The organism is Corynebacterium stationis, assembly GCF_001941345.1.
Taxonomy (GTDB): Bacteria; Actinomycetota; Actinomycetes; order Mycobacteriales; family Mycobacteriaceae; genus Corynebacterium; species Corynebacterium stationis.
On record NZ_CP009251.1, the window covers coordinates 1840648 to 1895595 of the forward strand.

General features: G+C 56.0%; 65 protein-coding genes and 1 pseudogene (2 of these 66 cut by a window edge). 30 read left to right on the forward strand and 36 right to left on the reverse strand.

Going from position 1 to position 54948, the window contains the following annotated elements:
* Positions 1-1165: the 3' portion of a SulP family inorganic anion transporter gene (locus tag CSTAT_RS08500; RefSeq protein ID WP_075723105.1), read on the forward strand. It extends 353 nt beyond the left edge of the window; only the last 1165 of its 1518 coding nucleotides appear in the window; the start codon falls outside the window, past its left edge; the stop codon is at positions 1163-1165.
* A 9-nt stretch (positions 1166-1174) separates the two neighbouring features.
* Here CSTAT_RS08500 and CSTAT_RS08505 read toward each other — a convergent pair whose 3' ends face one another.
* The 6 genes from CSTAT_RS08505 to CSTAT_RS08525 are packed head-to-tail and all read right to left on the reverse strand — an operon-like array spanning position 1175 to position 4704.
* Positions 1175-2044 (reverse strand): MFS transporter, encoded by an 870-nt coding sequence (locus tag CSTAT_RS08505; RefSeq protein ID WP_244892817.1) that lies wholly within the window; start codon positions 2042-2044, stop codon positions 1175-1177.
* The gene (locus CSTAT_RS13645; protein ID WP_211272996.1) at positions 2032-2391 is read right to left on the reverse strand and encodes a hypothetical protein; all 360 of its coding nucleotides are present in this window, start codon (positions 2389-2391) and stop codon (positions 2032-2034) included. The genes CSTAT_RS08505 and CSTAT_RS13645 overlap by 13 nt, the downstream gene beginning before the upstream one ends.
* A gap of 49 nt (positions 2392-2440) precedes the next feature.
* Positions 2441-3031 (reverse strand): DUF488 domain-containing protein, encoded by a 591-nt coding sequence (locus CSTAT_RS08510; protein ID WP_075723106.1) that lies wholly within the window; start codon positions 3029-3031, stop codon positions 2441-2443.
* Entirely contained in the window at positions 3028-3255 is a 228-nt protein-coding gene (locus CSTAT_RS08515; protein ID WP_066795020.1) for a hypervirulence associated TUDOR domain-containing protein, read from the reverse strand. The genes CSTAT_RS08510 and CSTAT_RS08515 overlap by 4 nt, the downstream gene beginning before the upstream one ends.
* 29 nt (positions 3256-3284) lie before the next feature.
* Positions 3285-3665 (reverse strand): hemerythrin domain-containing protein, encoded by a 381-nt coding sequence (locus CSTAT_RS08520; protein ID WP_075723107.1) that lies wholly within the window; start codon positions 3663-3665, stop codon positions 3285-3287.
* Positions 3666-3717: 52 nt separating this feature from the next.
* On the reverse strand, positions 3718-4704 hold the full coding sequence (locus CSTAT_RS08525) for an NAD(P)/FAD-dependent oxidoreductase (RefSeq protein WP_075723875.1): 987 nt from the start codon (positions 4702-4704) through the stop codon (positions 3718-3720).
* Between the two features lie 48 nt (positions 4705-4752).
* Here CSTAT_RS08525 and CSTAT_RS08530 point away from each other — a divergent pair, with 48 nt between their 5' ends.
* Complete coding sequence (locus CSTAT_RS08530) at positions 4753-5325, forward strand: helix-turn-helix domain-containing protein (protein ID WP_075723108.1); 573 nt, start codon at positions 4753-4755, stop codon at positions 5323-5325.
* Here CSTAT_RS08530 and CSTAT_RS08535 read toward each other — a convergent pair whose 3' ends face one another.
* Positions 5326-7038: a SulP family inorganic anion transporter gene (locus CSTAT_RS08535; protein WP_075723109.1), complete on the reverse strand. Its 1713-nt coding sequence runs from the start codon at positions 7036-7038 to the stop codon at positions 5326-5328. It abuts the gene before it with no gap.
* 246 nt (positions 7039-7284) lie between these two features.
* Here CSTAT_RS08535 and CSTAT_RS08540 point away from each other — a divergent pair, with 246 nt between their 5' ends.
* The 3 genes from CSTAT_RS08540 to CSTAT_RS08550 all read left to right on the forward strand — a co-directional run bounded on the left by CSTAT_RS08540 (position 7285) and on the right by CSTAT_RS08550 (position 9801).
* Positions 7285-8304 (forward strand): zinc-dependent alcohol dehydrogenase family protein, encoded by a 1020-nt coding sequence (locus tag CSTAT_RS08540; RefSeq protein ID WP_075723110.1) that lies wholly within the window; start codon positions 7285-7287, stop codon positions 8302-8304.
* Between the two features lie 80 nt (positions 8305-8384).
* Complete coding sequence (locus CSTAT_RS08545) at positions 8385-9251, forward strand: CPBP family intramembrane glutamic endopeptidase (RefSeq protein ID WP_075723111.1); 867 nt, start codon at positions 8385-8387, stop codon at positions 9249-9251.
* A 4-nt stretch (positions 9252-9255) separates the two neighbouring features.
* Positions 9256-9801, forward strand: a complete 546-nt coding sequence (locus CSTAT_RS08550; protein ID WP_075723112.1) for a hypothetical protein — start codon at positions 9256-9258, stop codon at positions 9799-9801.
* 30 nt (positions 9802-9831) lie between these two features.
* Here the strand turns inward: CSTAT_RS08550 and CSTAT_RS08555 are convergent, their stop codons facing one another.
* The 4 genes from CSTAT_RS08555 to CSTAT_RS08570 all read right to left on the reverse strand — a co-directional run bounded on the left by CSTAT_RS08555 (position 9832) and on the right by CSTAT_RS08570 (position 11620).
* On the reverse strand, positions 9832-10086 hold the full coding sequence (locus CSTAT_RS08555) for a toxin-antitoxin system YwqK family antitoxin (protein WP_075723113.1): 255 nt from the start codon (positions 10084-10086) through the stop codon (positions 9832-9834).
* Between the two features lie 105 nt (positions 10087-10191).
* On the reverse strand, positions 10192-10689 hold the full coding sequence (locus CSTAT_RS08560) for an NUDIX hydrolase (protein WP_083640899.1): 498 nt from the start codon (positions 10687-10689) through the stop codon (positions 10192-10194).
* 37 nt (positions 10690-10726) lie between these two features.
* Positions 10727-11242 (reverse strand): 2'-5' RNA ligase family protein, encoded by a 516-nt coding sequence (locus CSTAT_RS08565; protein ID WP_075723114.1) that lies wholly within the window; start codon positions 11240-11242, stop codon positions 10727-10729.
* A 6-nt stretch (positions 11243-11248) separates the two neighbouring features.
* Positions 11249-11620, reverse strand: coding sequence for a carboxymuconolactone decarboxylase family protein (locus CSTAT_RS08570; protein WP_075723877.1), 372 nt, complete (start codon positions 11618-11620; stop codon positions 11249-11251).
* 112 nt (positions 11621-11732) lie between these two features.
* Here CSTAT_RS08570 and CSTAT_RS08575 point away from each other — a divergent pair, with 112 nt between their 5' ends.
* Positions 11733-12140 carry a VOC family protein gene (locus CSTAT_RS08575; protein ID WP_066837903.1) on the forward strand — a complete coding sequence of 136 codons (408 nt, stop codon included), beginning with the start codon at positions 11733-11735 and terminating at the stop codon, positions 12138-12140.
* 26 nt (positions 12141-12166) lie between these two features.
* Here the strand turns inward: CSTAT_RS08575 and CSTAT_RS08580 are convergent, their stop codons facing one another.
* The 5 genes from CSTAT_RS08580 to CSTAT_RS08600 form a co-directional block, all read right to left on the reverse strand.
* A complete protein-coding gene (locus CSTAT_RS08580) occupies positions 12167-12607 on the reverse strand; it encodes a YtoQ family protein (RefSeq protein WP_066837900.1) in 441 nt (146 codons plus the stop codon).
* 65 nt (positions 12608-12672) lie between these two features.
* Positions 12673-13500 carry an aspartate dehydrogenase domain-containing protein gene (locus CSTAT_RS08585; protein ID WP_075723115.1) on the reverse strand — a complete coding sequence of 276 codons (828 nt, stop codon included), beginning with the start codon at positions 13498-13500 and terminating at the stop codon, positions 12673-12675.
* A gap of 90 nt (positions 13501-13590) precedes the next feature.
* On the reverse strand, positions 13591-13974 hold the full coding sequence (locus CSTAT_RS08590; protein ID WP_075723116.1) for an MmcQ/YjbR family DNA-binding protein: 384 nt from the start codon (positions 13972-13974) through the stop codon (positions 13591-13593).
* 208 nt (positions 13975-14182) lie between these two features.
* Positions 14183-14350 carry a type II toxin-antitoxin system prevent-host-death family antitoxin gene (locus tag CSTAT_RS08595; protein WP_228385236.1) on the reverse strand — a complete coding sequence of 56 codons (168 nt, stop codon included), beginning with the start codon at positions 14348-14350 and terminating at the stop codon, positions 14183-14185.
* A 39-nt stretch (positions 14351-14389) separates the two neighbouring features.
* Positions 14390-15208, reverse strand: coding sequence for a siderophore-interacting protein (locus CSTAT_RS08600; RefSeq protein ID WP_075723117.1), 819 nt, complete (start codon positions 15206-15208; stop codon positions 14390-14392).
* Between the two features lie 135 nt (positions 15209-15343).
* Here CSTAT_RS08600 and CSTAT_RS08605 point away from each other — a divergent pair, with 135 nt between their 5' ends.
* The gene (locus CSTAT_RS08605) at positions 15344-15649 is read left to right on the forward strand and encodes a hypothetical protein (RefSeq protein ID WP_244892818.1); all 306 of its coding nucleotides are present in this window, start codon (positions 15344-15346) and stop codon (positions 15647-15649) included.
* 82 nt (positions 15650-15731) lie between these two features.
* Here CSTAT_RS08605 and CSTAT_RS13835 read toward each other — a convergent pair whose 3' ends face one another.
* The 5 genes from CSTAT_RS13835 to CSTAT_RS08625 all read right to left on the reverse strand — a co-directional run bounded on the left by CSTAT_RS13835 (position 15732) and on the right by CSTAT_RS08625 (position 19096).
* A complete protein-coding gene (locus CSTAT_RS13835; RefSeq protein ID WP_244892819.1) occupies positions 15732-16115 on the reverse strand; it encodes an LOG family protein in 384 nt (127 codons plus the stop codon).
* A 14-nt stretch (positions 16116-16129) separates the two neighbouring features.
* The gene (locus CSTAT_RS13840) at positions 16130-16720 is read right to left on the reverse strand and encodes an NUDIX domain-containing protein (RefSeq protein ID WP_244892820.1); all 591 of its coding nucleotides are present in this window, start codon (positions 16718-16720) and stop codon (positions 16130-16132) included.
* A gap of 147 nt (positions 16721-16867) precedes the next feature.
* Complete coding sequence (locus CSTAT_RS08615) at positions 16868-17257, reverse strand: cupin domain-containing protein (RefSeq protein WP_244892821.1); 390 nt, start codon at positions 17255-17257, stop codon at positions 16868-16870.
* A gap of 89 nt (positions 17258-17346) precedes the next feature.
* A complete protein-coding gene (locus CSTAT_RS08620; protein WP_075723119.1) occupies positions 17347-18228 on the reverse strand; it encodes a trypsin-like serine protease in 882 nt (293 codons plus the stop codon).
* On the reverse strand, positions 18209-19096 hold the full coding sequence (locus CSTAT_RS08625) for a DUF418 domain-containing protein (RefSeq protein ID WP_075723120.1): 888 nt from the start codon (positions 19094-19096) through the stop codon (positions 18209-18211). The genes CSTAT_RS08620 and CSTAT_RS08625 overlap by 20 nt, the downstream gene beginning before the upstream one ends.
* Positions 19097-19186: 90 nt before the next feature.
* Here CSTAT_RS08625 and CSTAT_RS08630 point away from each other — a divergent pair, with 90 nt between their 5' ends.
* Both CSTAT_RS08630 and CSTAT_RS08635 read left to right on the forward strand, forming a co-directional pair.
* Entirely contained in the window at positions 19187-19861 is a 675-nt protein-coding gene (locus CSTAT_RS08630) for a response regulator transcription factor (RefSeq protein WP_066795079.1), read from the forward strand.
* Positions 19858-20892: an ATP-binding protein gene (locus CSTAT_RS08635; RefSeq protein WP_075723121.1), complete on the forward strand. Its 1035-nt coding sequence runs from the start codon at positions 19858-19860 to the stop codon at positions 20890-20892. The genes CSTAT_RS08630 and CSTAT_RS08635 overlap by 4 nt, the downstream gene beginning before the upstream one ends.
* Before the next feature lie 27 nt (positions 20893-20919).
* On the opposite strand, the gene CSTAT_RS08640 is transcribed toward CSTAT_RS08635, so the two are convergent.
* Positions 20920-21360, reverse strand: coding sequence for a YtoQ family protein (locus CSTAT_RS08640; RefSeq protein WP_075723878.1), 441 nt, complete (start codon positions 21358-21360; stop codon positions 20920-20922).
* A gap of 141 nt (positions 21361-21501) precedes the next feature.
* Between CSTAT_RS08640 and CSTAT_RS08645 the strand changes: the two genes are divergently transcribed.
* From CSTAT_RS08645 to CSTAT_RS13655, 3 genes are all read left to right on the forward strand, one after another.
* Positions 21502-21939 (forward strand): TetR/AcrR family transcriptional regulator, encoded by a 438-nt coding sequence (locus tag CSTAT_RS08645; RefSeq protein WP_244892822.1) that lies wholly within the window; start codon positions 21502-21504, stop codon positions 21937-21939.
* Between the two features lie 348 nt (positions 21940-22287).
* Positions 22288-22491, forward strand: coding sequence for a hypothetical protein (locus CSTAT_RS13650; protein WP_211272997.1), 204 nt, complete (start codon positions 22288-22290; stop codon positions 22489-22491).
* Between the two features lie 51 nt (positions 22492-22542).
* On the forward strand, positions 22543-22986 hold the full coding sequence (locus tag CSTAT_RS13655) for an EamA family transporter (RefSeq protein ID WP_244892936.1): 444 nt from the start codon (positions 22543-22545) through the stop codon (positions 22984-22986).
* A 1-nt stretch (position 22987) separates the two neighbouring features.
* On the opposite strand, the gene CSTAT_RS13490 is transcribed toward CSTAT_RS13655, so the two are convergent.
* On the reverse strand, positions 22988-23131 hold the full coding sequence (locus CSTAT_RS13490) for a hypothetical protein (protein WP_153301077.1): 144 nt from the start codon (positions 23129-23131) through the stop codon (positions 22988-22990).
* 369 nt (positions 23132-23500) lie between these two features.
* Between CSTAT_RS13490 and CSTAT_RS08655 the strand changes: the two genes are divergently transcribed.
* Complete coding sequence (locus tag CSTAT_RS08655) at positions 23501-24043, forward strand: DUF488 domain-containing protein (protein WP_075723122.1); 543 nt, start codon at positions 23501-23503, stop codon at positions 24041-24043.
* Positions 24044-24319: 276 nt separating this feature from the next.
* Here the strand turns inward: CSTAT_RS08655 and ychF are convergent, their stop codons facing one another.
* Complete coding sequence (ychF, locus tag CSTAT_RS08660) at positions 24320-25405, reverse strand: redox-regulated ATPase YchF (protein WP_066795094.1); 1086 nt, start codon at positions 25403-25405, stop codon at positions 24320-24322.
* 211 nt (positions 25406-25616) lie between these two features.
* On the opposite strand from ychF, the gene CSTAT_RS08665 reads away from it, so the two are divergent.
* Genes CSTAT_RS08665 through CSTAT_RS08675 form a run of 3 tightly spaced genes read left to right on the forward strand, consistent with a single transcriptional unit; the run spans position 25617 to position 29492 of the window.
* Positions 25617-27083, forward strand: coding sequence for an AI-2E family transporter (locus CSTAT_RS08665; protein WP_066797761.1), 1467 nt, complete (start codon positions 25617-25619; stop codon positions 27081-27083).
* A 31-nt stretch (positions 27084-27114) separates the two neighbouring features.
* Entirely contained in the window at positions 27115-28302 is a 1188-nt protein-coding gene (locus CSTAT_RS08670; protein ID WP_075723123.1) for a DNA recombination protein RmuC, read from the forward strand.
* Between the two features lie 35 nt (positions 28303-28337).
* Positions 28338-29492 carry a DUF6542 domain-containing protein gene (locus CSTAT_RS08675; RefSeq protein ID WP_075723124.1) on the forward strand — a complete coding sequence of 385 codons (1155 nt, stop codon included), beginning with the start codon at positions 28338-28340 and terminating at the stop codon, positions 29490-29492.
* 130 nt (positions 29493-29622) lie between these two features.
* Here the strand turns inward: CSTAT_RS08675 and CSTAT_RS08680 are convergent, their stop codons facing one another.
* Positions 29623-30624, reverse strand: coding sequence for a 4-hydroxy-3-methylbut-2-enyl diphosphate reductase (locus CSTAT_RS08680; RefSeq protein ID WP_066795103.1), 1002 nt, complete (start codon positions 30622-30624; stop codon positions 29623-29625).
* Positions 30625-30709: 85 nt separating this feature from the next.
* Here CSTAT_RS08680 and xseA point away from each other — a divergent pair, with 85 nt between their 5' ends.
* Genes xseA through CSTAT_RS08695 form a run of 3 tightly spaced genes read left to right on the forward strand, consistent with a single transcriptional unit; the run spans position 30710 to position 32712 of the window.
* Complete coding sequence (xseA, locus tag CSTAT_RS08685; RefSeq protein ID WP_075723125.1) at positions 30710-31951, forward strand: exodeoxyribonuclease VII large subunit; 1242 nt, start codon at positions 30710-30712, stop codon at positions 31949-31951.
* 37 nt (positions 31952-31988) lie between these two features.
* Positions 31989-32300, forward strand: coding sequence for an exodeoxyribonuclease VII small subunit (locus tag CSTAT_RS08690; protein ID WP_075723126.1), 312 nt, complete (start codon positions 31989-31991; stop codon positions 32298-32300).
* Positions 32301-32325: 25 nt separating this feature from the next.
* Entirely contained in the window at positions 32326-32712 is a 387-nt protein-coding gene (locus CSTAT_RS08695; RefSeq protein WP_075723127.1) for a hypothetical protein, read from the forward strand.
* A gap of 20 nt (positions 32713-32732) precedes the next feature.
* On the opposite strand, the gene CSTAT_RS08700 is transcribed toward CSTAT_RS08695, so the two are convergent.
* The gene (locus CSTAT_RS08700) at positions 32733-33335 is read right to left on the reverse strand and encodes a DUF4245 domain-containing protein (protein ID WP_075723879.1); all 603 of its coding nucleotides are present in this window, start codon (positions 33333-33335) and stop codon (positions 32733-32735) included.
* 253 nt (positions 33336-33588) lie between these two features.
* On the opposite strand from CSTAT_RS08700, the gene glpX reads away from it, so the two are divergent.
* From glpX to CSTAT_RS08725, 5 genes are all read left to right on the forward strand, one after another.
* Positions 33589-34617 carry a class II fructose-bisphosphatase gene (gene glpX / locus CSTAT_RS08705; RefSeq protein ID WP_075723128.1) on the forward strand — a complete coding sequence of 343 codons (1029 nt, stop codon included), beginning with the start codon at positions 33589-33591 and terminating at the stop codon, positions 34615-34617.
* A 167-nt stretch (positions 34618-34784) separates the two neighbouring features.
* On the forward strand, positions 34785-36185 hold the full coding sequence (locus CSTAT_RS08710; RefSeq protein WP_075723129.1) for a class II fumarate hydratase: 1401 nt from the start codon (positions 34785-34787) through the stop codon (positions 36183-36185).
* Positions 36186-36755: 570 nt separating this feature from the next.
* Positions 36756-37409 carry a lipase gene (locus CSTAT_RS08715; protein ID WP_244892823.1) on the forward strand — a complete coding sequence of 218 codons (654 nt, stop codon included), beginning with the start codon at positions 36756-36758 and terminating at the stop codon, positions 37407-37409.
* 86 nt (positions 37410-37495) lie between these two features.
* A complete protein-coding gene (locus CSTAT_RS08720; RefSeq protein ID WP_075723881.1) occupies positions 37496-38155 on the forward strand; it encodes a TetR/AcrR family transcriptional regulator in 660 nt (219 codons plus the stop codon).
* On the forward strand, positions 38149-39798 hold the full coding sequence (locus CSTAT_RS08725) for an MDR family MFS transporter (protein ID WP_075723130.1): 1650 nt from the start codon (positions 38149-38151) through the stop codon (positions 39796-39798). The genes CSTAT_RS08720 and CSTAT_RS08725 overlap by 7 nt, the downstream gene beginning before the upstream one ends.
* A 140-nt stretch (positions 39799-39938) precedes the next feature.
* Here CSTAT_RS08725 and CSTAT_RS08730 read toward each other — a convergent pair whose 3' ends face one another.
* The 3 genes from CSTAT_RS08730 to CSTAT_RS08740 form a co-directional block, all read right to left on the reverse strand.
* Positions 39939-40535, reverse strand: a complete 597-nt coding sequence (locus CSTAT_RS08730) for a GNAT family N-acetyltransferase (RefSeq protein ID WP_075723131.1) — start codon at positions 40533-40535, stop codon at positions 39939-39941.
* An 81-nt stretch (positions 40536-40616) separates the two neighbouring features.
* Positions 40617-42020, reverse strand: coding sequence for a PhoH family protein (locus tag CSTAT_RS08735; RefSeq protein ID WP_066795127.1), 1404 nt, complete (start codon positions 42018-42020; stop codon positions 40617-40619).
* Between the two features lie 185 nt (positions 42021-42205).
* Positions 42206-42910 carry a LysR family transcriptional regulator substrate-binding protein gene (locus CSTAT_RS08740; RefSeq protein WP_075723132.1) on the reverse strand — a complete coding sequence of 235 codons (705 nt, stop codon included), beginning with the start codon at positions 42908-42910 and terminating at the stop codon, positions 42206-42208.
* Between the two features lie 29 nt (positions 42911-42939).
* On the opposite strand from CSTAT_RS08740, the pseudogene CSTAT_RS13845 reads away from it, so the two are divergent.
* Positions 42940-43320: pseudogene (locus CSTAT_RS13845) on the forward strand (DUF5997 family protein); the annotation flags it as partial.
* 294 nt (positions 43321-43614) lie between these two features.
* Here the strand turns inward: CSTAT_RS13845 and glyA are convergent.
* Positions 43615-44916 (reverse strand): serine hydroxymethyltransferase, encoded by a 1302-nt coding sequence (gene glyA, locus CSTAT_RS08750; protein ID WP_066795134.1) that lies wholly within the window; start codon positions 44914-44916, stop codon positions 43615-43617.
* 175 nt (positions 44917-45091) lie between these two features.
* Here glyA and coaA point away from each other — a divergent pair, with 175 nt between their 5' ends.
* Positions 45092-46018: a type I pantothenate kinase gene (gene coaA, locus CSTAT_RS08755; RefSeq protein ID WP_066795142.1), complete on the forward strand. Its 927-nt coding sequence runs from the start codon at positions 45092-45094 to the stop codon at positions 46016-46018.
* Here coaA and CSTAT_RS08760 read toward each other — a convergent pair.
* The 5 genes from CSTAT_RS08760 to mca all read right to left on the reverse strand — a co-directional run bounded on the left by CSTAT_RS08760 (position 46015) and on the right by mca (position 50013).
* Entirely contained in the window at positions 46015-46536 is a 522-nt protein-coding gene (locus CSTAT_RS08760; protein ID WP_075723133.1) for an NADPH-dependent FMN reductase family protein, read from the reverse strand. The two genes, coaA and CSTAT_RS08760, sit on opposite strands and share 4 nt — an antisense overlap.
* 15 nt (positions 46537-46551) lie before the next feature.
* On the reverse strand, positions 46552-47322 hold the full coding sequence (locus tag CSTAT_RS08765; protein ID WP_066795147.1) for an isoprenyl transferase: 771 nt from the start codon (positions 47320-47322) through the stop codon (positions 46552-46554).
* Positions 47323-47331: 9 nt separating this feature from the next.
* Positions 47332-48414, reverse strand: a complete 1083-nt coding sequence (locus tag CSTAT_RS08770) for a 3-deoxy-7-phosphoheptulonate synthase (protein WP_075723134.1) — start codon at positions 48412-48414, stop codon at positions 47332-47334.
* 361 nt (positions 48415-48775) lie between these two features.
* A complete protein-coding gene (locus CSTAT_RS08775) occupies positions 48776-49072 on the reverse strand; it encodes a hypothetical protein (RefSeq protein ID WP_228385241.1) in 297 nt (98 codons plus the stop codon).
* On the reverse strand, positions 49072-50013 hold the full coding sequence (gene mca / locus CSTAT_RS08780; RefSeq protein ID WP_376783853.1) for a mycothiol conjugate amidase Mca: 942 nt from the start codon (positions 50011-50013) through the stop codon (positions 49072-49074). The genes CSTAT_RS08775 and mca overlap by 1 nt, the downstream gene beginning before the upstream one ends.
* A gap of 87 nt (positions 50014-50100) precedes the next feature.
* Between mca and CSTAT_RS08785 the strand changes: the two genes are divergently transcribed.
* The 4 genes from CSTAT_RS08785 (at position 50101) to CSTAT_RS08805 (ending at position 53585) form a co-directional block, all read left to right on the forward strand.
* Positions 50101-50595, forward strand: coding sequence for a DUF4307 domain-containing protein (locus CSTAT_RS08785; protein ID WP_066795151.1), 495 nt, complete (start codon positions 50101-50103; stop codon positions 50593-50595).
* Between the two features lie 223 nt (positions 50596-50818).
* Positions 50819-51337 carry a transcription elongation factor GreA gene (gene greA / locus CSTAT_RS08790; protein ID WP_066795154.1) on the forward strand — a complete coding sequence of 173 codons (519 nt, stop codon included), beginning with the start codon at positions 50819-50821 and terminating at the stop codon, positions 51335-51337.
* A gap of 44 nt (positions 51338-51381) precedes the next feature.
* On the forward strand, positions 51382-51831 hold the full coding sequence (locus CSTAT_RS08795) for a hypothetical protein (RefSeq protein ID WP_066795157.1): 450 nt from the start codon (positions 51382-51384) through the stop codon (positions 51829-51831).
* A gap of 551 nt (positions 51832-52382) precedes the next feature.
* Positions 52383-53585: an IS110 family RNA-guided transposase gene (locus CSTAT_RS08805; protein WP_075722073.1), complete on the forward strand. Its 1203-nt coding sequence runs from the start codon at positions 52383-52385 to the stop codon at positions 53583-53585.
* Positions 53586-54291: 706 nt separating this feature from the next.
* On the opposite strand, the gene CSTAT_RS08810 is transcribed toward CSTAT_RS08805, so the two are convergent.
* Positions 54292-54948: the 3' portion of a Bax inhibitor-1/YccA family protein gene (locus tag CSTAT_RS08810; protein WP_066795160.1), read on the reverse strand. Its footprint extends 153 nt past the window's final position; the window shows 657 of its 810 coding nt (coding positions 154-810); its start codon lies off the right edge, out of view; its stop codon occupies positions 54292-54294.

Genomic DNA, 54948 nt, shown 5'->3' on the forward strand with positions numbered 1-54948 from the left:
TGTTTTGGCCGTGCTGGGTGTTGCAAAGCTCATGCGTTTTATCCCGCGAAGCGTCATGGTCGGATTCGTTAATGCATTGGCCATCTTAATCTTTATGGCTCAGTTGCCAGAGCTTTTCGATGTCCCCTTTGCCGTCTACCCCCTCTTTATCCTGGGTCTTTTGGTCTTGATCTTTTTGCCGAAGGTCACCAAGGCTGTGCCAGCACCACTGATTTCGATTGTGATTGTTACCGCCATCGCTGCGGTCTTTGCCATTTCCGTGCCGACCGTGGGCGATAAAGGCGAATTGCCGGATAGTCTGCCGGAGCTATTCATTCCGAATATTCCGTGGACGCTCGACACCTTGTCGATCATCGCTCCTTATGCCCTAGCAATGGCACTCGTTGGTCTGATGGAATCTTTGATGACCGCCAAGCTTGTCGATGAAGTAACAGATACCCACTCCAATAAAACCCGCGAGAGCTGGGGCCAAGGCGTTGCCAATATTGTCTCCGGTCTATTCGGCGGCATGGGTGGCTGCGCGATGATTGGTCAGACCATGATCAATGTCAAAACCTCTGGCGCGCGCACACGTATTTCCACCTTCTTAGCCGGCGTTTTCCTGCTGATTCTCACGGTGGTTTTAGGCGATCTGGTTGGCACCATTCCGATGGCAGTGTTGGTGGCCATCATGGTGATGGTCTCAGTTGGCACTTTTGATTGGCATTCCATTAAGCCTTCAACGCTAAAGCGCATGCCAAAAAGCGAAACCGCCATCATGGTCATTACCGTCGCGGTCGTCGTTGCTACTTCGAACCTCGCCATCGGCGTCGTTGTTGGAGTATTTGCCGCCAGCGTCATGTTCGTACGCCGCGTAGCGCATCTTATCGAGGTACGCCGTGAAGTCAAAGCCGAAGGTGACCAGCAGGTTGCCTATTACACCGTGCAGGGACAGCTACTTTTTGCCTCCAGCAATGATTTGACCACGCTGTTTGAATACACAGCCGACCCAGAACACATTGTCATTGACCTGAGCCAATCCCATATTTGGGATGCTTCCACCGTCGCGGCACTTGATACGATCCAGACCAAATACCGCCAGCATGACAAGACCGTGGAATTTGTGGGTATGAATGAATTCACCACGGCTTTTCACTCGCGTTTGACCGGCGAGCTGGGCAATTAATCGAACCGGTTAATTACGCACCTCGACGACGCGGGTGCTGGGGTCTTGCAGTCCCCACAGCGCAATAAATGCCACCGCAGGCAAAGCGATAAGCGGCAGTAGCGCGTACTCAAGTCCCACGCGATCGGCGAGCGCACCAATAAGCGGTGTCGCGACGCCACCAACCGACACTGCAAGCCCCAAGGTCACGCCGCTGGCCGTGCTCATATGCTGCGGTAAATAGTCCTGTTCCAGCGTGACTTGCAGTGAGAAGGGGACGTACAGCGTTAGCGCGACCAAGACGATAAAGACCCAGGCGATTGGCCCTGGGATTAAGAACATGCCGGCCAAAAGTGGGATGGACAGTAAATAAGACCACCGCAACAATGTGGTGCGATTCCACCTGCGGGCCAGGTGTCCACCGACTGCCGTGCCAAACGCACCCATGATGTAGAAGATAAACAGCGAAGCATTGGCGAAGTCTTCCTGGACCCCACGGTATTCGTGCATGAACAACACGATGAATGTACCAATGCCCACGAAGACGATCGAGCGGCACAAAATCGCAATCGACATGCGCCCGAACGATACCCAGTCATCGCGGCGGTTAGTGTCCTCACCTGCCTTCGTGGCGGGTTGTGCAGCCCCGTATTTGTTTAAGACCAGCACCGCTACCGTGCCGGTAAGTGCCGGGATCATCAGCAATGGCGTAGCACCAAGGCCAAAGACGCCTATGGTTATAGCCACGATGACCGGCCCTAGCGCGAAGCCGAAATTTCCTCCCAGTGAATACCAGGACATCAGTACATGGTCCCCGCCGCTGACTTCGCGGGCGCGGCTGGCGCTGGCCGGGTGGAATGCCGCAACACCGATGCCGGCTGCCGAGGCTAATAACGCCACCGCCCAATAAGAGTCAACCAGGCCAATCGCTGCGATACCCGCACCGGAGAGGAAACGCTAACGGGAATAAGCCAGCGCATGCGCCACTTATCCCCCATGAGGCCGAGCACTGGCTGAATAATGGAAGACACCAGCGAGAAAGTCAGCATAACGCCCGCTGCCGCAGAATAGCTATAGCCACCTTGCAACACGAGAAAAGGCATCAACGCGGCAATTGCACCTTGGCTAAAATCCACCGTGGTATGCCCATAGGCAATAAGCAAAGTGCCCCGGCGCGCAGTAGTTTCTTCTGGTGAACGCTGCGTCGAGGTTTTCCTCGACGTCTGCTTTATAGCTGCTGAACCCATGGCCTCCATCATGCTCCACTAGGAACATAAATGCAGGTATTTGCTGCAGCTACTCGGCTGGCTCAGCTGACTCAGTCGGTTCAGCGGGGTAGGTCACTTGGCCGTCGCCATCTACGTGCGGTGTAGCGCCCCACATGCCCAACTCATATTTCTTGGGCTTTTGCCCGGCGATAAGGTGTTCTACCTGGAAACCTTGCGCGGCTAGAGTATTCGAAACCAATAGACGGTGGCAGCGCCACGGCATGGGCTCACCGCACATGATCGCTACCCTGTGCTTTCGCGTTAGTGCTTTAAGCTCCGCAATTCCTTCGTGGTACTCCTCAGTGAGCGTGTAATCCGCGTAGTTTTTAAAGCTCGCGTTCTTCCAGCCGGCGTTGATTTCTGGCGGCACGTCTTGTCTGCGGCGCCGTCCGCCCAACTTGGGAAATAGTTGATAGGCAATGCCGTTTTCTGGAAGCCACTTCTTCATCTCATCAGTCCCAAACTGTGGATTACGGCGGGAGCCAGGGTGCGCGCGGACATCGATAAGCATGTCGATGCTACGATCGTCAAGGGTCTCTAGAAAGACTGGGATGGGACATGTCCAGTGGCCAATCGTCCATATTTTAGGGACCGAGGTGTCTTTGTCCTGCTTAGTCATTGCCCTGACTTCTTAGCAATCTTGGTCAGCGCGGAGCCTTTATGCATCGCAATATGATCAGTTTTATCGCTCTTGATTTCATATTGTGGCTCTTCCGGGCTACACCTGCGCATGTGTCCTTTGTATTCGGTATCTTGCGTGTGCTTTTTCTTAATCACCCCAGATACCTCGCCGGCTTCGGAATTCCACCGGACATGGTCGCCGACGTTAAATGTCTTGCTCATATTTCCCACTCCTTCGAAAGCTGCAGCTATTAACGCAATGTCTCACATACCCAGCCCTGGGGCATCTCCCCACCGGCTAGGAGCTTAAGAACCTTTTCCTGTTCTTGATCCGTGAGGTCCGCGTCCATGCGCTGCCATATCTCACCGCGTTCTTTGCGCATCACCATCAGCGGCATCGCCAATGCACCTTTGGGAAGGTGTGGAAAGGCGATTTCTTCTTCTAGGTAAATGTGGCGGCGCAAGGCAGCCATGGCATTTTGCAATGGCACTGCGCGTTGGCGCGGGTCGGGTGCTGCGGTATCAGCTAAATACTGCTCAATTCCCGCATCAATGTCATGATGCTCGGCGGTAAAGGCCGCCGCCAATGAAACCTCATCGGTAGAAGAATTGCTTTGTACTTCCGTACTCATAAACAGCCTCCTTATGGAATATCTCCCATGGTAGCACCGCAGCACTTGGGCTTTAGGCCCTTCGCTGTGCCAGCACCGCCTCATTCAGAGCAGCCATAGCTAAATCTCCGTGGACCGCAGCACCAGTCATCACTCCCGAGGCAGCAGAAGAAACCACCATCGCCATCGCTTGTGCGGCATTACCAACTGCCCACACCCCTGGCACAGAAGTCATGCCCTGGGGGTTCGCAGGAATCTGGGTACCGAATGGGGCTTCTTCCACTTCACCACCTAGGGTTTCAAAAAGCTCCGTCCGCGCGTTAAAGCGTGGGGCAACGACAACAGCGTCGGCATCGAAAAGCACTGCATCACTACCTGAAGTGTTTTCAATCTGCACGGCTTGTACCTGCTTGCCTTCCATCACCAACTTCTCCACGCGGCCGCGAACAAGCGGCACGTTTAAAGAAGCAAGTTGTTCCAGCACCTCAGGCACTGGCTCCGGGGCATCATTGAGATACACCGTCACATCTTCGCTGAGCTGGCTAAATAGCAGCGCCTGGTGAACGGCCAATTCTCCGGAAGTTAACACGGCAATTTTCTGATCCCGGACTTCCCATCCATGGCAGAAAGGACAGTGCAAGACCGTTTCACCCCAGCCTTCGCGTACGCCGGGGATATCAGGTAGCTCATCGACAAGACCTGTGGCCAAAATAATGCGCCGGGCGCGAATGGATTCCGTACTGTCGCTGATTGCGAGCGTGAAGTTATCGGTTGTCCCTTGCACCTGCTCCACACGGCCGCGTTGAATCTGCACGCCATAGGATTCGGCCTCACTGCGGCCTTTGGCCAGCAGCTCCAGCGGTGAAATGCCCTCATTGCCCAAGACATTGTGCGCACCAGCAGCTGGAGCATTGCGTGGATGACCATCATCAATGACAATCACCTTGCGGAGTGAGCGACCCAGGGCAACCGCGGCGGCCAGCCCTGCTGCCCCACCGCCGATAATTGCCACGTCAGCATCGAAGTTTTCAGAAACACTTTGTTGTTCGTTTTGCGTCATGGTTTTGAGGTTAAATAACTCTGCCGGAAAACGCATACACTTTTGCATATGACGCAAAAAGACACCGATGAGATTGTTCGCCAGCGCGTTCGGGGCTTGCGCCTGGCACGCAATTGGAGCTTGGAGACTTTAGCTCGCCGCTGTGAGATTTCGGCGTCTACGCTGAGCAGAATCGAAACTGGACGCCAACGCATCTCACTGGATTTGCTAGTGAGCATCGCACAAGCTCTGGGTACTTCCTTGGATCAACTAGTAGAACCTGAAGGCAATGCTGATGTGGTTATCCGCCCGGAGCCGGAACCTCATGGCGGAATGACCTTTTGGTTGCTGTCGCGTGAAAGGGATCGGCGCGGGGTGACCATCGGCAAGATGCGTATCAATCCCGAACGCGCCGATGTGGAACCTGTAGTCCATCCGGGCTCGGAATGGTTCACCGTCTTAAGCGGCGTCATCCGACTAACGCTTGGAACCAGAACCATTATGGTCACCCCAGGCCAGGCCGTGGAATTTTCCACCATGACGCCCCACATGATGGAAGCTCATTTGGGCCCAGCCGAGATTTTGACGATCTTCGACCACGCCGGCGAAAAGGCTCACCTGCATCCAGGGCAAGGCGCGTGATTAGCTCGAAGGTTTTTCATTATTCAAAATATAATCCGGTATCCCCTCTGGATACCTGCTATAGCGCTCATCGAATTCCGCAGCGTAGGCGCGCACAGCCGTGGGCAAGGTAGTAAAGACGTACTGCTTACCCACCGATTTAATAAATCCCGTCGGTGCAAGACTGCGACTGAGGTTTTGCTTGACACGCGCCATGGCAAACCTAATACCTTGGCTTTCCAGATCCACACGGAGTTTTTCTAAGGCATCAACTGCGGTGAGGTCCATTTCCGTGTTGGCTTCCGCATTGAGCAGAAACCATCTGATGGGATGCGGGGACCTATCAATGGCTTGCTTCGCGCGGGCGGAAAAATCATCGGCATTAGCGAAAAATATTGGGGAGTCATAACGAAAGACCACAAGACCCTCAACTGGTTGTGAATCCGGATAGTCATCCAAGCTATGCATACCCGCAACGCCTGGAGCGTAACCCAACACATCCGCGTAGGGACTAGTGATGCGACGGATGAGATCCAAAATCGACAAAGCAATCGCAAATCCGATGCCCACCAGCACACCAAAAAGCGTTAGCGCTAAAGCAGTCGCAGCAGTGATAATCAGTTCGCTCTTACGAAAGCGCGCAATCCGGCGTAGCTCTTCGATATCGATCAATTGCACCGCGGCATACATCACCAAAGCACCCAGGGCGGCTTCCGGGAAGGATTCCAATACCGGCCCGGCAAAGAGCAGGACCATCACCACGATGGCGATGACTACCAGTGAGTGAACTTGGGTCTTCGCACCCGCGGTATTACCGAGCACGGTTCGTGAACCGCTCGTAGAGACTGGAAAGCCCTGGAAAAGTCCGTTGGCAATATTTGCCGCGCCAAGTGCAAGCAGCTCCTGGTTAGCGTCGATAGGTTCATCTTTTTCTGCAGCAAATGCCCGGGCGGTGAGGATATTGTCCGAAAATCCGACGATGGCAATACCTACTGCATAGGGCATTAATGCCCAGATATCCACGGTGCTAAAATCCGGCAGCCGTAGTTCCGGCAAGCCGCGCGGAATCTCGCCGATAACTTCCAAGTCGTAACGGTCCAGCCCGAATACAGAAACAGCCCCGGCGGCAACTAGCAGTACTAGCAGCGGTGCCGGGAATTTCGGGGCAATCCATCGGGCAAAGAATAACAGTACAAATACTGCCAGCGCCATGAGCACCGTGGGAATATGCGCATTGTGAATGTTATGGAAAAATGATGCCACTTCCTGCCACGACTGTTCCCCGGAAGTTTGAACCTTGGTTACTTCTGAAAGTTGGCTAATGAACATCAGTAGGGCAATTCCTAGTAGATAGCCCACTAGTACTGGCCGCGATAATAGCCTGGTAAGAAAACCCAGACGTCCCACATAGCCAATCAGGCACACTGCGCCCACGGCAATTGCTAAAAGGGCGGCTACTTCCGCCATATGTTCGGGCCCGCCGGCTGCTCCGACTAGCGCGCTGATACCTGCTGCCGTCATCAATACAGTGGTAGATTCCGGGCCAATTGATATCTTCCGCGAAGTACCTAAGACGAAATAGATCGCCATCGGACCTAGTACAGCCCACAGCCCCGCTACCGCAGGAAGCCCAACGATGCTGGCAAACGCCATCACTTGCGGAATCAAATAGGCAGCCACCGTAATGCCGGCGATGACATCACCTTTTATCCATCCTCGCTGGTAATTGCGCATTATCAGCACGCCCGGCACAAGTCGCTGCCACAGCGGGCGCGAGTGTCGGATTTTTTGAGGTGCCATAAATTAACGGTACTAGGATTTACGCGCGGTAGAGGGCAACTTCAACAGAATCATCACGCAGTCATACCCCCGTGACCTCGGCGGCATACAGGCTCGTGCGGCGAGAGAAAAAATGGGTGCATAATTGTTTTAGCCTCTTGAGGTAGTTACCGAAAACATCGTTTTGCAAAGGAGACCCACATGCGTGGTGTCATAATGCACGCCCCCGGAGATGTACGCGTTGAACAACGCCCCGACCCGGTTTTGGAAGAGCCCACCGATGCGATTATCCGTGTCACCGCAACGTGTGTGTGCGGCTCTGACCTGTGGCCCTACCGCGGCACAGATGATGTCGACCGCCACCCTATGGGTCATGAATACATCGGCATCGTTGAACAAATTGGTGACGATGTAAAGTCAGTGGCCATCGGCGATTTCGTGGTGGGCTCTTTCGTCGCGTCGGACAATACCTGTGAGATTTGTGAGGCCGGTTTCCAGTCCCGTTGTACCCACCAAGTCATGATGGGTGGCATCGGTACGCAGGCAGAAAAAGCACGCATTCCGCTTGCCGATGGCACCTTGGTCAAGGTTCCCGGAACTCCCACCGAAGAGCAGACAAAGAGCTTGCTTGCGGCTTCCGATGTTTTGGGCACCGGCTGGTTTGCTGCCGATGCTGCTGCGGTTGGCCCAGGAAAGACGGTCGCCGTTGTAGGTGACGGCGCGGTTGGTCTCATGGGCATTTTGGCCGCAAAGCAGATGGGTGCCGAGCGCATCATCGCGATGTCGCGCCACGCTGACCGCCAAGCACTGGCTAAGCAATTTGGTGCAACCGACATCGTGGAAGAACGCGGTGAGGAAGGCATTGCCCGTATCAAGGAACTAACCAACGGCTACGGTGCGCATTCCACGATTGAGGCAGTGGGCACCCAAGAATCGATGCAACAAGCAATCGGTGCCACCCGCCCCGGCGGGCACGTCGGCTTCGTCGGTGTCGCACACGGCGTTGAGCTCGATGGCACTGATCTCTTCGTTGCCACCGTAAACCTGCTCGGCGGTCCTGCGCCTGTACGTCGCTTCCTGCCCGAGCTCATTGAGCTCATCATGACTGACCAGATCAACCCTGGCGCAGTCTTTGACCTCACCCTTCCCCTGGAGGAAGCAGCCGAAGCATACAAGGCCATGGATGAACGCCGTGCCACCAAGGTCATGCTGACGCTTTAGGGGCAAAAATCAGGTTTTACCCCGATGTTGCTCAACCTCATGGCGTGGTCTACTTAAAGAAACGAAATGGAGACCACACCATGAGCCCTCATCTGGATAACCCCTCGCCCCCGTCTTCTAACAACACCAGCGCATCACTAGTTGAAGTTGCCGGCTATATTCTCGCAGCCACTGCGCTTAGCGCCTTAATCTCCGCCCCACTTCTGCTGGGCTTATTGCCAAAGGCCACAACCGGGCTAATTGTTCCGATCGCGCAGCTTACCCCGCTAATTGTTGCGCTGGTATTTTTCGCTGCTCTCGAGAAACGCCCGCAACACCGTCTTGCTCGCTTACGTGACGTGCTCGCATTGCGGTGGGCCAGTTCCACCAAAGCATTCATCGTTGGCCTAGGCTTTCTCATAGTTATTTCTGCACTCCAGGCACTTACTGCACTTGCAACTGGACAGACTTTTGCCGCCAGTAATGACATCGCCCTTGCAGCTATCGCCGTCATTCCCATTTTGCTTATGCAGTGTGTCTTTGCCCTTGGTGAGGAATTCGGCTGGCGTGGCTGGCTAGCTTCTCGCACAACCGGGTGGAGTTTCCCCAAAGCTGCCGCTACCCAATCAATCGCATGGACGCTGTGGCATCTTCCCGTAGTTCCCTTAATTCTGTCCACCGCAACTATAGAATTCGCGCTCGCTTACCTAGTATCTATTGCGTCCTGGGCACCCTTCTTCCTTGCACTGCGGCTTCGCTCTGGTTCCGTGTGGCCAGCGGTGATTCTCCACGGTGGCATCAACAGTATCCGCGTATTCTTCTTGCAGTCTGTGTTTGCTTCCGGTGAAGGCATCAACTGGTGGGTCGAAGCAGCCGGCGTCATTTTGTGGCTGGCTGCCGCAGCCTGGGTAATGAGCAAATCTTTTCAGCTCATCCCTTGCGCATCCTCACAAATCGTTAAAGAATAAAGACATGGTCAAGCCCACCAACACATCCGCTATCACCAAGGCAACGAACCGCCCTTGGGATGACTGGGTTGCGGCCTTGGACGCTGCTGGTGCACGCGAGATGAACCACGGGGACATCGCTAAGCAAGCCCTAAAGCTCATTCCCGACCCCGTTGAGCAAAAAGGATGGTGGGCGCAAGGAGTGGCCATTGCTTATGAACAACACACTGGCCTGCGCATTCCGGGTCAGTCCAGCACCGGCAGTTTCCAAACCTCGACCTCCAAGACTTTCCCCGGTGATAAAGATGCTGCGCTGAAAGCTTGGCTGGAGTTAGTTGGCACCCACGATGAGTTCAATGGCATTGATACCGAAGAAGCTGCTTCTACTTCCGAGACAGCGAAGTGGCGGTATTGGCGCGTGCAGCTTGTCGATGGCTCCCGGGTCAACGTCAATATCAGAGACAAGCCGAACGAGAAAGCTTCGATCGCCGTAGAGCATACAAAGCTTGGTTCTTCCGATGACATTGAAACATGGCGCCCGTATTGGAAAGAGCTTTTATCTGAGCTGTAGTCCAGATGTTGGTGTTGTCGAGTTCCTGACCTAGTCAGTCTCCCCACCCCGGTCCGTAACTTTGTAGACTTCACCTTGCTTGTCGTAGGTGATCCACTCGCCGACAGGTTCGCCGTTTTTAAAATGCCCGAAGCGTTTAATAGTGCCGTCTACGCGGTACCACTCCCAATAACCAACAGGCTGGCCGTCTTCCACTTTGCCCTTTGACCACCGGGTTTTGCCATTCGCGCGGTATTTGACGGTGTAGCCATCAATGATCTCAGTCTTCTTTTCTGCAGCAGCCATGTTAACTCCCCTTACTTGTTTAAAGCTTCGCTTTTTACTTCCATCGATATCAAGACCACTAGGTTCACTTATCGGCAGCAGCATGTGCTCCAAAGTGCTGACCTTTTATATCGATTCAAGAATTAGCCGTCCCAGTCGTGCACCGAATCCTGCGCACAGTACTTGTGATTGTTCCAAAGGAATCCAGAAACAAGTCCACCGCTGCTGCTTACCGCCATCGGATGGATTTTCTTCCCCGGCGGACCAGCGTTCTGGGACTTGGCGCTCAATCGGAGCCAGTTGGAAGAAGTACCTTTCGTGGATTTCCGGCTTCGTCGGACGAGCGTCATAACACTCCATGCCAAGCGCACTGACAATGCGCGTGTCCAGGCCTGACTCTTCCAGAACCTCCCGCAGCACGGCATCTTCCGGAGCTTCATCTACCTCAATGGTCCCGGCTGGAACCTGGACGCCGGTAACTTCAAGCGGAATGTCATCATGGGTAAAGACCAGCAGTTTATCTTCGCGCACAACATAGCCCACAACTTTGCGAACAACCCGCGGGCTCACGGCAGCTCCGCCGCCTGTAGGAGTGCTTACTGCAGATTCACTTGCGCCAGTCATCTTTCCCATCATTGCATGCTTGTCGATGCAAAGACCATCACGAGAGTTCTGACGCACCCGCCAGCACGGTGAGTTCCTGAATTCGTGGCTTCCACAAGGCAGCACGAATGCCCGTAAGTTCGCGCAAGTGCGGCGAGGTCAGCTCGTCTAAAGCACGGATATAATCCGGCACGATTTCGCGCGGGAGCCGAAGCCCCACGGTGAGATGCGGAATCCATCGCTCGCCGCGTCCATCTGGGTTAATCCGGCTGAGCTCACGTGCGACGGCTTCCAGTTCCTCATCGGTTTCTAAAAGCCAGGCCACCGTTTGTTTACGCTTGGTTCCGAATACGACGGTGCCCACCCGGCGAAACTGCGCAGGAATCACGGAGGGTAAAAGCTCCGCGGCACGCTCTGCGACGTGCTTTTTCATCTCCGGTGAAAAAGTGAGAGTGATATGCGGAGTTTGATTCTGCACAGGAAAGCCACGCTCTGCCAGCTGCGCAAAAAGATCCCGGACTTGCTGCTCTTCGTTTTCGGGAAGATGCAGCAAAATATTGTCGGGTGAAGCCATCCGGGACTAGTCCTCGAAGGCAGTCTTCATGAAGCGCATCGCCGCCAAAGTCTTTGGCACACCGATGTACGGCATCAAATGCACGAAGCATTCCGCGACTTCCTCTTTGCTCATGCCCGCAACCTCAACGGCAGTTTTGATGTGCCCAGTCAGTTGGGGCTCGACACCGCCCATGGCAGCAAGGGCTGCCATGTTCAGCATCTGGCGATCGCGCAGTTCGATGCCTTCGCGCTGGTAGGTTCCGCCGAAGACGGCTTCCACGACCCAATCGGACGAACCCGGCGCGAACTCGTCCAGCTGCTTCTTCCAAGCGGCCGCACCCTCTGGGGACTGCGTGTCCTCAACAAACTTGTTGCCCTTGTCCTTGCTCAGTTCCACAGCCATCTCCTTTTGATTCGATAAAGAAAATCACATCTCAGCGCGTCATTATAGCAGGAAAACTCCACGTCAGAGGTCCACGTCAGAGCTTCAGCACCGGTAAGGTAAGAACATGGAACAACGCATCAGCTTTATCACCCTCGCAGTCGAAGACGTTGCACGCAGCCGGAAATTCTACGTCGATGGACTCGGCTGGAAACCCATGTTTGAAAATGACGAGGTGATCATGCTTCCTGCTGGTGAACACCTGATGCTCTCGCTCTGGAGTATCGAAAGTTTTACTGCCGAGATAGGCACTGCCCCAGCGCGCGGCGTCGCACCTATTACTCTCGCGCACAACTGCGCGACGGAAAAGGAAGTTGATAACGTCCTCGCGCTTGCTACTTCTATTGGTGCTGACGTGTCACCAGCTATTCGCCGGGAATGGGGCGGATACTCCGGATATTTCTCCGACCCCGACGGATTCCGGTGGGAAATTGCGGTCAACCCCGGGCCAACCGGTGACTACGTTCTTCCTTAAATGTTCTAGACTCGGTTTTGACCTGATTAGTCACGAAGGACATATTTAAGGGTCTCTACTACCTGCTCAGTGGTCTTGCACCAGCCTTGTGCTTCCGCATCGACTTCCTTGAGCGGATGCACAAGTTCTTCATCATGCAGCGTCACGTAGGGCTTTCCGAGGGCTGCGCAGTAACCGGCATCGAAAGCTGCATTCCACTGCTTGTACTTGTCCCCAAAACGCACGACCACGAAGTCAGCCTTTTCAATCAAAGTCCGAGTGCGAATGGCGTTGACCTTCGCGGACTGATGGTCGCGCCAGAAAGAATCACTGTTCTCGCCCAGATGATCACCTGCTGCATCACTTGCTGGATGGTCCGTCACGGGTGCTGTAAACACCACATCCAGTCCAGCAGCTTCTACCCCGCGTTGGATTTCTTCACGCCACTCAGTGTGGATTTCACCGGAAAGATAAACATTGAAACTCATAGCCAGACTCCTTTAACTAAGACTCACTAAGACTTTGTGCATCTGCCTCGTAGCCTAACTGAAAATTACAGCGAAGCCAGCGCATGCCTTAAAGTGTGGGCAACCGACAGCGCCGTAATCGCAGATGTTTTGGGATTCACGGGGTTCGGCCCAGATTCACTAACCAAAGAGAAAGTACCGGCAGAGCCTGATACCTCGATGTCATGGCGGGTATCTACGAGATTCGGAGAGGCAACTAGCTCGACCGTTACGCGCTCAAGCGAACGCTCAAGCAACTCATCATCGCTGGCGCCTCTACCACGGGTTGCCCACGCAAGCGCAATGGAAACATTAACGTTGCCCGGAAACTTCGCAATTGCATCGGCCGGACGGCCGCTAAAAAGAACGAAAGGCTCTGTTGCGTTTTCTAATTCAGCACGCTCATCATCATTCATCCAGTCTTGAATAAGTGCTTCGGCGTTCTTGGTCGTGCGGATCTTCACCGTGTCCGCTGCATTCGACTCAGCGAGCGCCGCCCATAAATCGAATCCGCCGATAGCACCGGAGGTGACATGTACTTTCCCAGGTCCAGCCAACAGCGCCCGGCGCGCATCAGGATCAGCTAGAGCGCCTACCGATGTCAGCACCAAATCTTTGCCGCTCGCGATTACTGTCGGCCCGTGTTCTTTCGCCGCCGGAACGCCGGCGCATTCGACCACGATATCGTGGGCATCGATAAGCTCTGCGAGGTTGTCATCGTAAAGCGATACTCCCAGCGTACCCCGCTCATGATGAGGGGCCGCATCACGAACGAATGCACTGACTTCGAATTCCGATGGGTCAAAAAGTGTCACCAATTGACGCCCGATTGCGCCAAAACCAAGAAGTAATACTCGTGGAGCCGAGGCCGACATGACAATCCTCCATTGCCTTGCAATTTGATACGTGCGCCCAGTCTATCCACTTAGCTATTACCAGGGCATTTCTAGCTCTTGACCATCGAATCAGTTATCAGATGCAAATGTTTGTGGGTTTACTGGCTGCTTGTATTTCGGCAGGCTTTCGACGACGAGCAGGTAGGAATCGGTCACGAGTTCATCGAAAAGCAATGCATCCACCGCCCCACCTGGCCGGATGGTGATCCAATGTTTCTTGTTCATGTGCCAACCGGGTGTGATGTCCTCATGGGTTTTGCGGAGTGCTTCCGAATCCAGCGGATCCGCCTTGAGATTCACAATCTGCCCGCCGTTCAACTCGGTCAGGAACATGAACATTTTGCCGCAAATCTTCCACACATCAATGTCCAACCCGAACGGGTGGGTCAGCTCAGTCCCCGGTAGCTCCTGCGCTCGGGATTCTGCCTGTTTCTGTAAATCTTTTCCGTCCATGAGCTATCTCAAACCTTTAATCCACACCAGTTTGAGTTGAATGGTACGCAACCAAATAATTGTCCACTGCGCAGATACAGACCACCACTTCAGTGGAAACCTTCTACTCTAAACGCATGACGAGCAATTCATGGCCATGGATTCTGGTTCTCAAAGTGCAGGGGCTCAAAGTCAATGTCGAAATCATCTTCGACGCTAAGCCGGTCTACTAGTGACTGCCCTGGCGGGATAGTTTTTGATACTCGCGATTAGATATGAGCACGAAAGCAGGCTCTCCCTGTTCCGTAATCACGACTGGCTCACGGTTTGCTTCTTTCATCGCAGCCTCAACATCCTGCATGAATGCTCGGTTACTCAAAGTCTTAATGCCCTTCACCTCCAGCAGTATGTACCCAGTGTGTTTCCATTGAGCTGCTTAACTCGTCTGCGCACGCCCATAACGCCAGTAACCAACGAAGTCCACGTTTCGCTTCGGAACACCACGCTCTGAAATGAGATGACGGCGCGCGCCAGTAGCAAGTGCAGACTCGCCGATAGTGTGGGCATGTACTTCACCGTCCGGGAACTTCGCCTCCGCGAGTGCTTTCAATGCAAGCTCTCCTGGCTTTTCATGTGCTTGTGAGGACTCATCTCGTGCAATCCACCTGATGTCCATCCCGGCAGGAGCAACGAATTCTTGCTTGTCCTCGGCGCTTGGAATCTCAATAATTGCGACGCCCTCTGTGGATCCAGGAAGCTCACGGCAGATTCCGGCGATTGCGGGAAGTGCAGTTTCATCACCGATAAGTAGCGTCCAGTCATGCGGGTGATCAGGAGTAAACGCACTTCCCTGGTCCAGGAAGCCCAGACGATCCCCCGGCTTCGCCTCCAGCGCGAACTTGGCGGCTGGACCCATTGAGTCCAGATCACCGTGGATGACGAAGTCAATATCCACCTCCCCTACCTCAGGACGCGCATCACGCACCGTGTACGCACGTACCCATGGACGCCGCGTCTTTGGCGTGGCGAGATACTGCAGGTACCAACCGATTTCTGAGGTTCGAGTCGGAAGCGCCAACACGTCCTGTCCTTGCCTGGTGAAGAACAAACGGCACCAATGATCAGCACCCCAGTTCTCAAGCCCCTCCAGACCAGAGAGCGTCACCCGCACAAAGTTAGGACTGATGCGTTCCGTTTTAACGACTTCCGCCATCATGAAACGACGATCTGTTGGCGTATCCTTTTTCCTACCCATGCAGGTTAGAGTACCCTAACCTTAGTTTGCTGGCTAGGATCAACTGCTTCGCTGAACCGAACTCCCACCTGAGCAAGAGTTGGGGCGAGATTAATAGGTCCATCGCCCCTACTGAGCAACAGTGGAACTTCGCGATTGCGGCAGTTAAATTATGAGACATCCAAGCGGACAATCTCCGCAATACGCTTCAAGACAGCGAGCCGCATCGAGGCAGAAGGCAAGGCCCGCTCCCGCCTCTGGAAGTACGCCACGGCTCCGGCCAAGGCGTCCACCCGCGACCTGCGCCGCATCGCGACGCTGATCCGAGGCACCGCACCGGACAACGAGCGCTTCCGTGAGAAGCTGCAGGACGAGTTGGAGCAGCAGCACGATGGTGAGGGCGAGTACGAGGACTCCCCGGAGGCTGCTCAGCACCAAGAGATGCTCGACAAGCTCGAGTAGTACGACGCACGCTACGCGTCGCAGAAAGCCGCGGCGGCGTCGGATCAGGCCCTGTGGATGCGGCGAACGCATCGAAGCAGAGCTAGGACCAGCGCGGGCGCGGCGGCTGCCAGCCCTCGAAGCGGTCCAACGTCTCAGCCGCGTCCTCGGTGACGATCACCGAATCGATATCCGCCGCTCGGATGAAGCCCTCGCTAGCCATCGAGACCAACCCCGTGACCAGCGGCTGCCAGAACTGGGAGTTGCACAGCGCTACCGGCTTGCCGTGAGTGCCGAGCTGGAGGCCGGTCCATACCTCGAAGACCTCATCGAGGGTGCCCACCCCACCCGGTAGCGCGACGAAGCCGTCGGCCAGGTCGGTCATCACCTGCTTGCGCTCGGCCATGGACTCCGCCACCAGCAGCGCGGAGAGCCCGGGGTGGGCAATCTCCTCGTCCACCAGGCGCCGCGACATCACGCCGATCACATGCCCGCCGCTTGCTAGGACGCCGTCGGCGATCTCCCCATCAGCTCCACGTGGCCGCCGCCGTCAACCAAGGTGATGCCCCGGTCCGCCAGCTGCTGGCCGAACTCGCGGGCATGCGCAACGTATTCCTCCCCCGTGCCGGTTTTAGCCCCGGTGAACACCGTCAGCGAGTTGATCCGCCTGTTGAGCGCAGGCCCGATGCGCTGAGCCAGCAGTGGCGCGAGCTGTTCATCCAGCTCCTCGGGTGTCGTGATGTCCAGCCACCGGGTCTCCGCGATCTCCGCCTGGCCGCCGACCACCTGCCCCAGCGCCTCGCTGTAAGGGGGAGTGTAGACGGTGCTGCGCACCTGGAAGCCCTCCTCGTTGGCGGCCTGCGCGCTGAAGATTCCCAGAAAGCTCAGGTCTTCCTCTTTGAGCTCCACTCCGATCTCCTCCGCGGCCTCCCGCGTGGCGGCCTGCGCGCTAGACTCGCCGGCCTCCGGCTTGCCGCCGGGCAGCTGGAAGTATGGCGAGCCCTCCTTGCGCACGCACAGCACCCGGCCATGCGGGTCCCGGATCACGGTGGCGCTGACGGTGATGAGGCTTTCGGGGTCAGTGATGCTCACGGAGTCCTCTCAGTGGGGTTGGCCCTGTCAATGGGTCCCACATCCGACCCCATGGGAAGGACGGGAACGGAAGATTAACGATAACAAGACAACAAAAGCGCCCAGCCGGTCGGCTGGGCGCTTTTCCCTCGTCGCGAAGCGAACTTTTTAGTCGACGTCGTCCGCCTGAGTCTGGTGGACGGTGCCATGCGTGTGGTGCGGCGGGGCGTAGATGCTGTAGAGCTTCATCGGCGCATCACCAATGTTGATGATATTGTGCCAGGTCCCCTTCGGAACGATGACTGCCCAGTCGGCGGAGACCTCCTCAGTGAAGGTCACCTCGTCCTCGGAGGGCCCCATCTCGACGCGGCCGCGGCCGGACTCGAGGCGCAGGAACTGGTCCTCCTTGTTTTGCACCTCGTGCCCGACGTCCCCGCCCACCGGGATGTTTATCACGGTGACCTGGAAATGTTCTCCGGTCCACAGTGCGGTGCGGAATATCTCGTTATCGAGGGTTTCCTTCTCGATATCGACGACGAACGGCTTCGGTTGAGCCAACCGTATTCCGTGGTGAAACGGCTACACTTCAATTGTAGGCGCGATCATGCAGGCCCGTCCGGGTGGAATGGCAGCACCAGGGGCGGGTATTAGGCCCCGCGGCGGCGCAGCAGCAACCAGGCGCCCGCCGCGGCGAGAACGACGACGCCCGCGCCGATGCCGACGTTGCGGGCCGTGTTCAGGGAGTCCTCCGAGGACGCCGCGGCTGCAGGCTCGCTGGTGTCTTCCTTCTTGTCGCCGCCCTTCGCATCACCGCCAATGGTCCCGCGGATCCAGTCGGCCTGCTCCGCCACCGGTGCCACAGAGACAGCGGCGTTAGAGGTCATCTCCTCCTCCGTCGGGTTCTCCGGGTCCTCGAAGAGACCAGCGGACATGATGCCGGCGACCTTGCCGTCCGCAAAGATCGCACCACCGGAGTCGCCCGGCTGGATGCGAGCGCCGTCCTTCAGGGCAACGTCGAGGGCCTTCGGGGCCTCGTAGAGCGCGAACGGCGAGTCACCGCGAACCTTCGCCTTGGCGGACGGCAGCTTGGTGGAACCACCGGAGCCATCGGAAGACCAGCCGTAAATGTTGACGTCCCCGGTGGGAACCTCATCCGCGACCTCAGCGAAGGTATCCAGGTTGATCTCCTGCTCAGTGTGGAGCAGGGCGATGTCCCCGCGTGGGGCAACCTCGTGACGATCCACCTTGTACACCCGCTGCTCGTCTCCCTGCCCGATGCGCACCGAACCGCCCGGCTTGGCGGCCGCGTCGATGCAGTGACGGGCGGTGATCACCCAGTGGCGGTCGATGGCGGTACCGGTGCACACGCCCTCTTCAGGGTCAGAATCATCAACGCGGACGGAGACGACCGGCTTTGCCTCCTCGGTGTCCCCGGCGAAGGTCTTGCTCTCCATGGCACCGGCTGGTGCGATGGCGAGTGCTCCTGCTGCGACCACCCCGGCGGCCACGCTAGCTGCGAACTTCTTCATTTTTATCCTTTCCAAACACCGCAGTGATGCGGCGAAGCAGAGTTTCCAGCGGCCCACGGTCACACACCGCGAGCCACGCATAAGAGATGAGTATGGCGCCGCTAAAACTGACCCAGAAGCCGAACCATTCCGGTGCCAGCCGATCCGCCGTAAACACGTGGATGCAGTAGATCGTGAGCGGCATACGGCCCAGTGGTGCGAGCCAGCCGATCCAGCGCTGCAGCAGGCAGCACAACGAGCAGATGCCCACCGACGCCCCGATGCTTCCGGTGATGTCGCCCAAGCCACCGGTATGGCCGCCGACGTCGAAAAACTCGGGCAGCATGGTGTACCAGCGAAGCGCGAGATCCACGGCGAAGAGCCACAGGCCGACAACGAGGCCGAGCCAGAGCAGTTTCGGGCTGAGCATATGCCGCCGGAAGAGCATCCCTGCGATCATCAGAGCTCCCCACATCAACGGCGAGTAGGGCCAGAAGGCGGGAATAAGCACCGTCGCGGTGGACGCCAGCACCGCCGATCCAAAGGCCAGCACGCAGGCCAGCCACAGGAGTACGGGCGAGCTCCAGCGCGGCGCCCAGGCGAGCACCGCCATGCAGAGTCCGATGGTTCCGAGCACCACGAACACTTGCCCAGTGAACGGGGCGAGCGCGAAGTGCAGGGCAATCAGGCATAGTCCACGCACAATGAGCTGGGCAGGACGTGCCCGCATGTAGCACATCGACACCCCGGAAATGAAAGCGAAGAGTGCGGCCGGGAAGCCGTAGAACACCTGGACAGCCACGCCATCCAGGTAGGTCAGGTGGGCGACGATCATGCCGACGAGCGCAACGGCGCGCGCGACGTCGATACCAACGTTTCGGTTCTGCATAGCTGGGACGGTACGCAGGCCGATGTTGCGGGGACGTTAACGCAGGGACGTTAACGCGGGCACAACACCCGTGCCGTTACGATCGGTGCCATGACAATCCGCGTTCTCGTCGTCGACGACGAAAGCTACCTCGCCGACGCCATTTGTACTGCGCTGAACAGCGCAAACATGCAGGCCACTGCGGTCTACGACGGTGCCACCGCGCGCTCGTCGATCGACGATATCCGGCCCGACGTCGTCGTCCTGGACCGCGACCTTCCGGGCATCCACGGCGACGACATCTGCCGCTGGGTGGTCGATACCCAGCCGGCGACGAGGGTGATCATGCTGACCGCCTCGGGGGCGCTCGACGACCGTCTGGCTGGGTTCGACCTCGGCGCGGATGATTACCTGCCCAAGCCCTTCGAGGTCCCGGAGCTCATCGCGCGGGTTAATGCGCTGGCCAAGCGAAACCTGCCGGTACGCGGCGAAGTCTACCGGTGTGGCGACGTGCGGCTGGACACCTTCCGCCGCGAGGTCACCCGGGGTGGAGTGGCGGTGCCCTTGAGCCCGAAGGAGTTTGCCGTGCTAGAGGTCCTCATGGAGGCAGCCGGTGGGGTGTTTTCCGCCGAGGATCTGCTCGCGGAGGCGTGGGACGAGAATGCTGATCCCTTCACGAATTCCCCGCGCGTGACGGTCTCCCATCTGCGCAAGAAGCTGGGCGAGCCGCGGATCGTGCATACCGTGGCAGGTGCCGGTTACTACGTGGCGGAGGTGCCGCGATGAAGTTGAGTTTGCGGGCACGGATCACCGTGGTGTTCTTGGGCACCGTCCTGGGCGTGGGGTTGGCGCTGATTGGACTGGTGTACGCCTATTTGAAGCTCACGCCGGTGCCTTTCATGGCGCAGATCCCAACCCCGGATGAGGGGCTGGTCATCGACGGTGCGGTGCCGATCGCCGATGAGGTTTTGCGCCGCGTGTTGGTGGCTTCCCTGACGGTATTGGCATTGCTCACCGCGGTCGCTGGGGTGATCGGTTGGTTCGTGGCTGGGCTCGTGATTAAGCCGCTTCGGGATTTTGCGGACGACGCCGCGACCGTCACCCGGGGTGATTTGAGTGCCCGCATCAGCCACCAGGGCCCTGATGACGAGGTGGGCGAGCTGGCAGATGCGCTGAATGCAATGCTCGACGAGCTGGCGGATGGCCTCGAGCGGCAACGCCGCTTCGCGTCGAACGCCTCCCACGAGCTGAAGACTCCGATCGCGACGATCCAGACGATGGCTGATGTGGCGCTAGCCAGCGGTGATGAGCAGATACTGCGGGAGACGCTGGGACGAGTGCGCGAGGTCAACGCGCGCGCTGCCGATACCGTGGCTGCCCTGCTGCAGCTGGCGAACGTGGACGTCCGGGATCGCCAGGAGGTGGATCTGGCCGCGCTGTGCCGTGACATCGGTCGTGGGCAGGGTGTGCCGGTGACGGCGGAAGCGCTCACGGTGGCTGCCTCCCCCACTCTGGTGCGTCAGGCGGTGGAGAACATGGTGTGCAACGGACTCACCCACGGCGAAGATCCGTCCGTGACGGTGGCACAGGCGGGTCGGAACGCAGAGATCACCGTGGAGTCAGGTGGGCCGCAGCTGGACGCGGCGGAGGTCCGCACGTGGGTGGAGCCCTTCGCACGGGCGCAGCGGACCGCGGGGGCCGGCCAAGGCCTGGGGCTGGCGATCGTCGATGCAATTGCGAAAGCCCACGGCGGTTCGGTGGAACTCAGGCCGCGGGCTCAAGGTGGGCTCGCCGTGACGCTGCGCCTGCCTGCTTAGGGTGCTAGCGCAGCTGAGGAGCGCTTCTTAGGCTTCGAGCACGTAACGCAGGATCTCGACGACCTGGTCGGTGGTGGTGCACCACGCCTGTGCGGCGGCGTCGACTTCCTTGAGCGGGTGGACGATGTCCTCGCCATGCAGCGTGACATAAGGCTTGTCCAGTGCCGCACAGTAACCCGCGTCGAAGGCGGCGTTCCACTGCTTGTACTGATCCCCGAAGCGGACGACGACCATGTCGGCCTTCTCGATCAGGGTGCGGGTGCGGATGGAGTTGACCTTCGAGGACTGGTGATCGCGCCAAAAGCCCGCGGGTGCCTCACCCAGGTGGTCGCCGGCGGCGTCGCTGGCAGGGTGATCGGTCACCGGCGCGGTGAAGACGACGTCGAGCCCGGCGGCCTGCGCGCCGCGCTGGATCTCTCCTCGCCAGTTGGTGTGGATCTCGCCGGACAGGTAAACGTTGAAGCTCAAGGCCACTTCTCCTTAATTTTTGGGCATTGACCTTGGAGTTTACGCGGATGTGTGAGGGAAATCTGCTCGATCTCGCCAATGATATTGCCCTCCGTTGTCAGGTAGGTAGACCGGGCTACCTACCTATCAAGGAGGTGCGACATGACTCTAGGAGCAGCGCGAGAGAGGTTGCTCGATGCTGCGACGAAACGTTTCTACGCGGACGGGGTGCATGCGACAGGTATCGACACGATCACGTCCGAGGCCGGGGTCGCGAAGAAGAGTCTTTACAACAACTTCTCCTCCAAGGCAGAGATCGTCAGCACCTATATCGATTCGCGCCACGAGGAGTGGCTCGACCTGTATCGACAGCACACCGCGCAAGCGTCGACAGCCAGGGACCGAGTCATAGCTGTGTTCGACGCATACATCGACCACGCGAACGACTCCTACGGCAATGACTTCCGAGGTTGCGGACTGCTCAACGCAGCCGCCGAGTTCCCGGCAGGACACCCTGCACGCTCGTCCGTCCGCGCGCACAAGGAAGAGGTGGAGAGGCTTCTCGCTGAGAACCTGGAACCCATGACCACCGAAGCCTAGCCTCTGCAGCAGGTCGAACACCTCAGCTTCCTCCTCGAAGGAGCGGTGGCACGCGCGGGCCTCGAAGGCATCCCGGAGCGCCTGGAACACGCACGGGCTATCGCAATGCGGATACTGGAGGCACTGTGAAGCGAATCTCTCCCACCGGCGTCCTCGCAGTGCTCCCTTCCTGTAGGGCACCACTGGGACTGCGGCGACCTTCGCCCCGTCGGTCGGACCGCTGGCCATGGGGCGGCCGCGCTCGGCATCGGCGGAATCCTACAGGCAGCCATTGCCATCCCCTCGCTTCGTCGGGGAAAACGCGCACTGTTTGCCCATCGTGGAACTGTTCTCGCCGGAGCCGCAGGTGTGTTGATCTACCCGCTAGCCTTCTACAGCTCGATGCACCTGGCTGGCGTCGCGGTCGGCACTGTCATGTCCCTCGGATCTGCCCCGATCGCCTCGGGTCTTCTGGAACGAGTGATCGAGCGCCGCAGGCTCAGCGGCTGGTGGATGCTCGCCGCCGCACTCGGCATCGCGGGCAGCGCAGTACTGAGCGCTGCGAAAATGTAAAACGCCCCCAGCGAGGCACTCCCTACGGTCGCCGGTATCTTCCTCGGCCTGATTGCTGGTGCGACCTACGCCTTATACTCGTGGAGCGCCCACCGCCTGATGAACAGCGGTATCGGGCGCGCACCCGCGATGGGCGCGATTTTCGGACTGGGTGGCATCGCACTGATGCCCATACTTCTGCTCACCGGCGCACCGCTCATCGCTTCCACGCAAGCCATGATGGTCGGGCTCTACATGGCGCTGAACCCCATGTTCCTGGGCTATCTACTCATTGGTTATGGGCTCACGCAGGTCGCTCCAAGTGCTGCGACAACACTCACCCTCGCTGAGCCTGCGGTCGCCACCTTGCTGTCTGTGGTCATTGTCGGAGAGCGTCTCCCCGCGATCGGTTGGGGCGGGCTCGCGGGCATTTGCGCCTCGCTTCTCATCCTCTCACTTGCACCGGCGACACAGGAGCGCACCTCCGAACCGCAGGTTCAAGCGAGCTTTCGATAGGTCAGAAAAGCTGAACCGTCGAACCTAAGAAGACCACCGGCGACCCCGCTAGTGCTCCGAAGCCCCGGCTCGAACAGTCATCTACTGACTTGCCCCAGTCTTGGACGTTGGACTTGAAGTCCACGACGTGTCGTTGCAAAGTCACCTTCTCATTTGTGAATAGCAGCTAGAAACCACCACACCTCGCTATGCACGGCAAACATAGAGTGCGTACCAGGTAGCCTCAGTCCCCGCGGCTCGTGCAGCAGCATCCTTTAACAAGACATACATGGGATCCGCCCCACATACGGTTAATTCAAGCTTCCGATACCGCCCAAGTGGTCCGTTGAAACTTAAACGAACGGTCCGTGCGGAACGCTCGGCAGTAAACAGGCTTTATTCCACGCAGAGGCGGGCGCGAATGCATCAAACATCCTGCCTGCTACCCCCGCGTTCTACCAGTCCGACCACCTGCCGATGTACGATACCTGGACGCCGATGTGGGTGTAACCGCTTGGCGCGTAGCATTGGCGACATGCGCATTTTCACCGTGGGCCACTCCAACCTCGAGTTCGAGGACTTCGCTGAAATGATCAAGGCTGCCGGTGCGGCATCCATCGTGGATGTGCGCAAGCTGCCCGGGTCCAGGAAGTACCCGTGGTTCAACGACGACCACCTTGCCGAACACCTTCCCACACGTGGCATCACTTACAGCAGAAGCGAGGGCCTAACCGGGCGGCGCAACGTGTCCCACTCGGTGCCGTTTGAGGTTAACGGTAACTGGCGTAACCGCAGCTTCCACAATTACGCCGACCATGCGCTGGGCGGTGAGTTCTCGGACGCGATCTCGCAGCTACGAGCGAACGCCGCCGAAACCCCCACTGCTATCATGTGCTCCGAGGCGGTGTGGTGGCGCTGTCACCGGCGTATCATCGCCGACCATCTCATTGCCCAAGGTGACGAGGTTGACCACATTATGGGCCTGGGTGCAGCCGGGGCGAAGGTGAGCGAGGCAACGCTCAACGACGGCGCAGTCATCGGCAACGATCTCCTCGTGCGCTACCCCGAGCGGGGCTAGCGCGTACACCAGATGCCAGGGGTGCGGAAACTCGGACTGCGACTCAGTCAGCCACGGTATCCTTCTCGGCCTGACCTCAGGCGAGACCTACGCCTTGTCTTCATGAAGTGCCCGCCACCTTACGAGCAGCAGCATCGGAGGCACACCAGCGGATAGCACGCTCAAACGAGCTTTAGGTTAGGAAATCTGAACCACTCAACCTAAGAAGACCACCGGGAACCTCGGTAGTGCCCCAAAGCGTCAAATTGAAAAACGTTCTACTGCCCTGCCACAGCCCTAGACGTTGAACTTAAACTCCACGACGTCGCCGTCGGACATGATGTAGTCCTTGCCTTCTTGGCGGACCTTGCCGGCGGATCGGGCTTCGGCCATGGAGCCTGCTGCGTCGAGGTCTTCGAAGGAGACGATTTCGGCCTTGATGAAGCCCTTTTCAAAGTCGGTGTGGATAACACCGGCTGCCTGCGGGGCGGTGGAGCCTTGACGGATGGTCCACGCGCGGGATTCCTTCGGGCCAGCGGTCAGGTAGGTCTGCAAGCCAAGGGTCTTGAAACCAGCGGTAGCTAGGGTTTGAAGGCCAGGTTCGGTCTGACCGACAGACTCGAGAAGTTCAAGTGCCTCGTCCTCGTCGAGCTCAAGCAGCTCGGTTTCGGTCTGCGCGTCTAAGAAGACTGCATCGGCAGGCGCAACTAGCGCACGGAGTTCTTCCTTCTTCGCGTCATCGGTAAGGACCTCTTCATCAGAGTTGAAGACATAAAGGAAAGGCTTCGCCGTCATCAAGTGCAGGTCACGCACGAGCGCGAGGTCGATCTCGCCGTTCTTGGCAGCGGCAGACAAGGTGCGGTCATCTTCCAAGATGGCCTGCGCTTGCTTTGCGCCTTCCACCTGCTCAGCCAGATCCTTGTTCTTCTTGGCTTCCTTCTCCAGACGTGGCAAAGCCTTTTCGATGGTCTGCAGGTCCGCCAGAATCAACTCAGTGTTGATAACGGAGATGTCCGAGGTTGGGTTGACCTGGCCATCAACGTGGATGACATTCTCATCAGAGAACGCACGCACAACCTGACAGATGGCATCGGCTTCGCGGATATTAGAGAGGAAGGCGTTGCCCATGCCTTCGCCTTCCGATGCGCCCTTAACGATGCCGGCGATATCCACGAAGGAAACCGTCGCCGGCAAGATGCGCTCGGAGCCGAAAATTTCCGCAAGGCGTCCCAGGCGAGGATCAGGCAATTCAACCAGGCCGACATTGGGCTCAATGGTGGCGAACGGGTAATTCGCAGCCAAGATGTCAGAACGGGTCAGGGCATTAAACAAAGTGGACTTGCCAACGTTGGGCAAACCGACAATTCCAAGTGTAAGACTCACGCGGACAATCCTAACGCACACCAATGCGGGTGTGGCAGAATGGGCGGGCTGTAGCCTAAATCTTTAATTTTTAGTGCAATATAGAAGCGTGAGTTCAAAAGATTCTCTAACACCAGATCCGAGCGGCGGTGAACACCACATGAGCACAGAGCACAGCGATGAAAGCACTGCTCAATCCACTGATGCAGCACAAGTTGCGCAGGCTCAAGAAATGACCGCGCGTGAGCTGGAAAAGTTACAGCTCAGTGGCAAGTTTGACCACACCACTGATGTGGAACGCTTAGCAGTTATCTCTCCTCATCCCCCAGGCGATCAAGTCGACCGCATGGTTGTAGCAGGCGGAATGATTAAGTCCGCTTCACTGTGGGCGATTCGCCTCGTTGTTATTGGTTTCTTTTTATATCTGCTGGGCGAAATCATCGGCAGCTTCTGGCGAGGTATTTTGCCAGTTGTCTTGTCGTTAATTGTGTGTACGGTGCTCGCACCGGTCGCCTCAACGCTACGTAAGTTCAAGGTGCCTTCAGCACTAGCGGCAATCATCAGCCTCTTGCTTTTTGTATTCATTGCCGGCGGCATCTTTTCCTTCGTCGCGCCTGATTTCGCCCGCCAATCCCAGTCGCTGTATCTGCAAGCCGTTGAAGGTATCCAGCGTCTCCAGCTTTGGGCACTGGGGCCGCCATTAGAACTTAATGCCGCTGATATCGGCAAGTATGTTGATGAAATCGCTAATTGGATTCAGCAGCAGGCAGGCTCCATCGCCGGGTCGTTTATCTCCGGTGTAGGCACTGCCACCAGCGTCGTTATCACCTTGGTTGTGATGACGGTGATGACGTTTTTCTTCCTCAAAGACGGACATAAGTTTCTCCCCTGGATCCGTCAGGCCACCAGTCGTCGCGCTGGCTGGCACCTCACGGAGGCGCTTACCCGCGGCTGGAACAGCCTTGGCGGATACATTCGCGCACAAGCTCTAGTGTCTTTGATCGACGCGGTATTCATTGGCCTTGGCCTATTTGTCATCGGCGTGCCACTGGCAATGACTCTTGCGATCATCACCTTCGTGGCTGGCTTCATTCCGCTGGTTGGTGCCATCGTTGCCGGTGCTTTGTCAGTATTAATTGCGCTGGTATCGCTGGGCTTTACCGAAGCACTTATCGTCTTAGGCCTGGTCTTGCTGGTGCAGCAGCTGGAAGGCAATGTTCTTTCTCCGTGGCTGCAATCGAAGGCTATGAACCTCCACCCTGTTATCGTGCTGGTTTCCGTCACGGTAGGTGGTGCGCTCTTTAACCTGATCGGCGCATTCCTCGCGGTTCCCGCGGCGGCCATGATCGCGGTGTTCTACCGCTACATCCAGGACATGTTGCAGTTGCAGTCGGGAGAGAAGAAAGCCAGCGACATCGAATTCGCTACTGTTGCGGGATATCTTGCAGGCCGCTACAACGAGGCTCAAGGCGCTCACCGCCGCAAACTGCTGTCAGAGCTTCCAGAAAACCTCCATTCCCCAGCCGTCGCTTCGGCCATCTCCGATGTAAACAACGACGGCTTAGGAGATGCGCTAGAGCAGCTTGTCGATGTCGACGCCACCCCCAGCAATACTGCCGCCAATCAGCCCAAGGGAAAGATCGAGCAGGCACGCGATTTCTTCGAACATTTACTCGATCCACGCGACCGCGATCGTTAGCTTTGTCTGTTGCGTATGAGACAGTAAGTACATGAGTTCTGCAATGCCAATCACGCTGCTATTTGTCGGTCTCTTCATCGGCCTTGTACTGGGCGCAGCACTGGGCTGGTTTGTGCATAGCTCCCGCACTTCTGTCCTTTCCTTGAGCCAGCCACCTGCCGGTGACTCTGCTGATACCGCAGAGTTCGCCTTGTCTGTGAATAAGTCCGTCAATCAATCGGTTGCGCAAACCATGGTTCCGCTGGAACGCGCGATGGAAAAGCTGGGCTCGCAGTTACAAGAATTAGAGTCTGAGCGCGTCAATGCCTTTGCGCAGCTATCCAGCCAAGTACACACCATGTCGCGAACCTCCACCCGCCTGTCCGACCGCACGGATCAACTGGTCACGGCGTTACGTTCTCCCAATGTCCGCGGCCGCTGGGGTGAGATCCAATTGGAGCGAGTCGTCGAGCTCGGCGGGATGGTCAAACACGTTGACTTTGACTCCCAGGTCACTGCTTACTTAGGAAATAAAGCTGTCAGGCCTGACTTGGTGGTCAACTTGTCATCTCAACGTCACATCGTGGTCGATGCCAAGGTTCCATTTTCGGCTTACCTGGATGCCTTGGAAACATCCGATCCGGAAGAGCACGCAGCTTATTTGCGCCGCCATGCGCACATGGTGCGCACCCACGTGCAACAGCTTTCACATAAGGACTACATTGAGGCATTCTCCCCGACCCCGGAGTTCGTTGTTTTGTTCACGCCGGCAGATCCGTTCTTGGACGCTGCTCTCGGAGTAGACCCCGAGCTTCTGGAATACGCTTTTGAGCGCAACGTGGTCATCGCAACGCCCACAACACTATTCGCGCTCTTGCGCACGGTGGCCTTGGGTTGGCGGCATGAGGATATCTCCGATAAAGCACGGGAAGTGCAACGCCTTGGCAGCGAGTTGTACTCGCGGCTTAATACCGTCGGTGACCATTACAACCGCGTTGGCCGCAGCTTGGAAAAGGCAGTGGAGGCCTTCAACTCCACACTGTCTTCGATGGACTCACGCGTGATGGTAACCGCGCGCCGATTATCAGAAATGGATATCCCTACCCGCACGGATAAGCGCCCCACGAACCTTTCGCCGGTGACAGCTGCTCCAGCGAAGGCCAGCACCGAAACCACCACTGACTTCAATGATGACGAAGGTGGGACTGATCTCTTCGGCATGAATTCGGCCGGAAGTTAAGGATTTGGCGAAATGACAAGGTAGACTCTCTCACCGTGTCCCATGTCAATACCCAATCACACCCAGTAAGTAGCCGCGCCGAAAAGGGCTTCGGCGCGTTGCCCGTGTGGACGAGTATTGCTGTCATTATGGCCGCCCTTGTGACTGGATTGCTTATTTCTTCCATCACAGCTTCAGTGGGCTGGCCTTTTTTGATCTGCTTTATCCTCGGCGCGATCGCAGCCAGCTTGATTGTGCACGTCCGCGGTTTATTCCTAACCGTTGCGTCCATTCCACTGTTATTTAGTATCGCTATCTTCATAACTTCGTGGGTAGTTTCGCGTGCATCGGCCGGCGAGGGCTCGCCAATGTTATCCGCGACCATCTTGGTGACCTCGGCATATCCACTGCTGCAGGTCTTTCCGCATTTGGCCATCACGTTGCTGGGATGCATCGCTATTGCGGTACTCCGCCTATACCGCGCGAAGCAAAAGGCTACGAGCATTAGCTCTAAAGAAATGGTTAATCGCCGGACGATGGCCGAATCTAATCGCCGAAATACTCAAACCACTTCGCGTGCCCGCAAGACTACGGAACGTCTATCCGTGGCGGAATTGGTCGAGCGCAGCAAAAACAATAAGCGCACGCCGCGTCCGCAATCGCGTCCTGGGGTAGATTCCAAGACCACGAGCCCTGAAACTCCTAGCTCAGGTGCCGCTGGGCGTACTACCCTGCCTCCTGCGTCTTCGCCTCGTGCGTCGTCTCGTCGCGGCACTGCTAGCGAGGTTCGCTGGGTCCGCTCCACTGATGCTTCACGCCGCACCGCGCGCCGTGATGTGTCATCTCGTGATGGTTCTTCCCGCGAGTATCGCCACGGAGACATCGCTGGGCGCTCTGGCTACGCTTCCCGCACGGGTCGTCGGGTTAATGAAGCGCAAAGGAATCAAGAGCGCGCCCGCCGTGCACAGTCTGACACTCGCCATGCCACCGATGGCGCAGTCAATGCAGCTGGTTCGGATCGCACCTCTCGCGCGCGTCCAGACGCTCGTCTGCGCCCCGATCCACGGCGTCGTGCAGGCGATGTACAAAAGACCGTTAAGCGCCCTACTCCGCCCACAGACGCGTCATCGAAGCAAGCTCCAGCTCCAGATGCGGCCGATAATCGCAAGCGCGCTCCCCGTGCTCTGGATGAAGACCTCTACGGCAACTAATTAAACCTTCAGTTTAAAAGGATCAGCCCCATCTTTAAGAAGATTTACTCTTCTCGAAGATGGGGCTGATTCCTATCTGCATCTTTAGCTGAAGGCGTATCGCTTAAGTCTTACACCTTCAGGCCAAGTATTAAGCCTCAGCGTTGGCGCGCTCACGTGCCGCAGCGTTGCGTGCCTTCGCAGTGCGTGGTGGGCGCAGCTCGCGTGGCAAGGAGAACTGAATGGTCTCCGTCGTGGTCGTGACTTGCTCCACGTTGTTGAAGCCGCGCTCATCAAGGAACTCGAGAACCTCACGTACCAACAGTTCCGGAACGGAAGCACCACAGGTAACGCCGACGGTCTCGACGCCTTCCAGCCACTCTTCTTTAATCTCAGATGCGTAGTCGACTAAGTAAGAGGTCTTGGAACCAGCATCGAGTGCCACTTCAACCAGGCGCACGGAGTTCGAAGAGTTGGTGGAGCCCACAACGATCATCAGGTCACACTTCGGCGCGATGGCCTTGACGGATTCCTGACGGTTTTGCGTTGCGTAGCAAATGTCATCTGATGGCGGGTTTTCCAAGTGTGGGAAACGCTCGCGCAAAAGATTCACGATGGAGATGGCCTCATCCACGGACAAAGTCGTCTGTGACAGCCACACCAGCTTTTCATTCTGCAGCCACTCTGGGAGCTTTTCTACGCCTTCCACGCCATCTACCAAGTGGGTGACCTCCGGCGCGTGACCGGCTGTGCCTTCTACTTCTTCATGGCCTTCGTGGCCGATCAATAAGATGTGGTAGCCATCGCGCTCAAAACGCACAGCTTCACGGTGCACCTTTGTCACCAAAGGGCACGTCGCATCTAGGGTTAATTGCTTGCGGCCTTCGGCCTCTTGACGCACAGCTGGTGAAATACCGTGTGCGGAAAATACCAAGTGAGCACCTTCTGGTGCTTCAGATGCTTCTTCAACGAAAATGACTCCGCGCTTAGCCAAAGACTCAACAACATATTTGTTGTGAACAATTTGCTTACGCACATACACGGGTGCGCCGTACTTGCTCAATGCCTTTTCAACTGTCTCAACTGCACGATCCACACCGGCACAATAGCCGCGGGGTGCCGCCAGGAGAACGTTCTTTCCTGCCTCAGTCATGCCCCTAGACTATCTCAGGTGCCGCTAAAACAATAGACTGGGTGATTATGCACCAAAGTTCGTTACGCAATCGGGGAGGTCACACGTGACGCAATCCGTAAATTCCCCAGAAGCACCGTGGCCGGTTGGTAAGGTAAACGACCAGGTCAAAGGGTGGATTGAGAAGCTTGGATTCTTGTGGGTCGAGGGGCAGCTGACCCAAATTAATATCAAGTCGACGTGGAAGTTGTCTTATCTGACGCTGCGCGATGTCGAGCAGCAAAAATCTGTTCAGTTGACGTGTCCCACAGATTTGGTGCGCAACCTTCCCACGCCGCTTAAGGACGGCGACCGCGTGGTGGTCTATGGCAAGCCTGCGTTTTATGCCGGCCGCGGAACCTTTAGTTTGTGGACCACGGATATCCGCCACGTTGGCATCGGTGAGCTTCTTGCCCGCATCGAAGCCTTGCGCAAACAACTCACGGCCGAAGGGCTTACGGACCCGGCGCGCAAGAAGCCACTGCCCTTTTTGCCCAAGAAAGTTGGGCTGATCACCGGTCGCGGTTCGGCGGCCGAGCGCGATGTACTAGCGGTGTCACAAGACCGATGGCCGGCTGTGCAATTTCGCGTCATTAACACCGCTGTGCAAGGCACCGGTACGGTTGCACAGGTTATCGATGCATTGCAGCTTCTCGATGTAGACCCGGACGTCGATGTCATCATCATCGCCCGCGGCGGTGGCTCTGTCGAAGACCTTCTGCCCTTTTCCGAGGAAGCTTTGCAGCGAGCTGTCGCTGCAGCACACACCCCGGTGGTCTCTGCCATTGGCCATGAGCCGGATAATCCAGTGCTGGACAATGTCGCCGATGTCCGCGCCGCCACGCCTACCGATGCCGCCAAGCGGGTTGTCCCCGATGTCGCCATTGAGTATGACCGCATCGCCGAAGCACGTGGACGGATGGCCGCTGCCCTACGTGGGTGGGTTGAGCGTGAACGCCGCGGCGTGGCGCAACTTCGCTCACGCCCAGTGCTTGCGGATCCGATGCGTCCGATTACCGTACAGCGCGAAGAGGTCTCGCGACTGCAGCAACTGATGCGGCGTGATATCCAAGTCCTGCTAGACCGTGAAGCATCACGGGTCAGCGCGCTTCGCTCCCAGGTAAGCGCTTTAGGACCTGCAGCAACCCTTGCACGTGGTTATTCTGTGGTCCAGGTACTTCCACGTGATGGTTCCGAGGCTGAGGTAGTCACCAGCTACCAGCAGGCCCCACCAGGCGCGCAAATTCGTGTCCGCGTCGGCGACGGTTCCCTCTCGGCTGCTGTCTTGGACGCAGGCCCCTCCGATTAAAATTTTTCACTCCTCCACAACGTAGAAAGTAAACCTTATGGCAACTGATTCTTTTGGCACCGGCACCCCAGGCGAGGATGCATTTCCAGCCATCGACACGTTGAGCTATGAGCAAGCTCGCGATGAGCTTATTGAGACCGTGAAGATTCTCGAGCTGGGACAAATGAGCCTGGATGAATCTCTTAAGTACTGGGAACGCGGCGAAGCACTTGCGAAAGCGTGCGAGAACCACCTCGATGGCGCCTCCAAGCGCGTGGAAGACGCATTAAACGCCCGTGCCGCAGGCAGCGAATCTGCCGATAGTGCCGTCGACAATGCCGTCGAAGATTCCACCAACACCGACTTCTAGCTATAAGAAAGAACACAACTTCCCCATGCAGATTTTTGCTTACCCCGGTGACCGCGTTGATTTCATCTCCAAATCCGCTTCAGCAGGCGCGGTCGAATTTGGCGACCCCATTGGCTTGATTGAAGAATTCTTTGGGCCCGCGCACACCAAAACTGACCTTCAAAATAAAGAAGGGCACCAGGAGCTGACTTATTACAACGGTTCTTTAAGCTTTGAGTTTAGCGTCGGCAAGCTTTATGCGATCACCGTAGAACCAGCGTTGTCGAAAGAAAAGATTGAAATCTTTGTCGACCGCGAGCGCGTTTCCGGCCCTGTCGGCGAAGCTGCACAAGAGCGCACGGAGCAAGTCGGAGTCACGGCTAACTACGGGGACGTGCTAGAAAAGATTCGCTTCACAGCGCGGAATATTTAACTATTCCGCGCCGAAAGCAACTAATGAGATGCGTCGATGCCTGCATCAGCAGCGCCGATGTCGACCGGGTCAACTGCCAAGAATGCGCGGACTAATTCCTCGAAGTCCGCGTCAGGCGCAGTACCGGTAAGCAGTACGCGTTCATCTTCCAAGTCGAACGCCCACACTTCACGCACATTATTTTCCGCGCTAGAGGCCACGGTTACGTCTTGGCCGTCGATATTTACCGTTTCGGTTTCTTCGCGGAAGTGCTCGTCGAAGCTGGAGATGGCATCGTCAAGCGAAACTTGCGTCTGCCAAGACGACAAATATGCCTCCCCTGGCGTTACCCACCCGACAACGGAAGCTGGCTGCTGTGCAATGCCAGCACGACGTGCGGAATTAGCTACCCAATCCTCTGGCACATCGGGAACGCGAATGGCACCTTGCGCACCGCGAGCTTCCATATCTAAGAATGCTTCGCCGTCGACTTCCCGAACAGCAGACAAATCAGAAGTTTCTGGGTTGATGGTGCACAGACCGGTTGTTCCGACAACCGCGACCATTCCCACAACAATCACTCCGAGCGACAACATCATGTCCCGGCCGTTTTCGAAAATCTTTGGTTTATCCTCGCCCGCCATGCGCATTAGTATCGCACGCCCTGATACAAAATAGGTAACCCACTCGGGGTGTCTTTAAGCACCTTGTCTGCACGTGCTTGCTGTGACGGTAGCCCTGGTGCCCCACTTTCGGGGGACTATTCGGGGATGCTGAGGTTGGGAAACATGGAATAATAGTGGGGTCAATGGGCATACTTGAAATGCACGTGCCAAATTGACACACAAGTTGACACACGCTGACACAGATTAACCAATGAGGAAGGCCTTCTAACCGATGACAAATACTGCTGGAGATCGTGAACTTCCAGACCGCAACCTCGCTATGGAGCTGGTGCGCGTCACCGAAGCTGCAGCACTAGCCTCTGGTCGGTGGGTTGGCCGCGGCATGAAGAATGAAGGCGACGGCGCAGCAGTCGATGCCATGCGTACGCTCATCAACTCCGTATCCATGGACGGCGTAGTTGTTATCGGCGAGGGTGAAAAAGATGAAGCCCCAATGCTCTTCAACGGCGAACATGTAGGCACCGGTGAAGGCGCAGGGATGGATATCGCAGTCGATCCTGTCGATGGCACCCGTTTGATGGCTGAAGGCCGCCCCAACGCGATTTCTGTCATCGCCGCTGCTGAGCGCGGCACGATGTACGACCCTTCCGCTGTGTTTTACATGAATAAGTTGGTTGTCGGCCCAGAAGCTGCCGGCAAGGTAGACATCAACAAGCCTGTTGCCTTCAATATCAACGCTGTCGCAGAAGCCAAGGGCCTTCGCCCGCAGGAAGTTACCGTTGTTGTGTTGGACCGTCCACGCCACGATGAACTCATCAAGGAAATCCGCGAGGCCGGTGCCAAGGTTCGCCTCATCATGGACGGCGATGTTGCAGGTGCAATCGCCGCTGCGCAGGACTCCAACTCCATCGACTTGCTCATGGGCATCGGTGGCACTCCAGAAGCCATCATCACCGCTTGTGCACTCAAGTGCATGGGCGGCGAAATTCAGGGCAAGCTGTGGCCAACCGACGAGGAAGAAGCTGAGCGTGCTCGCGCCGCCGGCCACGACCTTGACCGCGTGCTGTTTACCAACGACCTGGTCACCTCCGAGAACTGCTACTTTGCAGCTACCGGTGTTACCAACGGTGACATGCTCGACGGTGTTTCCTACCGGGCAAACTCCGCAACGACCCGCTCCATGGTCATGCGTTCCAAGTCCGGCACCGTGCGCTACCTTGAGTCCATTCACCAGCTGTCCAAGCTGCAGGAGTACTCCGTAATTGACTACTCCGACCCTGCGTCGAATCCCGCACAATAGGATTTGGCTAGGCTAGTAGGCAAGCCCCGCGCCCAATGTCAGGGCGCGCGAGCCGAAAATTAGCCATTTGAAGGCGCAAAGCCTTAAAACCCCAGTAGCGCGATACATGCCTGCTGGGTGCATTCCAGTTAAATAGATTTATTCTCTCTACAAAGAAGGTGGATTTCATGACTGAATACCGCATCGAACATGACACGATGGGCGAAGTACAGGTTCCTAAAGACGCACTGTGGCGTGCACAGACCCAGCGTGCAGTTGAGAACTTTCCAATCTCGGGCCGTGGCTTGGAGTCTGCGCAGATCCGCGCAATGGGCCTTCTGAAGGCTGCATGTGCACAGGTCAACAAGGATTCCGGTGCATTGGACGGCGAAATCGCCGACGCCATCATCGCTGCTGGCAAGGAAATCGCCACCGGCAAGTACGATGCTGAGTTCCCAATCGATGTTTTCCAGACCGGTTCGGGTACCTCTTCCAACATGAACACCAACGAGGTCATCGCTTCCCTAGCCAAGCAAAATGGCGTTGAGCTGCACCCTAACGACCACGTGAACATGGGCCAGTCCTCCAACGACACCTTCCCAACCGCAACCCACGTGGCTGCAACCGAAGCTGCCGTCAACGACCTCATCCCAGGTTTGAAGGTCCTGCATGAGTCCCTTCTGAAGAAGGCTCATGAGTGGAAGGACGTTGTTAAGTCCGGCCGCACCCACTTGATGGATGCTGTTCCAGTAACCCTCGGCCAGGAATTCTCCGGCTACGCTCGCCAGTTCGAGCTGGGCATCGAGCGCATCGAAGCAACGCTTCCTCGCCTGGGCGAGCTCGCTATCGGCGGCACCGCTGCTGGTACCGGCCTCAACACCTCCGCTGATTTCGGCGCAAAGGTCACCGAGGAGCTTAAGAAGCTCACCGGCATCGACGAGCTCTCTGAAGCTAAGAACCACTTTGAGGCTCAGGCTAACCGCGACGCTCTCGTTGAGTTCTCCGGCGCAATGCGCGTTGTTGCTGTCTCCCTGTACAAGATGGCTAACGACATCCGCCTCATGGGCTCCGGCCCACTGACCGGTTTCGCTGAGATTCACCTGCCTGACCTGCAGCCAGGTTCTTCCATCATGCCGGGCAAGGTCAACCCTGTTCTGTGCGAGACCGCAACCCAGGTTTCCGCACAGGTTATCGGCAACGACGCAGCTGTTGCTTTCGGCGGCACCCAGGGCCAATTCGAGCTCAACGTCTTCATCCCAATGATGGCACGCAACGTTCTCGAATCCTCTCGCCTGCTGGCTAACACCGCTCGTGTATTCGCTGATCGCCTTGTCGATGGCATCGAGCCAAACGCTGAGCGCATGAAGACCTTCGCTGAGTCTTCCCCATCTATCGTTACACCGTTGAACTCTGCAATCGGCTACGAGAATGCAGCCAAGGTTGCTAAGCACGCGTTGGCTGAAGGCATCACCATCCGCGAAGCTGTCATCAACCTCGGCTTCGTTGACGGCGACAAACTCACCGAAGAAGAACTGGACAAGCGCCTCGATGTTCTGGCCATGGCCAACACCGACCGCGACAACTTCTAAGCTTCACTTTCCCGCTTAGTTACCAAAGAGCACCAGCCACATTGTTGGCTGGTGCTCTTTTCACTCTCCAGCCTCCCCTTTGTCACCGAACCCAGCCCATTGTCCCCTTCGCGCTCACCAGAATCAGTCGCCTCGCCAGGACGCTTTCGCCGGTGAGCGCGAAGGGTACACATCGCTGAAATCTATGGGCAGATGTCCCGCCAAGCACCGCCGAGCTCCAACGCAATTTGAACGCTAGGTGCCCAAAACACTCGCAACGCGCCCCATGTACGCTTCGCGCTCACGGAAAGCCCGCCATTCACGAGAAAGCTAAAGCCGGTGAGCGCGAAGAGACCATCGCCTCAATGCTGACGCGACGTCGTCGCAAACCGTCCAAAACCATCTCAAACTGTCAATAGCCGTCACTAGCCGTCACTAACTATCGACGGCTCGCAGCACTACCCCGCTCGGACGGCGCCGATGATAGGCAGGCGCATGCATCGCAAAGCTAAGTGTGCGCTTCGCGCTCACCAGAACCAGTCGCCTCGCCAGGACACTTTCGCCGGTGAGCGCGAAGGGGACGCGGTCAGTTTGAACGAGACGGCTAAGATTACTGCCATGCCTGAAAACATGCCGGATGCACACAACTCGAACCTTCCCAATCAGCAACGGGTGGAGAAAGCCGAGAGCAGTAACCAAAACTCTTTTGAACAATACAAGGGTTCAAAAACTGTGGACCGGTGGATGTGGATCGTTGGAGTGCTGGTCGTGGTGCTCGCGGTTGTGGCGGCATTGTTCGCGTGGATTCGTTCAAACGCGGAACCGGAACCAACGCCGATGGTGGAGCGGGGCGTGGTGGAGGTGGATTCTGCATCGCCAGTTGAGAAGCTTGATGGCGGATTCGTCGGGACTTTCGCAGGTAAATTCAATGCGGGGCCGGAAAACGCGTGGAACGGAGTCATCTCCTTTGCTGGCACGACCGCTGTGTTGGTGTATCCAACCACCGGATGCCAGGCGCTTTTAACGCTGATGGAACCTGAGGCAGGCGAAGAAAGCGTGGTCACTTATGACACACAGGCACTAAATAAGAAGTGCGTAACCGATGGGTTCTGGGAGTTTGAAGAAGATGCCGGACAACTATCGGCGCAGTACTTCGAAGAATCTGCAGCTGGCGAAAAAGAGCTTAAGGCAGCTGCTTCCCTGACGCGTAGCTTGGATGACCTGGTGGAAAATTCCCAACAGTGATCAAAACCATTCAGTTTGATCGAGATACATAATTTCACACAACTTGCACTTGGTGCAAACTTGCACGGGGTGTAACATTGCATGCTGTGCAAGAAGTTAATGACAATGAAGAAGACTCCCTCCCTGGCAGTGACCTCGGGTTAAGGGAGCAGAAGCGATTGGCAACCAAGCATCGCATCGAAGACGCCGCGACACGGTTGGTTGATGAATCGAGCTTTGACAAAGTAACAATTGAAGAAATTTGCGAAGCCTCCGGGATTTCCCGACGCACCTTTTTTAATTATTTCAGCACGAAAGAAAGCGCCGTTATTGGCGCGTCCTCGGAACCGTTGACGGAAAAGCAACGCAATGACTTCTTGAATGCTGACGCCAGCAATCTCCTGCAGCTGATGGTTGAGCAGATCAAACAACACTTGGAGTCTTCTCACCAGAGTCAAGCGATTCACGACCGTCGTCAGCGAATCTTTGCGGATCCGGATGTCGCGGTCCGCGCAATGGCGTTTCGCAAGGAACGCTCACGGGAAACCATGGAGCTAATTGCCCAACGTCTTCGGGAACATCCTGAAGAACAACGCGCCCCGGAATTGGATCCGGAAACAGAGGCGATGCTGCTGAGCGGATTCATTCGCGAAGCCACCTGGATGGCTATCTCACGACCCGATCGTGATTGTGCACTGCCAGTGGGTGACCGCATCTATCGCGCGATGGAATTGATAAAGAATTACACGAAAGGACTGGAATGGTAGCTAAAAACTCCACCCCAAGCACGGCCGGCCACGCCAGTGCTCACACTGCGGAAGAATTCCCAGTGGCCAATGCTGAAATGGCAACGCCTTCAGCAATCGACCCAAACCACGGTAAAAAGACCGCGGATAACGTCGGCATTATCTTCGCTGCCTTGATGCTCACCATGCTGATGAGCTCTTTGGGGCAGATGATTTTCGGTTCCGCTCTGCCAACCATCGTCGGCGAGCTCGGCGGCGTGGACCAGATGAGCTGGGTAATTTCAGCATTTATGGTCACCATGACCATTGCTATGCCACTAGCCGGTCAGCTCGGTGACCGCATGGGCCGCAAGTGGGTCTACATCTCAGGTATCTCCATTTTCGTTATTGGCTCGACGCTCGGTGGCTTTGCCAATGGCATGGGCATGCTGATCACCGGACGTGCAATCCAGGGCTTCGGTGCCGGCATCATGATGATTTCCTCGCAGTCGATTGTGGCTGAGGTTGTCTCCGCACGTGAGCGCGGCAAGTTCATGGGTATTATGGGCGGCGTCTTTGGCGTCTCCTCCGTACTGGGTCCAGTTCTCGGTGGCTGGTTCACCGATGGTCCCGGTTGGCGTTGGGGCCTGTGGATCAACATTCCACTGGGTCTGCTGGCAATTATTGTCTGCGCTTTCGTACTGAAGCTGCGCGTGGGCGAGCAAGGCTTTAAGGGCTTTGACTGGATGGGTTTTGCGGCCATCGCAATCACGACCAGCACCCTGATTCTGCTCACCACTTGGGGCGGAAGCGAATACGAGTGGACTTCCCCAACTATTTTGTCCATGGCTGCCGTAGTCATCGTCGGCGCGCTGCTCACCGTGTTCATTGAGTCGCGTGCATCCCAGCCGCTGATCCCGGTTCAGCTATTTAAGAACCGCAACATGGTTTTGACCACCCTCGCCGGTACTGTTTTGGGTCTGGCCATGATGGGCGTGCTCGGCTACATGCCAACCTACCTGCAGATGGTGCACACCCTGACGCCAACTGAAGCAGGCTTGATGATGATCCCGATGATGGTCGGCATGATCGGTGTCTCCACTGGTGTTGGCTTCATCATCGCTAAGACCGGCAACTACAAGTACTACCCCATCGCGGGCCTGGCCATCACGGCGTTTGCTTTGTGGTGGATGTCCCAGATGACCGTTGAGACTTCATTGACCGGTATCGGAGTTCGCTTCCTTGTATTCGGTGTCGGCTTGGGCTTTGTCATGCAGGTACTGGTGCTGATTGTTCAAAACTCCTTCCCTGTATCGCAGGTCGGTACTGCCACGGCGGCTAATAACTTCTTCCGCCAGATTGGTTCGGCATTGGGTGCTTCCATCGTGGGTTCGATGTTCATTCACAATATGCAGAATGAGATGGCTACCCGTTTGCCTAATGCCCTTGCATCGTTAGGCAAGGAAGGCGCCGCTATTTCGCAGCAGTTCCAAGGTGCAGATGCCGCCAACTCCTTGACTCCGCACGCAGTCGCAGAGCTTCCCGATGTCCTCCGTGACGCTATCTTAAATTCCTACAATGACGGTCTGACCCCCGTGATTGGCATGATGGTGCCACTGGCCATTGTTGCAATGCTGATTTTGTTCCCACTGCGCCAAGAGCGCTTGAAGGAAACCATCGAATAAGAAATTTTCTCCAAGGGAAATTTCTTACGTGAGTGGTTCCGGTAGGACAGCCGCAAAGAAATAAACGCTCTGCAAGATTCTGATTGACTCAGTTTCTTGCAGAGCATTTGGCGTTTTTGCGTCGGTCTAGATGCTCATTCTTATGCTTGAAGTGGGCGTTGGGCTTTGATGCGCTCTGAGGCGGTGGCTTCAAACTCTTCTTCAGCGGTGACCTTCTCAGGCTTTGGAAGCAGCTTTTGATAGACGACGGTATCGCGCCATTCACCCGCACGCGGTCCGTAGGTCATCTTGGCCAAGTGCTTGTAGGTGCCTACTTCCTCGAAACCGCGAGAAACGTGCAGCTTCACAGAACCTTCGTTTTCAGGGAAGATCCAGGAATGAATGGCCCACATGCCTAGCTCTTGGCAGACCTCGATGAACTTATCCAACAATCCGCTGGCGATTCTCCGGCCGTGGGCCTCGGGGTCAACGTAGATGGAATCTTCCAATACACCGGCAAGAACTGGGCGCTGGGAAATAGGAGCGCCAGAAACCCAGCCGATAACCTTGGATTCGTCGTGCAGTTCCACCGCAACAAATACGGTGTCCATATTTTTGCCGTCGATAAACTCTTCCAGAGTCAAAGGTCGGTGCTCATAAGACGCATTACCTGTTACAAGCCCCTGCTCATAGATGTCCTGGATCTGCGGGTAGTCTTCTGCCCGGAAAGCGCGAATTGCGAAGTTCGACTTTGTCATGCTCCCATTATCCGGATAGGTACCGATTAACGCCACGTGGGCCACTGGAATTCGCTTAAACTCACAAGCAGCACTGCGCCGCTAGTTGTCACTTTCCAGTAGATCTGTGACTAATTCGGCGATTGCTGAACGTTCGGAGCGTTGCAAAGTAATGTGTGCAAAGAGGCTGCGGTCTTTCAGCTTTTCGATGACCGCCTGCACCCCATCATGACGCCCCACCCGCAGATTATCGCGCTGCGCGACATCGTGCGTCAACACAATCCGCGACCCGCGACCGAGGCGCGAGAGTACGGTAAGCAGCACGTTGCGTTCCAAAGACTGGGCTTCATCGACGATGACGAAGCTGTCATGCAACGAACGCCCTCGAATATGGGTTAGGGGTAGTACTTCCAACAGTCCGCGGTCGTGGATTTCTTCAATGACATTGTCGGAAACCAGGCCTTCGAGAGTGTCATAGACGGCCTGTGCCCAGGGGTTCATCTTCTCTGATTCGGAGCCTGGCAGATAGCCTAAGGATTGGCCGCCGACCGCATACATTGGGCGAAAGACCACAATCTTACGGTGTTCTTGACGCTCCAGCACGGCTTCCAGCCCGGCGCACAAAGCCAAAGCAGATTTGCCGGTGCCGGCGCGGCCACCAATAGAAACAATGCCCACCGATGGGTCCGAGAGAAGGTCGAGCGCAATGCGCTGCTCAGCAGAGCGGCCCTGGAGCCCGAAAGCGTTCATATCACCGCGCACGAGCTTCACCGTGCCGTCAGCCATGACCCGCCCCAGCGCGGACTGTTGATTCGCTTGCAGGCTCAAACCGCAGTGCACCGGGAGTTCATCGACAAGCAAGCCCTCATCAGTGACGAGATCATCGATAACGACTTCCCCATCGCTAAAGAGGTCATCAATGACATCAGGAGAGACGTGCACATTGGCCATGCCGGTGTAGCCGGTAAGCACGACGTCTTGCGCGTGGTACTCATCGGCCTCAAGACCGACGGCGCCGGCTTTGACGCGCAGCGGCACGTCTTTTGTCACCAGCACGGTATCGCGACCTTCGTGAGCGAGGTTTAAGGCACACGCCAAGATGCGGTGGTCGCCCTCGGTACCGCGAAAAGCCAACGGCAGCAGGGACTGGTCCTGGTGGTTGAGTTCCACGTGCAGCATGCCCCCGTCCTCATTCGCAGGCACAGGCTGGTCCAGAAAGCCGTGCTTGGAGCGCAGGCTTTCTAAAAGACGAAGAGCTTGGCGGGCGAACCAGCCAAGCTCCGGGTGATGACGTTTTCCTTCCAACTCCGAGATAACAACAACGGGCAGAACCACGTCGTGTTCTGCGAATTTCTTCAGTGCCCACGGATCCGACAGCAACACAGAGGTATCAAGAACATAGGTTTTGGTCTTCTTAGCTGAATCTAGGTGCGCTACCGAATCATAGGAATTCGTTTCTCGAGCTGGATTGTGCGGTGAACAGGTTGTGACGTTTGAATCAAACATGCCTGCAGGGGTCTCCCTTTTCGCTTGGCGGTGTCAGTGTTTAGAGCAAGTGCTCTTCTACCTCCGCCCGCAAACAAGTTCTTGCGAGCTTCTCCGGTTAGAGCCCACCATAAGCATGAGAGATTAAAATTACACGGTTGCAAGATGAACTTTGCGTAAACCATATTCTCAGTGGCTAACCGTGCTTAGCCGCGGCGTCCTTTCCGCGGTTGTGAACTGCGGTTGGGAGACTTCTTGGCGCCCGTTTTGGCTCTTGCACTCCGTCGCACTTGCTTGGCTTTAGCTTTTTCGCGCGCCGTTTTCTTCGGCGCTCCATGCCGTGAGGAATTCAGCGTGCGGCCTTTGGCAATTCCGACGAAGTCCTGAATGGCCTCAGAATCATTTTCTTTCAGCCACACCAGAGCAATTTCGGTTTGCGGTACCTGCGGGTCTTTCAGTTCCAAAGGCACAACTTGTTTCTTCGATAGCACCTTCAGCAGTGGCCGCGGCGCGATGACGATGCCCACATTGGCAGCAACTACCTGCAGGCCAGCGCGGATTTCATCGATGTCGAGGGATGCATCGGGGCCAATGCGATAGTTCAGGTATTCATCAGCAATATCGCGCGGGTCAACCGCCTCCCCTAGCTCAGCAAACACGGAATCTTTCGGTACCGCTACTCCGCGGGCCTCGGTATAAAGCCGCACGATATGGGTGGTGTCTTCGCTAATTCGCTTGTCGATGCCCCCTTGCGGCAACCTCGCCAATGCCACATCGACATCACCTGATAGCAGCGGGCCCAAGGCATCGTCAGCATCGATGGTTTCCAGGCCCCCGTGATCGGTGGCGCGGCGGAAACGCTCGAACCATTTCCCTGGTTCGGTGCCGGTGGCAAAGCTCAATCGCAACATGACAGCTAGCTTAATCGGGGATGTTTCCCATGGTCGAACTTGGTGCTACCGTAGAAATCGTGAACGACAACAATTTGCAACCATCTGGTACCGCTATGCGCCCGCAGACTGCGGCGAAAAAGCTCGGCATCTATCTTCCTGCTGCTCCTTCGGAGTTCCAGGAACGGGCAATTACGCACGCGGAGCTGCGCGATTTGCACACCAATCCCCCGGAGTGGCTCACTGAGCTACGCCGCACCGGCCCGTACCCTCGTCCGGTTGTTGCGCAGAAACTGGGAATTTCAGTTACTGCTCTGAAGAAAAACGACATGGACAAGCCACTTGATGCCGCAGAAATCAAGGAGCTTTTAGAAAACCAGCCGGATTGGCTGCGCGCGGCACGCACCGCTCATGCAGAAGCGCGCACCGAAGGGCAGTCTGCCGATGGTAACGCCACCAAGAGTCAGGATGCCGAAGCAACCGCTCCTGCCGAGGAAGAAGACTTCGTCGAATCCGTGGAGAAGTCCCTAGCGGAAAGCGAAGCTGCTATCGAAGAAGCTTCCGATGACGCTGAAGATTCAGAGGATGCGGATAAGCAGTAACTGCGCTGCGCTAGAACGCTTTCCTTGGTGAGGCACTTTGTGCCACGCACAATTAAGAAAAGGTCAGACCCTGGAATTTCCGGGGTCTGACCTTTTACTGTTTAGAGCTGTCGACGGTCTGGTTTAGACGATCTTCCAGTCTTCCAAGCCCTCGTAGAGTGGGAACTGCTCAGCAAGCTTGTCCACGCGTGCGCGCAGCTTCTGGGTATCGGCGTTCTTGCCATCGGTAAGCGCGGTGCCGATGATGTCTGCCACCTCGGTGAATGCTTCTGCATCCAGGCCGCGGGTAGCCAGAGCGGAAGTACCGATACGCAGACCAGAGGTCACCATTGGTGGACGTGGATCGTTTGGAACCGCGTTGCGGTTAACGGTGATGCCGACCTCGTGCAGGAGGTCTTCTGCCTGCTGGCCATCCATCTCAGAATTGCGCAGGTCCGCAAGAACCAAGTGCACGTCGGTGCCGCCAGTGAGAACGTCAACGCCTGCTGCCTTTGCCTCAGGAGTGGTCAAGCGCTCAGCAAGAATCTTCGCGCCTTCCAGAGTACGGACCTGACGGTCACGGAATTCTTCGGAAGCAGCAACCTTCATGGCAATTGCCTTCGCTGCAACCACATGCATCAAAGGGCCACCCTGCTGGCCTGGGAAGACTGCAGAGTTGAGCTTCTTAGCGTAGTCCTGCTTAGCCAGGATCATGCCGGAGCGAGGACCGCCCAGGGTCTTGTGCACGGTGGTGGAAACAATATCAGAGTGTGGAACTGGATTTGGGTACAGATCAGCGGCAACGAGACCAGCAAAGTGTGCCATATCGGTCCACAGGTAAGCCCCCACTTCATCCGCGATGGAACGGTATGCTTCAAAATCCAGAGTGCGTGGGTATGCAGACCAGCCAGCGATGATGACCTGTGGCTTTTCTGCAATAGCCTGCTCACGCAGCTTGTCCATGTCGATACGGTTGGTTTCTGCATCGACTTCGTAGGCAGCTACTTCGTAGAGCTTGCCGGAGAAGTTCAGCTTCATGCCGTGGGTCAGGTGACCACCGTGAGCCAAAGAAAGGCCCAAGATCTTATCGCCTGGGTTGATAAGAGAAGCAAGGACGGCAGCGTTTGCCTGTGCACCGGAGTGTGGCTGTACGTTGGCAAACTCAGCGCCGAACAGAGCCTTAGCGCGGTCACGCGCCAGATCTTCGACGATATCGACGTGCTCACATCCACCGTAGTAGCGGCGACCTGGGTAGCCCTCTGCGTACTTGTTGGTAAGGACGGAACCCTGTGCCTGCAAGACTGCACGAGGAACAAAGTTCTCCGACGCAATCATCTCCAGGGTATCGCGCTGACGAGCAATTTCACCGTTAATTGCTGCATAGACCTCTGGGTCTAAGTCACGCATTTCCTGGTACTGAGCATCGGAAGAATTCTGGGTAGTCATGTGACTATATATTCCCTTCGTCGAAGTGGGGATGAAGCAATACATCACACATGATAGCTAAGGTTGGGCTAGTTTAAAGAACTTAGCGCGATTAAAATAACTTCCGCCCTGCCCTACGACCGGTTAATTCCGGGTTAATTTCTTCGTAACCTGCTGTAGTGACACAATAGAGCCCATGGCGCGGAACTCCGATTTAAGCCCCTACCTTGATTTCGACCGCGATACCTGGCGTGGACTGCGTAAGTCCATGCCGCAGGTATTGACTGAATCCGAAGTGAAGAAGCTCGCGGGCATTGGTGAAAACATCAACCTCGAAGAGGTGGCTGATGTCTATCTTCCGCTTTCCCGTCTCATCCACATGCAGGTCGCAGCGCGGCAAGCACTAACTCAGGCAACAGAACAATTCCTGGGAAACCCGCCCAGCCACGTGCCTTTTGTCATCGGTGTCGCAGGTTCTGTCGCGGTAGGAAAATCCACGACAGCACGTTTGCTGCAAGTTCTACTAGAGCGCTGGGACACTCACCCGAAGGTCGACTTGGTCACGACCGACGGATTCTTATACCCCACCCGGATCTTGCAAGAGCGCGGTTTGATGTCGCGCAAAGGCTTCCCAGAATCTTATGACCGCCGCGCGTTAATGCGCTTTGTCACCGACGTTAAATCAGGAAAAGAAGTCGTCCGCGCTCCCCTGTACTCACACGTGTCTTATGACATTGTGCCCAATGAGTACCAGATGGTTCACCAGCCCGATATTTTAATCCTCGAAGGCCTCAACGTTTTACAAACCGGGCCAACGCTGATGATTTCAGATCTCTTTGATTTCTCGGTGTATGTGGATGCGCGGGTGGAAACCATCGAAAAGTGGTACATCAACCGCTTCCTCGGCTTGCGCCATACTGCCTTCCGTGAGCCCGGCGCACACTTTGCCGCTTATGCCGATATGAATGATGAACAGGCTTTTAATCAGGCCCGCGAAATTTGGCAATCAATCAACTTGCCGAATCTGGTAGAGAATATTCTTCCTACCCGCGTGCGCGCATCATTGGTGCTACGCAAAGGCGAGGATCACACGGTGGAAAAAGTCCGCATGCGCAAGCTTTAGCTTTCACCTTTCGCCCAAGCGACGACCGGTTCAAGCTCATTCAAATCCACGCGGTCGATGTCCTTTTTGAATGAATCAATCATGGACTGGTCATTGTCACTGCGCAGAGCACGGGGTTTGAGCTTTAAGGCTTGAATAATGCCCCTCATCACCCTCATGTGCGCGGAGGATAGCTCAGAATAGTTCAACCGCCCAGGCAGATAAAAGCGCACGATGTCATCACCGACTTGAGCGGCCAAGCTATCATCCTTGCGGGCTTTTTGAATAAGAGTCATTCCCACGCAACAGATTGCTGTAGGGCGTCCAGCTTTGTGCGCGGCAAGCGCTGCTTCCGCCCCGGGCACACGCGGGCCATGGATGTAGGAAAAGACCACCACTGGCCCCTCACCTGCTTCCAATTCAGTCTGCAAAGCAAGTGAGTCATCCCAGGTGGCAGGGGCGACATCGAGAAGCGCAGCGAAAGCCTCAGCATATAGCTTGCTGGAACCATACTGGGGTTGATACAACACCTGAACCATCGGTGGCTCCCCTCACTATTTACCAAACCGGCGGGAGCGCTGCGAATAATCCCGCAAGGCGCGCAAGAAGTCGATCCGGCGAAACGCGGGCCAGTAGGTATCAGTAAACCAAATCTCCGAATAGGCAGCCTGCCACAGCAAAAATCCCGAAAGCCGCTGCTCACCAGAGGTGCGGATAACCAAGTCTGGGTCAGGCAGTCCTTTGGTGTACAGGTGCTTGGAAATTGAGTCCACGGTGATGCACTCAACCAGTTCTCCTGGCGTCGCGCCTGCGTCGACTTCTTTTTTCAGCATCGCTTGCACCGCGTCAACGATTTCTTGGCGTCCGCCGTAACCAACGGCGATGTTGACGATAATCCCATCATTGCCCTCTGTGTCTGCCGCAGCAGAGGACATCTTCTGCGAGACTTCGTCAGGTAACAAATCCAGGTGGCCCACGAGCCGAACTTGGCAATTCAGATCGCCGTGGCTTAGGTGGTCGACAACTTCAGTGATGATGTCGAATAACAGGTTGACTTCATCTGCAGAGCGCTTCAGGTTTTCAGTCGAGAGCAGGTAGATGGTCACTACTTCGACTTCAGTATCAGCGCACCAGGACACCATTTCGCTAATCTTCTTCGCGCCTTGACGGTGCCCGTGGCTGATATCTTCAAAGCCCGCTTCGCGTGCCCAGCGGCGGTTGCCATCAGCCATCACAGCGACGTGTTTAGGCTGGGGCTTACCTTTAAGCTCAGAAATCAGACGGGCTTCATAAGCTGGGTACAGCAATGCGGGAAGAAGTTTCACACCTGCATTCTATCGTGTTGCACGGCGGGCACGAACCGCAGCCGCCAACTCGGCCAAAAGCTCCACGGTGTCATCGATATCCATGCAGGCATCGGTGATGGATTGGCCGTATTTCAGGCCGTCAATGCCCAATTTATCGAGCGATTGCGCGCCACCTTCCAGGAAGGATTCCATCATGATGCCGGCGATGTTTTCATTGCCAGAAGCAATTTGCTTAGCGATGCCCCGTGCCACCTCCACCTGGCGCACATGATCCTTGCCCGAATTCGCATGGGAGGCATCAATCATCAAGCGTGCATCTTTGCCCAACTTCTCAGTTACTTCGGCAACCGATTGCTCATCCCAGTTCGGCCCGTGCGATCCGCCGCGTAAAATGATGTGGCAGTGCGGGTTACCGGCAGTTTCTACCACCGACGGTTGACCGTCGTCAGAGGTGCCAAAGAAGAAGTGCGGTGCTGCTGCCGACGATGCCGCGTGGATTGCAACATCGACGTTGCCATCCGTGCCATTTTTGAAGCCAATCGGCATGGACATTCCAGACGCTAGCTGTCGATGCACCTGGGATTCAGTGGTGCGAGCACCAATCGCGCCCCAGGCCACGGCATCTGCGTAGTACTGCGGGGAGTTTGGTTCCAAGAATTCGCAGGCTGCGGGCAAGTCTAAGTTGACGATATCTGTCAGCACCTTGCGCGCGGTGCGCAGGCCAGAAGGAATGTCGAAGGACTGGTCAAGATGTGGGTCATTGATTAGCCCCTTCCAGCCCACGGTGGTGCGTGGCTTTTCAAAGTACACGCGCATAACAATCTTCAGATCCTCATCCAGCGCGCGAGCCAACGGCGACAAGCGGTTGGCGTAATCAAGAGCTGCGACTGGGTCGTGAATGGAGCACGGGCCGACTACGACAACGAGGCGATCATCTTCACCGTCGAAAATCTCGGCAATCTCTTGGCGGTCTTGTTCTACCTTCGCCGCTTGCTTTTCACTCAGCGGCGACTCTGCTTGAAGTTCAGCCGGACTTGGCAAGTGGTGAAAAGCCTTAACGCGACGGTTGGAGGTTGAGGCCGGGGTTTGTAAAGAGACTGGCTGCGACATGGGATGAAACTTCCTTATGGCTAAATAATTGGATGTGGTGCCATTTGCCTGCGAGGGAAGTTATCAATTGCTTTGTCCTCACCCCGAGGCAAAATAAAAAGCAGCTCTTCATCTAAAAGGCTGCTTGGCTCCGGGGTGGAAAGTGCGTTGGCGTTCGTTAGTGTGTGGCGCTACTTTGCGTTAGCACGACAACAACAAGACGCCGGATAGCCCCGGAGCCTTGTCATAATAAAATCGGTTAACGAACATGAGCGAAACTCTAGCACACTTTCTTGACGAACGTGCGAGTTTTGCACAACTCGCACGTCACGCTCTAAATCTACGCCCAAAATCTACGACCGAAATTCTTTCAAGGATTTCGCTAGAACTTGGATTTCTTGCGGTAGTCGTACAGACCCGCTTCTTTCATCGCCTGATCCAAAGCTTCTTGGTCGAAAGGATCGATGCCATGGGCTTCGGCGAACAGGGTGCGGCGGCGGAAGCGTGAGTGACGGCGGTGGAAGAACCAGCCTGCCATCAACACAGCGATGAGTAACAGAACCAGCACCAACAAGCCGATGGGCGAGGACTTACCGAACTCCGGGCCGACTGGACCGTCTTGGCTCCCCTGCGCGAAGTACAACACGTCAGCGGTAATATTGTGCATTAAATAAGTCATTAGTTATTCGCCTCTCCCAGCGATTTGTCAATCCCCGGTACACCAGCCAGCATGTCGTTTTCTGGCAAGGAAGTTGATACCCGAGTCTGCGCCAATTCAAATTCTTCCGTCGGCCACAAACGTGCCTGCGTAGCTACCGAGGTGGCTAAGAACGCACCTGCCGGATCAATCTGCGTAGCATGTGCGCGCAGGGCATCTTCACGGTTCTGGAAATAATCAGCGCACTCGATCTGAGTGGTAACGCGCGACATGATATCGCCAAAGGATGCGTCCCAACGCGCCATCATTGGCGTATACGGGCTGGTGCGCCCCTGCTCTAACAGTTCGTTGTGGAATAGCTCCATGCGCTGATAAACAAAGCCATGCGAGTAATACAGCTTCAGTGGAGTCCACGCTTCGCCGAGCTCGGGCTTGTAGCCAGCGTCTCCGGCCTTTTCCCAGGCAATCATGCTGGCGCGGTGCACCATTAAGTGATCTGGGTGCGGGTAGCCACCATTTTCGTCATAAGTAATGATTACGTGCGGCTGAAATTCGCGAATAACCTGAATGAACTTGTCCGCGACTTCGTCATCAGGAGCTTGCGCAAAGCAATCTTCCGGCACGAATTGGCGCACTACATCAGGATCTTTAGCCTTATTTTGTTTAGCTAATTCCTGCGGCAAACCGGAGTCAATATAGCCCAGCCACTCGTGCTGTACGCCCAGCGCGCGAGCAGCTTTGGCCATTTCTTCATGACGGATATTGGTCATGTTTTCTTTCACGCCAGGCTTATCCATCGCCGGGTTGATGATGTCGCCGCGCTCGCCACCGGTGCAGGTTAATACCAGCACCTCGTGGCCTTCGGCCGCATACTTTGCCGTTGTCGCCGCACCCTTGGAAGATTCATCATCCGGATGTGCGTGAATGGCTAAAATGCGCCCAGTATTCAAAGCGTTCATCATTTCCTTATATTCACTCGACGATTAAACTATCTGCCTATCTTAGGGCATGATTCGGCATTTGCTGAAAGCACGCTAGACTAGCTGTTTATGAGCACTGCTGGACGTCAGCCCAATCAAAATTCCCAAGTAACACAACGCAATCGGGGCGCAAGATATTCCGAACGTACAGATCATGGACGTGTCCGGTCCGGAGACCTCACCAGCAAGGCAGTAGTTGCCATTTTTGTGGCGATTATCGTCGTCGGCATCTTCTTTGGCTTTAAGTATTTTGAAAGCCGCGATCAGATTAACGCGCAGATCCACTACATCTCCCATGAAGAGATTGATGAGGATACCTTTGGTGTTTGGGTTGATGTCACCCGCAACCGTCCGGACGAACCGGCATATTGCATCGTCCAGGCATATGACTTCTCTAAGGCTGAGGTTGGCCGTCGCGAATTCGCTTTAGCTGCTGATGGCCGCGAAAATGTGCGGGCATTCGTTGAAATTCCGATCACTGCGCAGGCAGTCGCTGGCGATGCGTACGGATGCTCAAGCACGATGCCACCCTACTTGGACACCGAGCACACGATTTACGAGTAGCCGAGGCCAAGAAAGGTCTGCGGTTGTGCTAAAATTCGTGCCCAGTAATATCCTTGAGTTGGCAGTTCGGTCCTAATAATTATTATTGGAGTATTTTGGGGCCGACTATTTCTATGCCAAGGTGATGCGGCAAGCTTTCTCAGGCATTCCACATGCCAAGGCAACGGGCCACGGCCTATATACTCTAGGTATAAAACAAGCTATGACAAGGAAGGTCGAAAGTATGGCAGACCAAAAGCAATACATCACTCCAGAGACGAAGGCGAAGCTCGAGGCTGAGCTGCAGATGCTCATTGACCGTCGCCCTGAGGTTGCAGCGGAGATTAACGAGCGCCGTGAAGAAGGCGACCTCAAGGAGAACGCTGGCTACGACGCTGCGCGTGAGATGCAGGACCAAGAAGAGGCCCGCATCAAGCAAATCTCCGAGGTTTTGGCTAATGCCACCACTGAGCGCGAAGGTATTCAGGACGGCGTTGCGGCTATCGGCTCCGTTGTTCACGTTTACTACAACGGCGACGAAGACGATAAGGAAACCTTCCTCATCGGTACGCGTGCTGCAGCTTCCGACAACAAAGACTTGGAGACTTACTCCGAGCAGTCTCCTCTCGGCGCAGCTATCTTGGGCGCGCAAGAAGGAGAGACTCGCGAGTACACCGCACCAAACGGCAAGGTCCTTTCAGTCACCATCATCTCTGCCAACCCATACGATTCCGCAAAGGCTGCGACTCCACGCAGCTCTTAATCGCTGTTTCCTGCTAGCTTCACCCTGACTTGAGAAAGATTCCCATGAAGAAGTTTTCCCGTATCTCCGCCCTGGGCCTAACTGCCGCCGCTGCTTTCGCTATCGTTGCATGCTCCCCTCCAGGAGAGGTCGACTCTGATGTCAAGATCGACAATGCTTCGACCTTTGAGAACCAGAGCTCCCCTTCCTCGAGCGCTGAGTCCACTTCGGCAGAGCCTTCCGCTACTGATGCGGCTGCTGCAGGCGAACAGGCGCAGTTCATTGATTGTGTTGCGGCACCAGTCACCGAACCAACTTCGATCAGCTTGGACTGCACCACCAACAGCGACATGATCACTGAGATCACCTGGGAGTCTTGGGAAGCTGAGACCGCTGAAGGTACCGGCACCCGTGGTGAGGACGAAGTAGCAGTCGTCCTGTCCCAGCCAACGCAGACCGAAAGTGGCCTTGCTTTCACCCAAATTGAGGTTGATGGAGAAGTCGTCACTCCATAGCTTTCATAGCTTTTCGACGAACATAGCGCCTTCCATTACCGCCCCATCTCTTTGGAGATTCGGCGGATAGTTGGAAGGCGCTTTTGTTATATGATGCGCTTAGCTAGACGGATAAGCCAATACGGTGGGACGGAAGATACCGACGCTGTAGCTAAAAGCTTCTTCCCTTTGGTCTGCCTGACAAAGGTGTGGCCAGCTTTTGTTCTCACACAGAATCCCATTACGTTGTTAGCAGTTCCGTTTGAGGGAACCGTAGATTCATAGCCTAGTCCCTGTTTCAGGGGTAGGTAGTGTTTGTTCCGTTCCTTCTTTCCTTTCGGGGAGATGGAACTAGTCGCTGGCTTTGGTATGGCTTGTTGTTGTCCCTGTCTGAAAATGATCCGGGGGGTGATGCCGCCAAAGGCAGTGACATACTCCCAACTGCTAATAGGAACCTGACCCGCACAATCTGGTGTGAGGTCTCAAAGTAATGTGGATGCCAGCGTGAAGTATGTCCGACCACCAGCGATGAAATGACCCAAATTCGTTTTCTATCGCTAGGAGGTTCAAAGATGACATACGACTATGTCATCGGCATGGACGTCGGCAAGTACTTCCACCACGCTTGCGTCCTCGATTCCAGCGGCCACCAGGCCCTATCCAAACGCATCAACCAACACGAGCAATCTCTTCGCAAACTCTTTGGCGCCTATGCAACAAAAGCAACGAAGACTCTGGTCGTCGTGGATCAGCCGAATAATATCGGTCGTCTGACCGTGGCAGTAGCTCAGGACATCGGAATTGATGTCCGCTATCTCCCCGGACTAGCCATGCGCCAGCTATCACGCATTCATGCCGGTAATGCAAAGACAGACGTCCGTGATGCCTACATCATTGCCTATGCCGGAAAGAATCTTCCAGAATCACTAAGAAACGTCGACCGAGTCGAAGAAGCATTTATCCAGCTCAAGGTACTCAACGGCATCGACGAAGACCTTGCCAGATCCTATACACGGCTTATCAACCAGATCCGTTCAGCACTAGTCGGCACATATCCAGCATTTGAGCACGTACTGCGTGGACAAATGATTCACCGCAAATGGATACTCCACTTATTAGCCAAATACGGCGGTCCCACCAAAATCAAGCGGCTAGGCAAGGCACGAGTCAACACGTTCGCGCGCAAGCACCGAGCACGCAATCCGGAGCCTATTACTGACGCAATGTTTACAGCCATCGCCGGGCAGTCAGTCCAGATAGCAGGAGCTGAATACGCAGAGCTAGGCGTGGCAATGTCTGCCAAAGATGCCTTACTCAAACTCGAGCATCGTAAAGAAATCGAAGCCCAAGTCATCGAACTCATCGAAGAAATCCCCCAAACACAACTCCTGTTGTCAATGCCAGGAATAGGCCCCAGGTCAGCTGCGCAAATACTGATGACGGTCGGAGATATGTCCGATTTTCCTACCGCGGGTCATCTGGCGTCCTACGCGGGACTTTCACCTAAGACGAACCAGTCCGGAACATCAATTATGTCCAACTCGTTAAATCGGGCTGGAAACAAGAAATTAAAGAACGCCCTATGGCAATCGTCTTTTGCATCGATCAGATTCCACGAGCGTTCACGACAATTCTACGAACGAAAACGCAGCGAAGGCAAAAGGCATAACGCAGCTGTCGTCGCCCTAGCGCGTCGACGACTCAACGTCTTATTCGCCATGATGAGAAACAACGAATTTTACCGCGAGCCCCAGACGGAGGTCACTGCCGCCTAAAGACACCTTCACCCGCAAAGCCGATGGGGATTTCCCAATCGGCTACTTCCTATGCCCGAAAACAACACCAAGAAAGCAAAATAAGGCTCCCTAGTTGCCCCTGTAATCCCCACCCGCGAGGTTGACAAGACTATAGGAACACCCCCCCGATCTGCGTGCTCCAAGCATTAGCAACGCTTGAAGCAATTTCACTGTTAGCGGACAAAGGGAACGGCCGGTACCCGTGCATCCAGGTGAAATATCGAACTGTCACGTGCTCAACCGTATTGACTTATACCGGGGAAACAGATTGCCTTTACCAGGCTGTAGCTTTGCAGCCACAGCCCAATAACTCCCAGCAGAATTGAATCCACTGGGAGGAAAGAACATTAATCAGTCGCCCTGGACCAAGAAGGCCGGAAAAGTCTTAATTTGTCTCGCCATGTATGGATATTTATCCTGCCGATAATTGCAGCTCTAACGGGTTAGGGTTGCACTACTAGTACATCCGTTCCCTCCCGGAGCATTTAATCTGCGGATATAAGAACTATCCACTTTAGTTTTCCAACTCCGGCGTCTACAGACCACATCACTTACTTCTCCCCCGTTGCTACCCACGAAACCCAAAGACGCTTCTTGGGCCACAATACACAAAGCCCGCAGGATCCAAATTGAAGCCTGCGGGCGTGATGTTGATGTCCTCAACATCGAAGCGAGAGAAGAAGGTCTAGCGTTGCTGGAAGTAGCTAAGCAAGCGCAAAATTTCGGTGTAGAGCCAAACCAAGGTGACAGCCAGGCCAAGAGCTACGCCCCAAGCATAATTCGAAGGAACGCCCTGGCGAATCATCTTGTCAGCAGCATCAAAATCCGTCATGAATGACAACGCCGCGAGACCAATGCACAAGATGGAGAAGACAATTGCCAGCATGCCACCATCACGCAGTGGGCTGTTACCGGTAAAGATGGCCAGGAGGAAGTTACCCAAGGCCAAAAAGGCAACGCCAAAGATAGCACCAGTAACAATCTTGTTAAAGCGTGGAGTAACCTTTACTGCCCCAGTCTTGTAGACAAAGAGCATGCCCAAGAACACGCCGATGGTCCCCAAGATTGCTTGGCCGATAAGCGCGCCAGCATTCGCATTGCCAACGAGGAAGCCGGAGAGCAGCAAAGAAAAGCCGCCGACAAACAGTCCTTCTAAGGCTGCATAAATTAAGGTGACAGACGCCGAGCCCCACTTCTTAGCAAAGGTTGCTACCAGCACGGTGATAAAGCCACCGATACCGCCAACAACGGTCAGCCCGATAGCGATGGTTGGATTAACATAAACCGCAATCCCAAAGTTCACGACTGCGAATGCAATAATGACGGCCAAAGTGATGCCAGT

Coding starts and splice junctions, on each gene's coding strand:
- CSTAT_RS13645 (WP_211272996.1), bottom strand. CDS start 2,391: ATGGGTTCAGCAGCTATAAAGCAGACGTCGAGGAAAACCTCGACGCAG.
- CSTAT_RS08510 (WP_075723106.1), bottom strand. CDS start 3,031: ATGACTAAGCAGGACAAAGACACCTCGGTCCCTAAAATATGGACGATT.
- CSTAT_RS08515 (WP_066795020.1), bottom strand. CDS start 3,255: ATGAGCAAGACATTTAACGTCGGCGACCATGTCCGGTGGAATTCCGAA.
- CSTAT_RS08520 (WP_075723107.1), bottom strand. CDS start 3,665: ATGAGTACGGAAGTACAAAGCAATTCTTCTACCGATGAGGTTTCATTG.
- CSTAT_RS08525 (WP_075723875.1), bottom strand. CDS start 4,704: ATGACGCAAAACGAACAACAAAGTGTTTCTGAAAACTTCGATGCTGAC.
- CSTAT_RS08530 (WP_075723108.1), top strand. CDS start 4,753: ATGACGCAAAAAGACACCGATGAGATTGTTCGCCAGCGCGTTCGGGGC.
- CSTAT_RS08535 (WP_075723109.1), bottom strand. CDS start 7,038: ATGCGCAATTACCAGCGAGGATGGATAAAAGGTGATGTCATCGCCGGC.
- CSTAT_RS08540 (WP_075723110.1), top strand. CDS start 7,285: ATGCGTGGTGTCATAATGCACGCCCCCGGAGATGTACGCGTTGAACAA.
- CSTAT_RS08545 (WP_075723111.1), top strand. CDS start 8,385: ATGAGCCCTCATCTGGATAACCCCTCGCCCCCGTCTTCTAACAACACC.
- CSTAT_RS08550 (WP_075723112.1), top strand. CDS start 9,256: ATGGTCAAGCCCACCAACACATCCGCTATCACCAAGGCAACGAACCGC.
- CSTAT_RS08555 (WP_075723113.1), bottom strand. CDS start 10,086: ATGGCTGCTGCAGAAAAGAAGACTGAGATCATTGATGGCTACACCGTC.
- CSTAT_RS08560 (WP_083640899.1), bottom strand. CDS start 10,689: ATGACTGGCGCAAGTGAATCTGCAGTAAGCACTCCTACAGGCGGCGGA.
- CSTAT_RS08565 (WP_075723114.1), bottom strand. CDS start 11,242: ATGGCTTCACCCGACAATATTTTGCTGCATCTTCCCGAAAACGAAGAG.
- CSTAT_RS08575 (WP_066837903.1), top strand. CDS start 11,733: ATGGAACAACGCATCAGCTTTATCACCCTCGCAGTCGAAGACGTTGCA.
- CSTAT_RS08580 (WP_066837900.1), bottom strand. CDS start 12,607: ATGAGTTTCAATGTTTATCTTTCCGGTGAAATCCACACTGAGTGGCGT.
- CSTAT_RS08585 (WP_075723115.1), bottom strand. CDS start 13,500: ATGTCGGCCTCGGCTCCACGAGTATTACTTCTTGGTTTTGGCGCAATC.
- CSTAT_RS08590 (WP_075723116.1), bottom strand. CDS start 13,974: ATGGACGGAAAAGATTTACAGAAACAGGCAGAATCCCGAGCGCAGGAG.
- CSTAT_RS08600 (WP_075723117.1), bottom strand. CDS start 15,208: ATGGGTAGGAAAAAGGATACGCCAACAGATCGTCGTTTCATGATGGCG.
- CSTAT_RS08620 (WP_075723119.1), bottom strand. CDS start 18,228: ATGAAGAAGTTCGCAGCTAGCGTGGCCGCCGGGGTGGTCGCAGCAGGA.
- CSTAT_RS08625 (WP_075723120.1), bottom strand. CDS start 19,096: ATGCAGAACCGAAACGTTGGTATCGACGTCGCGCGCGCCGTTGCGCTC.
- CSTAT_RS08630 (WP_066795079.1), top strand. CDS start 19,187: ATGACAATCCGCGTTCTCGTCGTCGACGACGAAAGCTACCTCGCCGAC.
- CSTAT_RS08635 (WP_075723121.1), top strand. CDS start 19,858: ATGAAGTTGAGTTTGCGGGCACGGATCACCGTGGTGTTCTTGGGCACC.
- CSTAT_RS08645 (WP_244892822.1), top strand. CDS start 21,502: ATGACTCTAGGAGCAGCGCGAGAGAGGTTGCTCGATGCTGCGACGAAA.
- CSTAT_RS08655 (WP_075723122.1), top strand. CDS start 23,501: ATGCGCATTTTCACCGTGGGCCACTCCAACCTCGAGTTCGAGGACTTC.
- CSTAT_RS08665 (WP_066797761.1), top strand. CDS start 25,617: ATGACCGCGCGTGAGCTGGAAAAGTTACAGCTCAGTGGCAAGTTTGAC.
- CSTAT_RS08670 (WP_075723123.1), top strand. CDS start 27,115: ATGAGTTCTGCAATGCCAATCACGCTGCTATTTGTCGGTCTCTTCATC.
- CSTAT_RS08680 (WP_066795103.1), bottom strand. CDS start 30,624: ATGACTGAGGCAGGAAAGAACGTTCTCCTGGCGGCACCCCGCGGCTAT.
- CSTAT_RS08690 (WP_075723126.1), top strand. CDS start 31,989: ATGGCAACTGATTCTTTTGGCACCGGCACCCCAGGCGAGGATGCATTT.
- CSTAT_RS08695 (WP_075723127.1), top strand. CDS start 32,326: ATGCAGATTTTTGCTTACCCCGGTGACCGCGTTGATTTCATCTCCAAA.
- CSTAT_RS08700 (WP_075723879.1), bottom strand. CDS start 33,335: ATGGCGGGCGAGGATAAACCAAAGATTTTCGAAAACGGCCGGGACATG.
- glpX (WP_075723128.1), top strand. CDS start 33,589: ATGACAAATACTGCTGGAGATCGTGAACTTCCAGACCGCAACCTCGCT.
- CSTAT_RS08710 (WP_075723129.1), top strand. CDS start 34,785: ATGACTGAATACCGCATCGAACATGACACGATGGGCGAAGTACAGGTT.
- CSTAT_RS08725 (WP_075723130.1), top strand. CDS start 38,149: ATGGTAGCTAAAAACTCCACCCCAAGCACGGCCGGCCACGCCAGTGCT.
- CSTAT_RS08730 (WP_075723131.1), bottom strand. CDS start 40,535: ATGACAAAGTCGAACTTCGCAATTCGCGCTTTCCGGGCAGAAGACTAC.
- CSTAT_RS08735 (WP_066795127.1), bottom strand. CDS start 42,020: ATGTTTGATTCAAACGTCACAACCTGTTCACCGCACAATCCAGCTCGA.
- CSTAT_RS08740 (WP_075723132.1), bottom strand. CDS start 42,910: ATGTTGCGATTGAGCTTTGCCACCGGCACCGAACCAGGGAAATGGTTC.
- glyA (WP_066795134.1), bottom strand. CDS start 44,916: ATGACTACCCAGAATTCTTCCGATGCTCAGTACCAGGAAATGCGTGAC.
- coaA (WP_066795142.1), top strand. CDS start 45,092: ATGGCGCGGAACTCCGATTTAAGCCCCTACCTTGATTTCGACCGCGAT.
- CSTAT_RS08760 (WP_075723133.1), bottom strand. CDS start 46,536: ATGGTTCAGGTGTTGTATCAACCCCAGTATGGTTCCAGCAAGCTATAT.
- CSTAT_RS08770 (WP_075723134.1), bottom strand. CDS start 48,414: ATGTCGCAGCCAGTCTCTTTACAAACCCCGGCCTCAACCTCCAACCGT.
- CSTAT_RS08775 (WP_228385241.1), bottom strand. CDS start 49,072: ATGACTTATTTAATGCACAATATTACCGCTGACGTGTTGTACTTCGCG.
- mca (WP_376783853.1), bottom strand. CDS start 50,013: ATGATGAACGCTTTGAATACTGGGCGCATTTTAGCCATTCACGCACAT.
- CSTAT_RS08785 (WP_066795151.1), top strand. CDS start 50,101: ATGAGCACTGCTGGACGTCAGCCCAATCAAAATTCCCAAGTAACACAA.
- greA (WP_066795154.1), top strand. CDS start 50,819: ATGGCAGACCAAAAGCAATACATCACTCCAGAGACGAAGGCGAAGCTC.
- CSTAT_RS08795 (WP_066795157.1), top strand. CDS start 51,382: ATGAAGAAGTTTTCCCGTATCTCCGCCCTGGGCCTAACTGCCGCCGCT.
- CSTAT_RS08805 (WP_075722073.1), top strand. CDS start 52,383: ATGACATACGACTATGTCATCGGCATGGACGTCGGCAAGTACTTCCAC.